We start from the raw sequence: 54,415 nt of genomic DNA on the forward strand, positions 1-54,415 counted from the left end.
TGCACGAGCACGGCCGCGTAGCGACCGGACGGTGAGACGCAGGTCTGCAGCAGCGCCGAACTCGCCGCCACCGTGAACACCGGCTTGGCGTGGCCCTCGCCGTCGACCAGCAGGAGCGAGGAGCCGGCACCGTTCGGGTCGGTGTACTGACGCAGCGTCCGGTCCCCCGTCAGCGGCACCACGCCGCCGAGATATCCCGTCGCGTCCTGCGCCGAGACGAGCGGTTCCTCCGAGCCGTCGACGAGCGAGATCGTGACCAGCCCGTCGGCGCGGAGCACGATCGCGGTGGTCGAGCCGCGGGCGATGCCCTCGATCTGCGCGGCCGCCCCCAGGTCGACGGGGTTCGCCCCCGACGGCGGCGCGAGCAGTAACCGGCCCTGGAACGAGAGCATGAGGATGCTGTCGGTGTCGGGGACGAAGCTCCACTGCGCGACGCTCGCCGGCTCGCCCGACACGTCGATGCGGGTCGGCGGGGTGTCGGCATCGGCAGGCTTGAGCGAGGCGGTGTAGAGCACGCTCGCCCGCGCCCCCGCGGCCGACATGTCGGGATCCGTGTAGGTGTAGCCGATGGTCTCGCCGCGGTCGGCGGTCTGCAGGTCCTGAACGGGTCCCGTGCCGGGCAGGGGCAGCGAGCGTTGTCCCGTTCCGTCGGGGTCGGTCACGATGAGTTCGTTCGAGCCGTCGTCGTCCACGACCGACATCACGAGATGCGCGCTCGTCGCGCGGAAGTCCTCGATGTGCCGGTGCGTGAAGACGGGGACGGCGTCCTCGCCCGACAGCGACGTGCGAAAGACCGTGTCGTTCTCGCCGTCGTCGCCGCGCTGGAGCAGATACACCGACAGCGGCGGGGTGCGGAAGCTCTCAGTGAGCGTGACGGCCGCATCCGATCCCTGTCCCGTGACACCCGAGACGGTGACCGTGTAGTCGGTGTCGTCGCGCAGGGGCAGCGTGAAGCGCACGCCGATGCTGCGACCCGACGTCTCGACGGCGAAGTCCGCCACCGGGCTGACGGTCACCTGCGACGGGTCGATCGAGGTGAGCGTCTGCGTCGTGGTGAGGATCAGGCGTGAGCCGGATGTGGACACCGCCGCCTGCGAGTCGAACTGTACGTTCGTCACCCGCGGCCCCTGCAGGGTCCCGACGGCCCCCGCGGCGGCGCCCGCGAGCGCCAGCACGGCCAGCACGATCGCGAACGCCCCGAGATACGCGCGGATGCGGCGGCGGCGCGCCTGCTCACGCCGCGAGGGGCGCTGAGCGTCAGTACTCATACGGATCGCTCGGCTCGTCGATCGGCGTGACCTGCTCGGCGACGATCGCCAGCTGCCCGGATCCGGTCGCGCGCACCGTGCCCGAGACGGTGACCCACTGTCCGGTGGACGGCGCGGCCGCATCCGCCGAGATGGCCAGACGCGCGGGCTGCGCGTCGATCACGCAGTGTGTGATGACCAGACGGCTCAGATCGAACCCGCCGTCGATGTCGCCGCTGACGAAGCCCGTCAGGGTCACCGCGTCACCCTCGAACGCGTCGGGGTTGGTGGCCGTGGCGAACACCGCGGCCCAGTCCCCCACCCCGAACTTCGACGTGTCGCCGGTGGAGGCGAGCGAGACCACATCCGATCCGGCGAACAACGGCGGTGCGCCGACGTCACGGGATGCGGCGAGCTCCGCAGACAGGGACGCCGGCGGAAGCGCCAGCATCGTCACCACGACGCCCGAGGCGAGCACGCCGCCGGCCACCGCGGCCACGGCTCCCGCCGACACGCGGCGTTCGTGCCCGTGAGGCGGGTGATCCTCATCGTGGGCGTCGCCGTGGTCGTGACCGTGGTCGTCCTCCGCACCCAACGGCAGGACGAAGCTCAACGCCGTTCCGACGAGCACGACGACGGCCATGCCGATCGCGAACCACGCGCCGTCCGGGTTGATGTACAGGCCGATGCGACCGGTCACGGCCAGCACGAGGGTGATGACGGCGAGGGCTGCGGCGAGCCCCGCGCCCAGCCAGCGGGTGAGAACGCTACGCAAGGAGATTCACCACCGCTCCGAGCGCGAAGGCGAACAGCAGCACGGTCGTGACGATCCCGACGAGCGCGCGGGTGGTGAACGTCGTGCGCAGCAGAGCGATCATCTTCACGTCCACCAGCGGACCGGTCACCAGGAAGGCGACGAGCGAGCCGGGGGTGAACGTCGAGGCGAACGAGAGCGCGAAGAAGGCGTCGATGTTCGAGCAGATCGAGACGACGATCGCGAGCATCATCATCGCCACGATCGACAGCACGGGGTTCGAGCCGATCGCCAGCAGTGCGTTGCGGGGCACGAGCACTTGCACCGCGCCGGCGAGCGCGGAGCCGATGACGAGCGCGGGCATGACCGCGCGCAGCTCGACGAGGAACTGCGCGAGGGAGCGGCGCCCGCGGCCGCCGCGCTCGTGCACGACGACCTCGCACGTCGCGCGGAAGCGATCGGTCAACAGCGCGTCGGGCGCCGGGTGGCGGCTGTAGAGCCAGCCGATGAGGTTCGCCACCGCATAGCCGCCCACGAGGCGCGCGATCAGGATGCCGTCGCTGAAGCCGAAGGCCTGGTGCGTCGTGATGATCACGATGGGATTCACGATCGGCGCAGCGATCAGGAAGGTCATGGTCTCGGAGACGCTGAAGCCGCGCATGAGCAGGCCGCGCGCGAACGGGACGTTGCCGCATTCGCACACCGGCACGATCATGCCCAGCAGCGACAGCACCGCACGCCGCGCCCAGGCGCGACGCGGCATCCACCGCTCCAGGACCCCGGCCGGCAGCCACACCTGGACGAGGATCGAGAGCACGACGCCCAGCGCCACGAACGGCAGCGACTCGATGAGCACGCTGAGCGCGAGGGTGACTCCGTCCTGCAGGCGCGTGGGGACGTCCGCCGGCAGCAGGTGCGGCACGAAGATGTAGATCGCCGCCATGACGACGATGAGCGCCAGTCCGAGACTCAGCGCCACGGACGTACGCGAGCCGGACGAGCGCCGCGGCGACGCCGACCTCGCGCGCTCGGTGCGACTAGTCGTCACGCTCATTCGTCCGGGCGGCGGTGCACGCACCGCAGAGCCCGAAGATGTCGACGACGTGCTCGGCCGAGGTGAAGCCGTGGCTCGCGGCCGTGCGCTGGGCCCACTCCTCGACCTCCGAGGCCTCGATCTCGACGGTGAGACCGCACTGCCGGCAGATGAGGTGATGGTGGTGCCCGCTCGTCACGCAGGCGCGGTAGAGGTTCTCGCCCTCGGGGCTCTGCAGCGAGTCGGCGTCACCGCCGGCGGCCAGCCCCGCGAGGGCGCGGTAGACCGTGGCCAGGCCGATGCCGGTGTTGTCGTCGCGCAACCGCGCGTGCAGCGTCTGGGCGCTGACGAAGCCCTGCGCGTCGGAGAGGGCTTCGCGGACGCGCTCGCGCTGCCAGGTATTGCGCTGAGCCATGCCCGAATCCTACCCGCGCACCCTGGCAGCGGGCCGGGCGCTGTTCTCAGACGGCACGCGTCATGCGGTCGCGGCGTGCGCCGATCGCGCGACAGACGATGTAGATGACGAAGGAGATCGTCGTGATGTACGGGCTCACCGGCAGGGTGCCCGCCACCGCGAGCAGGATCCCGCCGACGGCGGAGACGACGCCGAACAGGGCCGCCCACAGCGGCACGGCGAGCGGGCCGGTCGAGATGCGCATCGCTGCCGCGGCGGGGGTCACGAGCAGCGCGAGTACGAGCAGGGCGCCGATGATGTGCACGGCGACGGCGACGATGAGCCCGAGCAGCAGCATGAAGGCGAGCGAGACCGCCCTCGTGGGCACCCCGCGCGCGGCGGCCGACTGGGGATCCAGCGAGTCGAAGCGCAGCGGGCGCCAGATGAGCAGCAGGCCCACCAGCACAACGGCGGCGATCGCGATGAGCGCGCCGAGCTGCCCCGTCTGCACGGAGACGATCTGCCCCGTGAGCAGGCTGAACCGGTTGGCGCTTCGTCCGTTGTACAGCGAGAGGAAGAGGATCCCGAGGCCGAGGCCGAACGGCATCAGGACACCGATGATCGAGTTCCGGTCACGCGCGCGGGAGCCGAGCCAGCCGATGAGCGCGGCGGCGATCATCGAGCCGACGATGGACCCCGTCACGACGTCGAAGCCGAGGAGGAGGGCGGCAGCGGCGCCGGCGAAGGAGAGTTCGCTGATGCCGTGCACCGCGAAGGCCATGTCGCGCTGCATCACGAACACGCCGACGAGACCGCCGACGATGCCGAGGACGGCGCCCGCCCACACGGAGTTCTGGACGAGCTCCAGGATCTGGCCGTACTGGGCCACGCCTCCGAACAGCGCGTCGCCGACGTCGCTCCAGTTCATGCGTGGTCCTCGGGGTCGTGATGGTGGTGGTGCGACTGCTCCGCATCCGGCGCTCCGACGACGACGAGGCGCCCGCCCGCGCGGAGCACGTGCACGGGAGCCCCGTAGAGGTCGCTGAGCACGGCGGAGTCGAGCACCTGGTCGGGGGTGCCGAGCATGAAGGTGCCGCCGGCGATGTAGAGGATGCGGTCGACGGTGTCGAGCACCGGATTGATGTCGTGGGTCACCAGCAGGACGCCGGCCTGACGCTCCCGGCGATGCCGGTCGATCAGCGACACCACGGCCTGCTGGTTCGCGAGGTCGAGACTCGTCAGCGGCTCATCGCACAGCAACAGGCGCGGGTCGTCGGCGAGCGCCTGCCCCACGCGGAGCCGCTGCTGCTCCCCGCCCGAGAGGAGCCCGACGGGACGCTCGGCGAAGGTCTCGGCGCCCACGGCGGTGAGGAGCTCGTCGACGCGCGCTCGGTCGCGACGGCGGGAGATCGGCAGACCGAATCGGTGGCCGTCCACGCCGAGCGCGACGACGTCGCGGCCGCGCATCGAGGTGTCTCGTGGCAGCGGGCGCTGCTGGGGGATGTAGCCGATGCGCCGGTTGCCCGCCCGGGTGACCGGCGCCCCGAGAGCGGTGATGGTTCCCTCACTGAGCCTGTCGAGGCCGAGGATCGCCCGCAGCAACGTGGTCTTTCCCGCGCCGCTGGGTCCGAGCACGGCGACCAGCTCGCCGGGCGCGACGGTCAGATCCAGCCCGCGCCACAGCTCGCGTCCGCCGCGCCGGAGCGCAGCGGACGCGATGACGAGCGGGTCGCGCTCGGCCGTCACTTGTCGAGGGCTCCGGCGAGGTCCTCGATGTTCTTCTGCATCCACTGGATGTAAGTCTGGTCGTCCGGACGCGTTTCCGTGAACTCGAGCACCGGAATGCCCGCGGAACCCGCCGCGTCGATGATCTGCGTCGTCTCGGCGCCGCCCGCCTGCGCGTTCGCGATGACCACCTTCACCTCGCCCGACTTGACCTCGTTGAGAGCCGCCAGCAGCACGGCCGCGGGCACGTCCTGACCCTCTTCGACGGCCTCGCTGAACTCGTCCGGCGTGGCGTTCTCGAGTCCGGCCGCGGCGATCAGGTAGCCGGGCACCGGCTCGGTCACGAAGACCTCGGCACCGCCGTGGGCGGCCTTGATGTCGTCGAGGGACTTCTCGAGTCCGGCGACCTGCGCGAGGAACGCGGTCGAGTTCGCCTGGAACGTGTCCGCCTTGTCGGGGACGAGACGCGAGAGCTCCTCGGTGATGGCCTCGGTCACGTGCTCGATCGTGTGCGGGTCGTACCAGACGTGCTCGTTGAAGCCCTCGATGTGGTCGTGGTCGTGCTCGAGCTCGGAGTGCGGGCTCGCCTCGAGCTCGTCCGTGTCGTGCTCGGTCGCCTCGGTGCCCTGCCAGCTGTCGGAGTACTCGGCGGCCACGATCACCGGCGCCTCGGACTTGCTCGCGTCGATGAGCGAGTCCATGAACGCGTCGTACCCGCCACCGTTCTGGATGATCAGGTCGGCCTTCTGGACCGTCAGCTGGTCGGCCGCGGTGGCCTCGTAGTCGTGGGGGTCCTGCGCGGCGGACGAGATCACGGGCGTGATCGTGGCCGCATCCCCCGCGATCTCCTCGGCGATCTGGCTGTAGACGTTCGTCGAGGTGACGATGGTGATCGCGCCGTCGGAGGCGGAGCTCTGCGACGGCGCGGCCGTGGCCGACGCGCATCCGGCGAGCGTGAGGGCGGCGCCGGCGACGAGGGCGGGCGCGAGGAGAAGTCGGGTCTTCAGGGGCATGGCGGTCACTCTACGCCTACTGATAATCGTTATCAAACTCGGTACGGGCGCTTCCCCACGTCCGGCGCGCCCGGCCCCTGCCCTTGCCGCCCCTGTGCCCTCCCTGTGCCCGAGTTGCGTCGCATGTGCGCAGTTGCGCCACTTCTGCGCACATGCGCCAGTCATTGACAGGCGCAGTTGCGCAGAAGTGTGGCCCCTGCACGGGTTGGCGCCGGACGGATGCGGTGAGCCAGCCGCATCCGCGTCGATACGGTGGCGGGATGCGCTCCCTCATCCGCCTCGACGACTGGACATCCACCGACATCGAGCAGGTCTTCGCCCTCGCCGACGCGTACGGGACGGGGCGCGGGCCGAAGACGTCCGGCTGCGCGGTGATGTTCTTCCCTGCGACAAGTCTCCGCACCCGCGTCACGTTCGAGCGCGGTGCGGCGCTCATGGGACTGCAGCCGGTCGTCCTTCCCGAGTCGACGCTCGACAAGCCGGAGGCGCATGCGGACGTCGCGAACTATCTCGCCGGCTGGGCCGACCTCGTCGTCGCGCGTCATGGCGACATCGGCGTGCTGGAGGCGCTCGCGGACCCGGGTGCGCTTCCGATCGTGAACGCGATGACCAGCACCAACCACCCTTGCGAGATCCTCGCCGATCTGTGGATGCTGCGACAGAACCGCGATCTCGCTGCGACACGCTTCCTGTTCGTCGGGCCCGACGGCAACATCTCGCGCGCGTGGCAGGAGGCCTCTCGCGCACTCGGGCTCGACCTGGTGCAGTGTTCCCCGTCCGAGCTGCGCACACCGGGCGCGCGATGGGTCGAGGACCTCGCTACCGCCATCCGCTCCGCCGACGTGATCGTGACGGATGACCCCGCAGACCACGCGCGGATCCTCGAGCCGTATCGGATCACCGCATCCCTGCTGGATGCGGCGTCTCGCGGTGTCCAGCTGAACCCGTGCCCGCCGTTCATCCGCGGGCGGGAGGTCAGCGAGGACGCGGTGGCGCATCCCGCTTTCGTCGGTCACGCGTTCAAGCGGGCGCTCCTCCCCGTGCACCAGGCCGTGATGGCCTCCTGCCTCGGGCTCGGATAGCCGGCCTCGCTGCGGGACGAGTGCCGGCTGGGCCGCATCCGCCACACTTCTGCGCAGGTGCGACAGGAGATGACTGTGGCGGATGCGGAAACCTGTCGCATCTGCGCATGTGCGACGCAACTCGGGCACAGGCGGACACCCCACCGCGGACGGGACCCCCGCCCCGGACACCGCCGCCGCGGACGGGACCCCGAGCAGGAGCACGGGCCGGGCGCGGGGTCACTCCACGAGGAGGGCGGGCTCCTCGAGGACGGCGGCGACGTCGGCGATGAATCGGCTCATGCCGTCGCCGTCGATGACGCGGTGGTCGAACGAGCCGGACACCGTGGTCACGAAGCGCGGGCGCACCTCGCCGTCCACCACCCACGGCTTCTGACGGATCGTTCCCATCGCGATGATCCCTGCCTCGCCCGGGTTGATGATGGGGGTTCCCGCATCCATCCCGAAGACGCCGATGTTGGTGATCGTGATGGTGCCCTGCTGCTGGTCGGCGGGAGGGGTCTTGCCCTCTCGCGCCGTGAGCGTCAGGCGCTCCAGGGCCTTCGCGAGCTCGCGCATGCTCAGGTTCTGGGCGTCCTTGATGTTCGGGACGATGAGTCCGCGCGGCGTCGCCGCCGCGATGCCGAGGTTCACGTAGTGGCGGAGGTTGATCTGCGCACCGTCGTCACCGTCGACCCAGGCGGCGTTGACCATGGGCGTGCGACGCACCGCCCAGATGACCGCGCGGGCCATGATCAGCAGCGGCGAGACCTTCGTGTCGGCGTAGTCGGGCGACGCCTTCAGGCGCTTCACGAGCTCCATCGTGCGCGTCGCGTCGACGTCGGTCCACACCGTCACGTGCGGCGCGGAGTAGGCGCTGCGCACCATGGAGCCGGCGGTCGCCTTGCGCACGCCCCGCACCGGGATGGACTCCTCGCGCGGGTCGGCTTCGGCGACGGATGCGGCGACCGGGATCGTCTCCTCGCGTACCTCGGGCCACTCGGGCGTCTCGATGTTGCGGAAGACGCTCGCCTGCGACGCGTGCTTCACCACGTCGTCGCGCGTCACCTCGCCACCGGCGCCGCTGGGCGTCACGGCGGAGAGGTCGACGCCGAGGTCGCGAGCGAGCTTGCGGATCGGCGGCTTCGCCACGACGCCGGCGGCGGATGCGGCAGGTGCCGCGGCGGGCTTGCGGCGGCGCGAGGTGACAGCACCGGCGGAGCCGTAGCCGACGAGGACGGAACCGCCTGCCTCGGGCTCGGCCGCGGAGGCCGGGAGTCCCGGGTCGCCGGGGGCGGGGACATCGGATGCGGGAGCCGCCGCATCCGCGATCGTGATGATCGGGGCACCGACATCGACCGTCTGCCCCTCTTCGACGAGCACCTCGCCGACCACGCCGGCGAAGGGCGAGGGCAGCTCGACGAGCGACTTCGCCGTCTCGATCTCGACGATCACGTCGTTGACGGCGACGGTGTCGCCGCTCTTGACGTGCCAGGTGACGATCTCGGCATCGGTGAGACCCTCGCCGACATCCGGGAGGTGGAAGGTCTGCGTGCTCATTGCGGTTCCTTTCGCCGGTTCCTCACCCTCGAGACTGGGCCCACGCGTCCAGAGGCTCCGCGGCAGCGTAGCGGCCGTGGAGTGGACGTGGGGACATGTTTGCGACGAGATCACGGTCGTTACCCGTGATCTCGTGCTCGAAATGCAGTCTCGCGGTCATGAGGGGGTGAGGGGCGGGGATGTGGGGATGAGGGGGACGGGGTCAGTAGGCGAGGGCGCGGTCGACGGCCTCGAGGATGCGGTCGGCGTCGGGCAGGTACTGCCCCTCGAGCTTGGCGGGCGGGAAGGGCACATCGAACCCGGAGACGCGCAGCACCGGGGCCTCGAGCGAGTAGAACGCGCGCTCGGTGACGGTCGCGGCGATCTCGGAGCCGAGCGAGGTGAACTGCGGGGCCTCCTGCGCGTAGACCATGCGGCCCGTGCGGGCGACGGAGTCGAGGATGGGGCCGTAGTCCACGGGCGAGAGGGAGCGCAGGTCGATGACCTCGCAGCTGGTCCCCTCGCTCTCGGCGAGCGCGGCCGCCTGCAGCAGCGTCGAGACCATGGCTCCGTGTCCGACGAGCGTCACATCGGTGCCCCGCCGCACGATGCGGGAGGCGTGCAGGGGCAGCGCACGAGCCGAGAGGTCCACCTCGCCCTTGGGCCAGTAGCGGCTCTTCGGTTCGAGGAAGACGACCGGGTCGTCGGAGGCGATCGCGTCCTGGATCATCCAGTACGCATCGTTCGGCGTAGACGGGCTCACCACGCGCAGGCCCGGGGTGTGCGTGAAGTACGCCTCGGGGCTCTCCTGGTGATGCTCGACGGCGCCGATGTGCCCGCCGTACGGGATGCGGATGACCACGGGCATGCGCAGCGCGCCCTCGTGGCGGTTGGTCAGCTTGGCCAGCTGCGTGGTGATCTGGTCGAAGCCGGGGAAGACGAAGCCGTCGAACTGAATCTCGCACACGGGGCGGAACCCGCCCATCGCGAGACCGATCGCCGTGCCGATGATGCCCGACTCGGCGAGCGGGGTGTCGATCACGCGGTTCTTGCCGAACTCGGCCTGCAGCCCCTCGGTGACGCGGAAGACGCCCCCGAGCGGGCCGATGTCCTCGCCCATCAGCAGCACGCGGTCGCTGTCGCGCATGGCCTGGGCCATGCCCGCGTTCAGGGCCTTGCTCATCGGCAGGGTGGTCATCTCGCTCATGCCTGACCTCCCTCGAGGGATGCTTCGTACTCGGCGAGCCAGCGCTTCTGCTCGGCGACGAGCGGATGCGGCTCGCTGTACACGTGGTCGAACATCATGTCCGTGCCGATGGATCCGAGCGCGACCGTGCGGGCGCGGACGTCTTCGGCGTAGTCGGCGGCGGCCGCATCCACGTCGGCGAAGAATGCGTCCGACGCGCCCCGCGAGCGCAGGTAGGCCGCCATCCGGGCGATCGGGTCGCGCTCGGCCCACGACTGCTCCTCCGCCGAGGTGCGGTACTTGGTCGGGTCGTCGCTGGTCGTGTGCGCACCCATGCGGTACGTCATCGCCTCGATCGCGCGGGGTCCGCCGCCGGCGCGCGCCTCATCGAGGGCCTGGCGGGTGACGGCGAAGCTCGCCAGCACGTCGTTGCCGTCGACCTGCACGCTCGGCATGCCGTAGCCCTCGCCGCGAAGGTAGAGCGGCGCCGAGGCCTGTGTGGCGACGGGGACGGAGATGGCCCACTGGTTGTTCTGGAGGAAGAACACCTGCGGCGCGCGATAGCTCGCCGCGAAGACCATCGCCTCGTGCACGTCGCCCTGGCTGGACGCACCGTCGCCGTAGTAGACGATGACGGCCTCGTCGCGATCGATATCGCCGCTGCCCGTCTTGCCGTCGAAGACGAGGCTCATGCCGAAGCCCGCGGCGTGCAGCGTCTGCGAGCCGAGCACGAGCGTGTAGATGTGCGTGTTGCCGTTCTTCGGGTCGTACGGGTTCCATCCACCGTGCGTGAGTCCGCGCATGAGCCGCACGATGTCGATCGGATCGACGCCGCGGATGGTGCACACGACATGCTCGCGATACGAGGGGAAGAGGTGGTCCTGGGCCCTGGCAGCATGGGCGGAGCCGACCTGCGCGGCCTCCTGACCCCAGCTGGGCGGCCACAGGGCGAGCTGGCCCTGACGCTGCAGGTTCGTCGCCTGCCGGTCGAAGGCGCGCACGACCACCATGTCGCGGTAGAAGGTCTCGAGCTGGGCGTCGTCGATCGCGGCGACGGCGGCGAGGTAGGGCTCGGCGGCGGGGGTCGGTGCGAACGATCCGTCCGCTGCCAGCACCCGCACCATCCGCGCGTCGTCGTCGGCCGGAGAGAGAGCGTCGGGCGAGGTCACGGGCTCTACGCTATCTGCTGGCGGGATGGCCCTCTGGGAGGTCGCGCACAACGGATGCGGCAATTCGTAGGATCTGCTCGACAGACTCCTCTTCGCCGATCGAGATCCGCAGGCCGTCTCCCGCGAAGGCGCGGACCACCAGGCCGCCCTCGTCGAAGGCCGCCGCAGCGTCCGTCGTGGCCTCGCCCGTGGCGAGCCAGACGAAGTTCCCCTGCGCATCGGGAACCCGCCATCCGGCGTCACGGAGACCCGCGACCACGCGGTCGCGGCGCTCGGCGATCACCCGCACGCGCTCGAGCAGCTCGGCGTCGGCGTCGAGGCTCGCGAGCGCCGCCTCTTCGGCGGTGGCGGTGACCGAGAGCGGGATGGCGACGGCGCGCGCCGCATCCAGCACGCGACGGTGGCCGATCGCATATCCGATGCGCAGCCCCGCAAGCCCGTAGGCCTTGGAGAAGGTGCGCAGGGCCACGACGTTCGGGCGGGTGACGCCCGTGCGGCGGAGGCCGTCGACCGCATCCGGCGCCGTCACGAACTCGGCGTACGCCTCGTCGAGGATCACGAGCACGTCGGCGGGGACCGCGTCGACGAAGGTGTCGAACTCGTCCTGCGTCACGACCGGGCCCGTGGGGTTGTTCGGGCTGCACACGATGACGGCGCGGGTGCGCGACGTGATCGCCGCGGCCATCGCGACCAGGTCATGACGCCCATCGGCCGTCAGCGGCACCTCGACGCGGTCGGCACCGGCGACCGTGACGAAGCTCGGGTACGCCTCGAAGGACCGCCACGCGTAGACGACTTCGTCGCCGGGGCCCGCGACTGCGAGGACCAGCTGCGAGAGCAGCGATGCACTTCCGGCACCGATGTGCACCTCGTCGGCGTCGACGCCGTAGCGCTCGGCCAGACGCACGCGGAGCCGGGCCGCGGTCGCGTCCGGGTAGCGGTTCACCGTCTCGGCGGCGCGGAGGGCGGCCAGCACACGCGGCAGCGGCGCGAAGGGGTTCTCGTTGCTCGAGAGCTTGAACGCATCGGCGCCGGCGGGCTTGCCCTGTCGGTAGACCGGCAGGGCCGCGATCTCTGGGCGCACACGAACGGGAATCGGCTCTGTCACACCGAGAGTCTAGGAGCGCGGATGCGGGGCGCGTGCCACACTTCCGGCATGGGCTTTCTCATCCGCGTCGTGGTGAATGCGTTCTCGATCTGGGTCGTGACCCTCATCCCGGTCCTCGGCGTCAGCGTCATCGCGTTCCCGCCGGGCGGAACGCTCGAGATCGTGCTGTCACTGCTGATCGTGGCGCTCGTCTTCGCGCTGGTGAACACGATCGTCGGATCGGTCGTGAAGGTGATCGCCTTCCCGCTCTACGTTCTGACGCTCGGCTTGTTCTCGCTCGTCGTCAACGGCTTCCTGCTGTGGCTGACCAGCTGGATCACCGAGTTCTGGGATTGGGGCCTTCGGGTCGAGAGCTTCTGGTGGGGAGTCGTCGCGGCCCTCGTCATCGCCGTCATCAACGGCATCTTCGGCGTCATCCTGCGCCCGAAGCGACGGGACTGACCGCACCGGCGCGGCGTCTGGGCGCGGCGTCGATCTGACGCGCCCCGAACTCCTGCGTCGAGATGAGACGGGCGCCCTCGAGCTCGGCCATGCGATCGTGCACCTCGGCGACGCGCGGATCGGCCGAGGCGTCGACGAGCCCCGCGGTTTCTGCGTAGGCGGTGAGGTGGTGCGCGGGCAGTCCGAGATCCTGCGGGCCCGGCGCGGGGTCGACGACGCGCGTGGCGACGAAGCTCCCCTCCGCCCCCACGCGGGCGGCGAATCCTCCGCCGGCCAGCATCGCCACCGGGTCGTCGCCATGCCGGAGGTCGACGGCGATCGCCTCGGGGCCGGGGTCGGCGGCCGTCGGGGAGCCCGCCGTTCCGACGACCCGCACGTCGTAGTCGCCGGTCGCCGCGACCTGGCCCACCAGCATCCCGCCCTGCGAGTGGCCGTACAGGTAGAGCGTGTCGCCGGGTTGCACACCCGCCTCGGCGAGCATCGCCGTCAGCGCCAGGTAGGCGTCGGACTGCTCGCCGCCGTACCCCTGGACGTTCGAGACCATGTCCCACACCTCGTCGCCCCCGAGCCCGCTCGTGCCGGCCACGTACACGGCGTACGCGGTGCCGGATGCGGTCGCGTACTTCTCGATGCGCACCCGCGCCTCGCCGCCCTGCGGGATCCGGCCGAGCGCCGGTGCGAGTGCCGCGGGGGCTGCAGCCGGACGCTCCGCCGGGGGAAGCGGCACGATCTCGGGCACGGGTCGCCCCGTCGGCGACAGGTGCGTGCCGAACGGGATGCGGCCGCGGACCGCGGTGAGGCGCGCGATGGCCGCCCCCGAGGCCAGGCTCGCCCCCGCGAGGAAGGGCATCAGCAGGGTGAACCACGCCCAGCCGTCGCCGAGGCCGGCATCCGCTCGCAGCAGCTCCGTCGCCCCGGGGTAGGCCCGCTCGATCGCAGCGATGCCCTCTCGAGCGCGCGCGACGGCATCCGCGTCTCCTGCGGCGGATGCGAGAGCGGCCTCGGCCCGCATCTCGGCGAGCTCGTACACCGCCGCGCACATCAGCAGGCTGTCCTGCTGCTCCCGCGCGCGATCGGCCAGCGCGCCCACCTCGCGCATGCGGTCGTCCTGGGTGAGCCCCAGCACCGGCAGCATGTGCGCGCTGATCCGCGCATCGGCGCGGGCGATGTCGGCGACGGCCTCGTCCAGCCGCGCCGCCGCCCCCACGAGCACCGCCGCCGCATCCCGCAGCCGCGCCGTGTCGACGGCGACCGCCCCGCCGGAGGAGATGCCGACCTCGTCGCTCACGACGACCACCATCCGAAGAGGTTTCCGCCGCCCGTGACCAGGGCTTGACTGCGGATCTCGGCGATCACGTCGTCGAGCGCGAGCAGGCGCCGACGCTCGTCGGCGAGCCCGGCGGCCCAGGCGTCGTGCGCGAGCTGGAAGGCGCGCATCGCGGGCGAGGCCCAGGCCGTCGCCGCGGCGAGGCCCGTGGCGTCGCGGATGACCGACTCGATGAGCTCGACGGCTGCGAGCACGTCGCGCCGTGCCGCATCGAAGGAGAAGACGACATCGTCGAGGGTGTCTGCCATTCCCCGATGCTCGCCCCGTGTCACAGGGGCGCGCGGCGGCCGCATCCGGTCCGAGGATCGCTCGCCGCAAGATCGCGGCTGTGCAGGAGAGGTCGTCGGGACCACAATGGACCCATGCCCGCGTCCTCGCCGTTCCGCGTGGTCTTCGTGTGCACCGGGAACATCTGCCGATCCCCGATGGCCGAGATCGTCTTCCGCTGGTTCGCCGAGTCGGTGGGTCTCGGCGACCGCGTGGTCTCCACGAGCGCCGGCACCGGTGACTGGCACGTCGGCGAGCCCGCCGATCCGCGCACGGTCGAGGCCCTCGAGCGCCACGGGTACGACGGCCGGCATCACCGCGCCCGGCAGTTCGACTTCACGGACTACGAGCGCAACGACCTGGTCATCGCCCTCGACCGGTCGCACGAACGCAACCTGCGCGCGTGGGCGCGATCGGAGAACGACTCGGACAAGGTCGTGCTGCTGCGTGCGTTCGACCCGCAGACCGACGACGGCCTCGACGTCCCCGACCCGTACTACGCAGGCCCCGAGGCGTTCGACGAGGTGCTCGCTATGATCGAGAGCGCGTGCCGGGCGCTCTTCCGGCAACTCGAACCCGCCATCCGCTCCGCGGGATGACCCGCGCGGCCCACCGCCCTCGACGGAGTACCGTGTCGAACTTCCCCGCCCAGCCGCTCAGCCCCCTCGACGGCCGCTACCAGGCCGCCGTCTCCGCCCTCGGCGACTTCCTTTCGGAAGCGGGACTCAACCGCGCCCGCGTCGAGGTCGAGGTCGAGTGGCTCATCACCCTCACCGACCGGGGCCTGTTCGGACAGTCGCCGCTCTCGGACGCCGAGAAGGACTCCCTCCGCGCGCTCTACCGCGAGTTCGGTCAGGCAGAGATCGACTGGCTCGCCGAGCGCGAGGCCGTCACGCGTCACGACGTGAAGGCCGTCGAGTACCTCGTGCGCGATCGCCTGTCCTCCCTCGGACTCGACCGGATCGCCGAGCTCACGCACTTCGCCCTCACGAGCGAGGACGTCAACTCGACCTCGTACGCCCTCACGGTGCAGCGCGCCGTGACGCAGGTGTGGCTGCCGAAGCTGCGGCAGGTCATCGAGCGCCTGCGGGCGGTCTCGGTCGAGCTGGCGGATGCGGCGATGCTCGCCCGCACCCACGGCCAGCCCGCGACGCCCACCACGATGGGCAAGGAGATCGCCGTCTTCGCGTGGCGCCTGGAGCGGGTGCTCGCACAGCTGGAGTCCTCGGAGTACCTGGCGAAGTTCTCCGGCGCGACCGGAACCTGGTCGGCCCACCTCGCGGCAGATCCGGATGCGGACTGGATCGAGATCTCCCGCGGGTTCGTCGAGGGTCTGGGTCTCGGGTTCAACGAGCTCACCACCCAGATCGAATCGCACGACTGGCAGGTGGAGCTCTACGACCGCGCGCGGCACGCGGGCGGCATCCTGCACAACCTCGCCACGGATGTGTGGACCTACATCTCCCTCGGCTACTTCGCCCAGATCCCCGTGGCGGGCGCGACCGGTTCGTCGACCATGCCGCACAAGATCAACCCCATCCGCTTCGAGAACGCGGAGGCGAACCTCGAGATCGCGGGAGGCCTGTTCCAGACCCTAGCCGCGACCCTGGTCACGAGCCGCCTGCAGCGCGACCTCACCGACTCCACCACGCAGCGCAACATCGGCGTCGCGTTCGGTCACTCCCTTCTCGCGCTCGACAACCTGCTGCGCGGGCTCGGCGAGATCTCGCTCTCGCGCGAGGTGCTGCTGGCCGACCTGGACACCAACTGGGAGGTGCTCGCCGAGGCCATCCAGACCGTCATCCGCGCCGAGGTCGTTGCGGGCCGCTCGCAGATCACCGACCCGTACGCGCTGCTGAAGGAGCTCACCCGCGGCCACCGCGTCGGCGGTGCCGATCTCGCCGAGTTCGTGCGCGGCCTCGACATCGGCGACGCAGCGAAAGAGCGCCTGCTCGCCCTCACGCCCGCCACCTACACGGGCCTCGCCGCTTCCCTCGTCACCGGCGCCTGACCCGCGCGCGGCGGAGCTCGCCGCATCCGGGGCTGCGCCTCATCGGGGGCTGCGCCGCATCCGCCACCACGGCATGGGACCCGTCCCCTCTCCCCACGCGAGACTGCATTCCCAGCACGAGATCACTGTGTTTACCCGTGATCTCGTGCGAGAGATGCAGTCTCGCGGGATGGCAACGTCGCGCGCGAGCGGGCCGAGCCCGCGGGCGCTAGGCGCGGGGAGGGGTGTCGCCGTCGGCGGAGTCGGATGCGGGGCCGTCGCCGGATGCGTCCTCGGACTCTTCCTTGGGCAGCAGCACCGCGCGATCGACCGTGCGGTTCACCTGCGCCGGGTCGACCGCGAGCATGAGCAGGGCGATGATCACGAGCGTCGCGATGAAGGTGATCCCCGCGACGATCCCGCCGACCATGAGGGCGTGCCCCGACTGTCCGGCGACGCGGTTCTGGAAGAAGCCCATCGAGATGAGCGTGACGATTCCGGCGAAAAGGGCGGCCGCGAGAGCGAGCCCGATCAGCTGAGCGGGCTTCATGAGGTCGCGACGGGTGGGCTTGTCTGTCATGCCGCCTCCTCGGGCGCGGGGGCGGGCTCGCGGCGCGGGGAGAAGCCCGCGATCCCCAGGTAGACCGCGACGATCGCCGCGTAGCCGCCGAAGAGTCCGACGGCGATCGTGATGCCGGTGAGCGTGAAGGAGCCGGCCTCTTCGATGCTGTACTGCAGCGCGTAGGCGGGCTGGACGGCGAGGGTGCCGAGCGCGAGCAGCACACCCACGACGCCCACGGTCAGCCCGTCGCGTGCCTCGGAGCGCGCGACGCTGCCGCGCTCTGCGGCGCGCAGGCCCCGCAGGCCCGCGATGCCCTCGATGAGGCCGGTCACGAGCGCCCACGAGATCACGATCACGAAGAAGGCCAGCGTCGTGCGCAGGGTCGGGATGCCGGACACACCGCCCGCGATGAGGGTCAGAGCACCCAGCACGATGGGCAGGCGGCGCTGACCGGGGCCGTACACGAGCCAGGCCGAGAGCAGCCACACGATCGCCGACGCCATCGCGAAGCCGCTGAAGACCGAGAGCCCCACGGCCGCGGAGTGGTCCGGCGAGAACGTGATCATGACGGCCGCGACGGCCGCGAAGAGGGCTCGAACCAGCTGGAGGTGGCGCGGCTCGAAGGCGCGCGCGGAAGAACTGCTGGTCATGGCTCGACTCGTGAGGGTGGGTACGGCGGCGGAACGGATACCTCCAGTCTAGGTCGTGCTGATGAGGAGCCTGCCGTGAACGGACGGCGACGGCCGCGCGCGCGACACAATGAGGTGTGCCGATTCTCAACAAGGACATGACGCTGTGCATCTCGCTGGCCGGGCGACCCTCGAACATCGGGACGCGCTTCCACAACTACCTCTACGACGAGCTCGGCCTGAACTTCGTCTACAAAGCGTTCACGACCGATGACATCCGGGGAGCCATCACGGGGGTTCGCGCGCTGGGGATCCGCGGCTGCTCCGTGTCGATGCCCTTCAAGGAAGCCGTGATCCCGCTGCTCGACGAGATCGAGCCGTCCGCAGCCGCGATCGACTCTGTGAACACGATCGTCAATGACGGCGGCCGCCTGTCGGGCTCGAACACCGACTACGAGGCCGTCGCGCAGCTGCTCGCCGAGCATGCCGTCGACCCCACCGCATCCGTACTCGTGCGCGGATCGGGCGGGATGGCGAAGGCTGTCGTCGCGGCGTTCCACGGTGCGGGCTTCCTGGACCTCACCGTCGTCGCCCGCAACGCCGAGGCGGGGCAGGCGCTCGCGGAACGCTACGGCTTCCGCGCGGTCACGGAGGATCCGGCGCCGGGGCACGCGGTCATCGTGAACGTGACCCCGCTCGGCATGAACGGGGCGGATGCAGACGCGCTCGCCTTCAGTACGGCGCACATCGAGGCCGCAGAGCGTGTCTTCGACGTCGTCGCCTTCCCGTCCGAGACTCCCCTCATCCGTGCTGCGCGCGAACGCGGCGTCGCCGTCATCACGGGCGCCGAGGTCATCGCGCTCCAAGCGGCTCGGCAATTCGAGCGCTACACGGGCGTGACACCCACACCCGACCAGGTCGCGCGGGCCTCGGAGTTCTCGCGCGCCTGAGCAGACCAGACGGCCACGCACCGCGGATTGGCCCTCCTGGCGAGAAGCCCTGCGCGGGCAGACTCGGGGAATGACCCGATCCGCCGCACCCGGACTGCTCTGGGGAGCGCTCGGCGTGCTGGCGTTCTCGTTCACGGTGATCTTCACCCGGATCGCCGTCACCGCCCTGTCCCCGTTGTTCGTGGGAGCAGGGCGCGCGGTCGTGGCCGCCGCCCTCGCCGCCGTCGCCCTGGCCGCGACCCGGTCGCGTCTGCCGCGCGGCGGACAGTGGATGCGGCTGGTCGTGGTGGCCGGCGGCGTGGTGGCAGGCTTCCCGCTGCTCACGTCCTACGCACTCACGGTGGCACCGGCCAGCCACGGCGCCGTCGTGATCGCGCTCCTGCCCGCCGCGACCGCGGTCGCCGCGGTGCTGCGCGCCGGCGAGCGCCCCGGACGGACGTTCTGGCTTCTCACCGCGGCGGGGGCCGTCGCCGCGACGGTGTTCGCGGTGATCGGCAGCGGATGGGACGGCTTCCACTGGTCGGACCTGCTGCTGCTCGGGGCGGTCGTTGCGGCCGCCATCGGCTACGCGGAAGGCGCGCTGCTGGCGCGTGAGCTCGGCTCCTGGCAGACGATCTCGTGGGCGCTCATGGTGGCGGCCCCGGTGATGGCGGCGTTGACAGCGGTCGCGGCCGTCGCCGATCCACCGACGGCGTCGCCGGGTCAGTGGGCGGCGTTCGGCTATCTCGCCGTGGTCAGCATGTTCCTCGGCTTCTTCGCCTGGTACCGGGGGCTCGCGATCGGGCCCATCACGCGCGTCAGTCAGTTGCAGCTGGTGCAGCCGGTGCTCTCGATCGTGTGGGCGGCGCTCATCCTCGGCGAGCCGCTCACGTGGGCGACGGTGCTCGGAGGAGCCGCGGTCATCCTGTGTGCGGCCGGCGCCGTGCGTAGCCGCGCACGCTGACCGGCTGGCATGATCGCCTCGTGGCGACGCGCGTCGAGGGTCCGGATCTGGCGACGATCGCGCAGCTCCGACGAGCGCGCGACCGCATGGACCGCGACTACGCGAAGCCGCTCGACGTCGAAGCGCTGGCGCGCAGCATCCCGATGTCGGCCGGTCACTTCAGCCGCCAGTTCCGCCGCCTGTTCGGCGAATCTCCCTACCAGTACCTGATGACCCGGCGCATCGAGAGGTCGATGACGCTGCTGCGCCGCGGCGATCTCAGCGTGACCGAGATCTGCTTCGCCGTCGGCTTCTCGTCACTGGGCACGTTCAGCACACGCTTCACCGAGCTCGTCGGCGTTCCGCCAAGCGTCTACCGCACGCAGGACCCGCCGTTTCGCGAGGGGATGCTGCCGTGCATCGCCAAGCACCTCACACGTCCGGTCAGGAATCGAGAAGCGTGACGGATGCTCGGCGCCCTAGCGTGAGCGGCATGGACATCACGATTCACTCCAGCTTCCTGCCGCACACCGATCCGGAGGCGTCACTGGCCTTCTACCGCGACGTGCTCGAGTTCGAGGTGCGACTCGACGTCGGCTACGAACAGATGCGCTGGATCACGGTCGGGCCCGCCGGACAGCCCTCGACCGCCATCGTGCTGCACCCGGCGAGCGTGGGGCGCGACCTGTCGGACGAGGAGCAGGAGTTCCTGCTCGCGCTGATCGCCAAGGGCAGCTACTTCGGCGTGAACCTCGCGACCGACGATCTCGACGCCGTCTTCGCGCGCGTCGAGGCTTCGGGGGCCGATATCGTGCAGGAACCCATCGAGCAGGACTACGGGCTGCGGGATGCGGCGTTCCGCGATCCCGCGGGCAACCTCATCCGCATCCAGCAGAACAAGGAGCAGCAGGCATGAGCACAGGATTCTCCGCGCAGGAGCGCGAGGCCATGAAGCAGCGGGCGGCCGAGCTCAAGGAGATGAAGGGCGTGAAGGGCGCCGCCAAGCGGGCGAAGGAGTACGACGCCTGCCTCGAGGCCATCGACGCCCTCACCGGATCCGACCGCCAGATCGCCGAACGGCTGCACGTGATCGTCACGGAGGAGGCACCGGAGCTCGCACCCAAGACCTGGTACGGGTTCCCCTCCTACGCCAAGGACGACAAGGTCGTGGTGTTCTACCAGCCCGCCTCGAAGTTCGAGACCCGCTACGGCTCGATCGGCTTCAATGAGACCGCGGCGCTCGACGACGGCGAGATGTGGCCGACGTCGTTCGCCGTGCTGGAGATGACACCGGCGGCCGAGAAGACGTTCCGCGAACTCGTGCGTCGTGCCGCCGGCTGACGTCTCAGCGCCGCCTAACCTTCGTGGTGCCGACGCGGGGCGGGGAATAGCCTGACGGCGTGAGCGAATCCGCCGATTACGGGGTCCACCCCGACGAGCCGCACCGGCAAGGCCTGTCGCAGCGCCTGAACTGGTTGCGCGCCGGTGTGCTGGGCGCCAACGACGGGATCGTCTCGACCGCCGCCGTCGTGGTCGGCGTCGCGGGGGCCACCTCCGAAGTCGCCCCCGTCTTCCTCGCCGGCACGGCCGCTCTCGTCGGCGGCGCCATCTCGATGGCACTCGGCGAGTACGTGTCGGTGTCGAGTCAGCGCGACTCCGAGCGCGCGCTCATCGCGAAGGAGACGCGCGAGCTGCGCGAGCAGCCCGACGAGGAGTTCGAGGAGCTCATCGGGCTGTACCGGGCGCAGGGGCTCAGCGAGGAGACCGCGACCCGGGTCGCGACGGAGCTGACGGCGAAGGATGCGTTGAAGGCCCATCTGTCGGCGGAGCTGCACATCGACGCCGACGACGTGGTGAGCCCGTGGCACGCGGCCCTCGCATCCGCTATCGCGTTCTTCGTCGGTGCCCTGCTTCCGATGGCCACGATCCTGCTCGCGCCGCATCCGCTGCGCATCGCCCTGACCTTCATCGCGGTGCTCATCGCCCTCGCCGTGACCGGCTATGTCGCGGCGTGGATCGGCGGGGCGAACCGGCCCCGCGCGATCGCACGGACGGTGATCGGCGGCGCGCTCGCCCTCGTGGCGACCTACGCGGTGGGCAGCCTCTTCGGCACCACGGTCGGCTGATCTCTGCGGGGACCGGTACTGTCGGGGCAGTCGACCGAGGGGGAGAAGTGACCGCATCCGATCAGCCGATGCGCCGCCGCAAGCCGAAGCTGGATGCGTGGGGCACGACCGGTGTCGCCATGGCGGCGATCGCCATCCTGCCGACCCTCGGCATCTTCCTGATCGGCTTCATCCCCGACATGAACCCCATCTGGTGGCTGGGGATCCTGCTCATCCCGATGCTCGCCGTCATCGGCGCGGCCGTGCTGCTCCTGGGCGTCGTCGGCGCGGCCGTCGGCGCGCGGCGCGACACCTCCTACGGACTGTCGGTCGCCTCGATCGTGCTCGGCATCGTGATGATCGCCCCCATCGCCTGGCTCTGGTTCAGCGGCGCCTGACGGGGCTCCCCCGCATCCGTCTGTCGGAGATTCGCGCGAATGTCGGAGGATCCCCGCCGGATCCTCCGACCGGAGCGCTTTTCTCCGACGCAGACGTGCGCGCGGCCCCCGTCAGCCGGCCGTCAGTACTCGGTCCGGTCCCGGCGCTCCGGCGCGGATGCGGGCGAGGGCGCACAGGCCGAGGGCGATCGCCGCGATCGCGGTCAGCACGCTGGTGCCCGCCGCGAGCAGCAGCACGATCGCCGCGAGCCCCAGCAGCACCGCGTGACAGATGTGCGCGACGGATGCGGTGGGTCGCGGCATCCGGCGCCGTTCGAGACCCGCCAGCGCCCACGCCACGACGGCCGTCAGCGACAGCGCGACGACGAACCACGGCACGCGGGTGAGCCACCACGCCGGGCTCGAGGGGTCGGGCAGTTCGAGCCCCGTGGTGAGGGCGACGAGCGCCGACGCCCCGGCCATCGCGAGCAGCACCGGCATGTGCCAGAGGTAGATGGTCATGGTGCGGGCCGTCACGAATCCGGTGAACGCCGCCACCGCCGGACGCCGACTCGCCGCGGCGAGCGGTGCGCGAAGGAGTGAGAGCAGCGCGGTCTGGGCCGTTCCCACCAGCAGCAGCGCGACGGTGGGCGGGTTGAGGTTCTCGTAGAGATCGGGCGAGAAGACGCCGCCGACCATGCTCGCCGCCAGAACGGCGACCGCCACGACGCCGATGCCGACGCGGGTGCGGCGGCGCAGCGCGTCGATCGTGCCGTCGGCCATCACGAAGCCGAGCTGCTGCAGCGCCAGCCACACGAACGCGAGGTTGAGCATGCCGATGGCGTCGATGCCGGTGGCCGCGCGCATCGCGTCGACGGCACCCGCGGCGGCGACCAGCAGCAGGATCGTCCGCAGCGGTGCGCGCTCGTGGGCGGCGAGCAGCGCGGGAAGCAGCGCCTGGCACAGCAGGAACACGGCGAGGAACCACAGCGGCTGCGCGTATCGGAAGCCGGCGATGCGCACGAGCTCGCCGTCGACGCCGGCGGCCAGGAGCGCGGCGAGCGCGACGGCGACGACCGCGAAGGTGAGAAGCGCCGGCACGAGCAGGCGATGTACGCGCGCAGCCACGAAGGCGCCTGCGGTTCCGCCGGTTCGACGCATCCGTCGATACGCGAGCGCGCCCGCGTAGCCCCCGATCACGAAGAACAGGGGCATGATCTGCGCGACCCAGGTCAGCGGGGCGAACCAGGCGGTGCCCTCGGCGGCGTTCGCGAAGACGGGGCCCGCGGGCGTCACGGTGACGCCGACCATGACCGCGTGCAGGAGCACGACGATGACGACGCAGATCGCGCGTGCGAGATCGATCCCGGTGTCGCGGCCCGCGGCGGATGCGGTCGCCGTCCGCGGTGCGGTGAGCGTGATGACCATGCGTCCTCCTCGAGTGGGTCTCGAGAAGGCTATGGATGCGGCCCGTGCTGCGGCATCACTCCCAGGGGTCGTCCTACCCCCTACCCCGGGGTGAGATTCAGGATGCGGGCTCGGCGAGGCCCGCGTCGTAGGCGAAGATCACGGCCTGCACGCGATCGCGTGCGCCGATCTTGCCGAGCAGCTTGCCCACGTGCGTCTTCACGGTCTGCTCCGCGATGAACAGCTCGCTCGCGATCTCGGTGTTCGACATGCCCTTCGCGAGCAGCACCAGCACCTCGCGCTCCCGGTCGGTCAGCTCCGCCAGCTGCGCTCCGCCCCGCGGCGCGCGCGGCTTCTGCGTCGCGAACTGCGAGATCAGACGCCGCGTGACGCGGGGCGAGAGCAGGGCGTCTCCGGCGGCGACGACCCGGACGGCCTGCACGAGCTCCTCGGGCAGTGCGTCCTTGAGCAAGAAGCCGCTCGCGCCCGCCTGGAGGGCGTCGTAGACGTAGTCGTCGATGTCGAACGTGGTCAGCATGAGGATGCGCGGCACGTGTGCGGCGGGGTAGGCCGGCCCGAGGATGCGGCGGGTCGCCGCGATCCCGTCGAGCTGCGGCATCCGCACGTCCATGAGGATGACGTCGGGATCGAGACGTGCTGCCAGCGCGACCGCCTCCTGCCCATCGGCTGCCTGCCCGACGACGCGGATGCCGTCCTGGGCGTCGAGCAGCGCGGCGAAGCCAGCGCGCACCATCGCCTGGTCATCCGCGATCAGCACGGTGATGCTCATGGGGACTCCTCGCCGGCGGTCGGCAGTGTCGCCGCCACCGTCCATCCTCCCGCGGGATCGGCGCCGACGGTGACCGTTCCGCCCAGCAGGGCGACGCGCTCGCGGATGCCGCGGAGCCCGTGACCCGCTCCGGACGCGTCGACCGTCTGCTCGGGCGACGTCGTGTTGTGCACGCGGATCGTGACCTGCCCGTCGCGCGCCTCGACCCTGACCTCGATGACCGCACCGGGAGCATGACGCACCGCGTTGCTCAGCGCCTCCTGCACGATGCGGTACGCGGCGATCTGCACGCCCGCGGGTGGCGGGGTCGTCATGACGGCGAGCGACAGGCCGACCTGCACGCCCGCGCGACGGACGCTCTCCACCAGGTCGGGAATGTCCGCCATCCCCTGCTGCGGCGCCAGCTCGGGGGCTTGCCCCTCTGTGCGCAGCACGCCCAGCAGTCGGCGCATCTCCCCCAGCGATGCGCGCGCCGACGCGGCGATGTCGTCGAACTCCTGCACCGTCTGCTCGGAGAGGTCGGCGAGGCGGTAGCGGGCCGTGGAGGCCTGCACCTGGATCACCGACATGCTGTGGGCGAGCACGTCGTGCAGCTCGCGGGCGATGCGGGTGCGCTCCTCGACGAGCATGCGCCGGGACTGTTCGGATGCGGTCAGCTCGCGCTCGCGGGTGAGCTGCTCGTTCAGCCGGATGCGGCCCGCCAGGAGCACTCCGATGAGCAGCACCGCGGTGGAGATCGACGCGGTCACGATGAGGTTCGCGGTGGCGGCGGGCGCCGCATCCGCGATGACGAGCGGCGCGACGAGCGAACCGAGGTTGCCGATGGCCCACGGCCATCGACCGAGTCGCCAGCCGTGCAGCGTCGTGATCACCAGGACGAAGACGAGGAAGGCGATCATCGCGGGCACCGACCACGGCCACGGCCACGCGCCGTCGTGCGGCACGGTCACCGTCAGCGGGAGCACGAAGGCCGTGACGCCGAAGACCGCGATGGCGGTGCGAGGGCGGGTGATGGAGATCCACGGCGCGGCGCACACTCCCGCGCCCAGGAGCATCGCAAGCGGCAGCGCGGTGCCGTAGAAGACGGCGTGCAGCGGCACGAGGACGCTGAACAGGGCGACGCCCGTGACGGCGAGCGCGACGAGCCCGAGGATCTGCGAGCGCGTGCGTGGCGCGGAGCGCGGGATCTCGGTCATGCTCTCAGTGTGGCCGACGCCGGCTCGTGCGCGATCGTCTCGGCCACGTCGCGTGCGCGGCGACGCAGCGCAGCGATGCGGTCGATGACGATGCCCACCCCGAGGGCGAGGACGACGCCGATCACGGCGCTCAGCACCGGCTGGTCGCCGAGCCACTGGCCGGCGAGGGTTCCGATGACGACGCTGTAGAGCGCCCAGCTCACGCCGGCGACGACGCTCAGCGGAGCGAAGCGTCGCCACGGGTATCCCAGCGCCCCGGCCGACATGTTCACGGCGACCCGCCCGACCGGGATGTAGCGGGCGCCCAGGATGAGCGGGGCACCCCGCGTGGTGAACGCCGCGCGAGCGCGCTCGAAGGCTCCCGCGACGCGGGGTCGCCGCATCCATCCGTACCGGCTCGTGCCGACCCTGCCACCGATCGCGTAGGCGATGTTGTCGCCGATCGCGGCGCCGAGAGCCGCCACGAGGCAGAGGGCGACGAGCGTAGGCACGTCTCCGGTGGCGGCGGCCACGGCGGCCGCGGCGACGAGCACGGTCTCGCTGGGCATCGGGGGGAAGAACCCGTCGATCACGGCCGCGGCGAACATGACCGGCAGCAGCCACGGCGAGGCGGCGGCCTGGAGGATGAGATCGGTGACGACGTCCACCCCTCGACGCTATGAATCGAGGCGACTGCCCCGCATCCCTCGGAAGTACCTCCCGCGTGATACCTCAGAGGGGTTCCTGCGCCGGTTGTCGCCCCCTCGGCTCCCGTCGGAGATTCGGCCCGATGTCGGAGGATTCCGGCCCGAACCTCCGACCGGAGGATGAATCTCCGACGCGCGAGCGCAGCGTCCGGCCGCGGCGGTCAGCCCGCCGCCACCCGCGCCACCTCGCGCGCGAGGTGCGGGTGCCACATCGCGCCCGTGGCGCTCATGACCGCATCCGCTCCCGCTTGTCGGTAGGCCAGATAGTCGGCGGGGCTCGTCACGCCGCCGGCGCCCACGATCGCGAAGTCGGCGTCGCGCAGTGCGCGGATGCGGGCGAGCCGGCAGGTCATCTCGAGTCCCGCCCACCGGATGGCGGCGCCGCACACGCCGGCGCTCTCGCGTCCGGGGCCGAGCGCGGGCGTTCCGGATGCGGTCACGAGCCGGGCGGGGATCGTGTTGACCGCCGCGTAGCCCGCCACGAACTCCGCGGTCGCGTCGACGAACCGTTCGAGGGCCGCATCCGAGTCGAAGTACGCGAGCTTGACGAGGAGAGGGACGTCGCCGATCTCGTCTTTCACGACGGCGAGGATGCGGCGCACGCGCGGCGTGTCGAAGCAGAGCAGGGATGCGGCGCCCTCGTTCGGGCACGACAGGTTGAGCTCGAGCACCGCGGCGCCGGTCTCGACGACCAGCCGGGCGGCACGGAGGTGATCGGCCACGAGCGCCAGTTCGCCGCCGGAGCCCCGGGTGCCCTGGAAGCTGCCGATGAGCAGCTGGCCGTCCCCCGCCGCGGCGACGGCCGCAGCCATGTCGGGTTGCCAGACGTCGGGATCGCGCGAGGGCACCCCGAACGAGTTGCTGATCGACAGCGGCTCGGTGAACTCGCCGTCCGCCCGGACGGTTCCGGCATCGCGGGTCAGGTCGCCGTCGACATGCACGGCGAGCACGTTCGGGAACGGGTTGCTGGAGTGCGCGCGCGTGCGCACCGTCTTGTAGACGGCGAGGTCGTACCCGTGCGCGAAGGCCGCCGCGACGAACCGCGCGTTCAGCAACGGCCCCGCGGGGATGCCGAACGGTGTGCCGACGGCCCGCCCGAGGAAGCTGTTCCCCGGGGCCGGAGGGGCCGCATCCGTCGCGGGTTCGGCGAATGCCCCGAACGGCCCGCGCGCGTAGTTCTGCTCGTAGGTCAGGGTCGGATCGTAGAAGGGGTGCACCGCCGACGAGCGTAAGCACCGGCATCGACGCAGCGACCCGGCGCGGGCCGTGAGAAGAGTGCGTTCTCCGTCTCGAGGGGGATCCGCGAGGCGGTGGCGCGCTCATAGGCTCGCGGCATGAGCGACCAGAAGCAGTCCTGGAACTCGACGTACGTGGCCGTGGCGATCCCGTTCCTCGCGATCGCGGTCACGTTCTGGCTGACGATGGACAACATCGCCGTCGCACTGCCGTTCTTCGTGCTCGCGATGAGCTTCTTCGTCATCGGCATGACATCCAAGGGCGGCGAGTCCGGCGAGTCGGACAAGCCAGCCGACACCGAGAAGGAGTGACGCGCGTTCAGTCCTCCGGCACGAGAGTGCCCTGATGGAAGAGCATGCGCGGCGTCCCGTCCGACACGACCCACAACGACGAGTGACGACTGACGGTCGTCGCCGCGCGCAGGCGGTACGTCACGAGCACGGTGTCGGGCGCGACATCGACGAACCGCCACTCGTCCGACGACGGGGTCTCCCGCAGACCTTCCGCCGCGAGTGACTCGAGGATCTCCGTTCGTGTCCAGTGGCATCCGGAGCGCCCGATCTCGGTGAAGTCAGGATGCAGCAGTCTCGCCGCCGCATCCCGATCACCGCGGATCTCACTCGAGAGCAGGGCCGTCTCCGCCGCTTGGATCACCGCGAAGCGTTCGTCTGAATCCGCCATGGCGAGAATCTAGCCCCGGCTGACACCCGCCGGGTCGTCGGCGAAGCGCGCGACGAGGTCGTACGCCTCGCGCGCCTCCCGCGTCCAGGAGGCGCCCGGGTACACGTGGAAGCCGTCGGGGGCGACGACCAGCCGCACGGGACTGCCGGCCCGGCTCGCCTTCTCGGCGAAGAGCTGTGCGTCGGCGAGGAAGATGTCGCGCCCGCCCTGGAACAGCAGGGTCGGGGGCAGGCCGGCGAGGCTGTCGAAGATCGGGCTGATCTGCGGGTCGTCGGTCGGCAGGGTCCCCGCCCAGGCGACGCCCGCCGCCCGCAGACCGGCGCAACGCAGCGACGGATCACGACGCTGCAGACGCGCCGCCTCCGGGTTGCGCATCGTCGGGTCGACCCACGGCGCGAGCAGGATGAGGCCGTCGATCGGGCGACGGCGTTCTTCCCGCACGCGCAGTGCCAGCGAGAGGGCGACGTTGCCGCCGGCGGAGTCTCCGGCGACGAACAACCGCGTGGTGCGCGGGTCGTCCGCGACGTTCGCGTAGACGGCATCGACGAAGGCTCGCGCCTGGTCGTACGTGTGCTCGGGGGTGAGCGGATAGTCGACGATCGTGACGGCAGCGCGCGTGCGCATCATCAGCCTGCGGATGATCCACCAGTGCGCCGTCGCGAGGGGATTCACGAACCCTCCGCCGGGGAAGTAGATCAGCTCGCGACCCGCCACGTGGTCCACGGGCTGCCATCGTCGGACGAGGCGGCCGCCGACCTGCTGCGCGGTCATCTCGCCCCAGCGCGTCGCGTCGCGCGGGACGGATGCGGGTGCACGCGCCGGATCGAGGGTCTGCAGGTAAGCGCTGCCCGAGAGGTCGCGCCGCGTCGTGCCCGCGGACAGCCAGAGCAGCCCGGAGGTGAGGGTCATCAGCAGCGTCACGTGCTCACCTTACGAGCCGGATCGGGTCCACCCCGGGCGCATCGGGCCGTCCTGCGGGTCCCCACCGGCCGTCGTCGCTTCCCGCGGAGCTCGCCCGACGACCCCGGCTCTGGTCATCGAGCGAGCGACGCGAGACGCGCCCCGGGTCGGCCCGCGTATGCCGCCTGTACGTCGACGACCCAGGTCACGCCGAAGCGGTCGGTGAGCATGCCGAACCCGGGGCTCCATGCGGAGGCGGCGAGCGGCTCGATGATGTCAGCGCCGTCGGCAAGACGCTCCCAGATCACCGTCATCTCGTCGATCGACTGACCGCGCACGGACTGGAAGAACGTGCGGTCGGTGAGGGTGACCCCGTTCGTACGACTGGTCGTTCCGCCATCCATGCCACCCGCATCCTGCCCGGGGATGTCGTAGGCCATGACGCGGAGTCCGTCGGCGCTCTCGAGCTGGCCGAAGACGACGCGGTCGGCACCGGGGACGTCTGCAGGCATGCCCATGTCCGCGTAGGTGGCGACGATGAGGTGGCCGCCGAAGACGGACTGGTAGAACTCGAGCGCCTCGCGTGCGGCGCCGCGGAGGTTGAGGTGGGTGGTGGTCGTGATCGTCATGGTGCGTCCTCGGTAGATGGGATGCGGCGAGCGCCGCGATCTCCACGATCGGCGATGTAGAGGACGCTTTCTGTCCGCTTCTCGACCGAGAATGAAAGCATGTCCGCGACGTCGTCCCGCATGCTCACGCTGCTGTCGCTCTTGCAGGCGCGGCGCGACTGGCCGGGCGGGGTGCTCGCCGAACGCCTGGACGTCACCCCGCGCACGGTCCGGCGCGACATCGAGCGGCTTCGGGCGCTCGGGTACGTGATCGACGCCACGAAGGGTCCGGACGGCGGATACCGGCTCGCCGCGGGATCGGAGCTGCCGCCGCTGCTCTTCGACGACGAGCAGGCGGTCGCGATCACCGTTGCCCTGCAGAGCGCTCCCGCGACGGGCGTGGATGTGGCCGACGCTGCCGCACGCGCCCTGGCCACCGTGCGGCAGGTCATGCCGTCGCGGCTGCGGCATCGGATCGACGGGATCCGCTTCACCGACACCGCGGTCTCGGATGCGGTCGACCCCGCCGTGCTGGAGGCGGTGAGCACGGCGACCGGGGACCACCGCGTCCTGCGTTTCGACTACCGCGACGAGCTCTCGCGCAACGCCGAGCCGCACGCCGTCGTCGCCCGTGGCGGCCGGTGGTATGTGGTTGCGTGGGATCTCGACGCCGCCGACTGGCGCATCTTCCGCCTCGACCGGATGACGCCCCGCATCCCGCTCGGTGCGCGGTTCACGCCGCGGCCGATTCCCCACGGCGATGCCGCGGCGTTCCTGTCGGCGCGGACCAAGGGATCCGACAGCCCGCAGAGGTGGCCCGTCTACGGCGAGATCCTGCTGGAGCTGCCCCTCCGTGCTGCCGCGCCGTGGCTCGGGGACGCGGACGGGGTCGACGTCTCAGAGACGACGTGCCGCATCCGCGTCGGATCGTGGTCATGGGCCGGAGTGCTGTCGTGGGTCCTGCGCTTCGATGCGCCGTTCACCGTGCTCGGCCCTCCGGAGTTCGCCGCCGCGGCACGCTCCCTCGCCGCCCGCGTGGCGGATGCGACGCCCGCCGGTCGTTGAGCGAGCACCGCGAGTCGAAACGCCCGCCCGTCAGGCAGGTGTGACCGGCTGGCGCAGGATGGTCCGCAGCTTCTCGGGCGCTGCGCGTCGCGGATCCCCCAGGTAGATCTCGTGGTGACGGCCGTTCCACGTGAAACCGCGTTCCGGCATGACCTCGTCGTGGAGGTGCGCCAGCACCGGCGCTTCGTCGTCGTAGGAGCCGATGTGGAGGGTCTGCAGGCACAGCCCTTCGGTCATCTCGAGGTGCCCCACCTGCGCAATCGGCGCGGCGGGCTTCTTCGCGGATGCGGCCGAGAGCCCCTCCGCGACATCCTCCGCGCTCACCGGGGCGGGCAGCGGGATCAGCATGGTCCAGTCCCAATCACTCTTGCTGCCCCGGACGAAGCTGGTGGGGTCGTCGCTCGACCACAGCCCTTCGAGGGGACCCACGACGAAGTCCGACTCGGTGCGTCTCTTGAACGCACCACGGACCTGGTATCCCGACACGTACAGCGCCTCGACCGCGGCCCGATACGCCGGCGCCGTGTTCGGGTCGCCGTGCCCGTCGATCGCGAGGTACTGCATCTGGGGAACATCGACCTGGACGAACCGGCCGGACGGAGGCGTGTACAGCGCCCCGAGATCCCGCTTGAGGTCGTACCGCATCCCCTGCTCCCTCGCTCCGGTCCCGCGGCGGCGATGTGCTCGCCTACCGAACAGTGTCCCGGACGGCGGGCGCGCAGCATCCGGAACGCGCCGGGTCAAAGTCTCAGTCGGCGAGCTGCTGGATCGAGTACTTCCGCTCGATCCCGGCCGTCGCAGCGCCCCACTCGCTCGCCGCGACGCGCTCCTGGTGGGCGCGGAACGCGTCCTCCGTCGCGAACAGCTCCGCCACATCCCACACCAGCGGGTCGTCCGTCGGCGTCACGTCGAACCGGATGCAGCCCGCTTCCGCTCGCGTGAGCTCGATGTGTCGCGGGAGCTGTGTCGCGACGATCGCCGCCTGCTCATCGTTCGCGCAGATCAGGATTCCGGTCAACTGGATGCGGGGCATCCGTCCATTGTCTCTGCAGTCCGGGATGACGACGCGTCGACGTCCTACGAGTTCCGATCCCGAGCGAGCAGCCGCACAATGGCCTGATGACCCGTCGTGCGAAGAAGCCCACCGCCACCATCCCGTGGATCGTGATGGTTCCGTTCGCGGTGTCGGGCGTCGTCCATCTCGTCCGGCCCGGCGTCTTCACGCCCATCATCCCCCGTGCGCTTCGGCGGTGGGGCAAGGCCCTGGTGCTCGTCTCGGGCGGCGCCGAGCTCGCGTGCGCGGTCGGCCTGGCCGTGCCGGCGACCCGAGTGGCCGCGGGTCGCGCGAGCGCGGTGGTGCTCGCGGCCGTCTGGCCCGCCAACGCGCAGATGAGTATCGATCTCGGGCGTCGTGCCGCTCGTCGGCGGACTCTGAAGGCCTGGGCCGCGTTCGCGGTGTCGGTGGTGCGGCTGCCGCTTCAGGTCACGTTGATCCAGCGGGCGCTCGGTCGCTCCCGCTGAGCTCCCCTCCCCGCGTCTTCGCAGGCACTCCTACCCGAGGTCGCCGAGGAGGCCGTCGAGCAGTGCGACCTGACGCTCCGGAGGGTAGGCGGCCGGGTCGAGCACCGCCTGGACCGTCAGTCCGAGCACGAACGAGTGCAGAGTCTGAGTCACGCGGTCCACCCGCTCGTCGTCGCGTTCGTCGGCGGAGAGGAACTCGGCGACGAGGCCGTCGACCTTGGCCCGGCTGACCCGGTAGCGTTCCGCATGCTCGGCGGCGTGGCGTTCGTCGGCGAGAGCGGCGTCCCAGGAGGAGATCCAGATGCGGTTCGACGTCTGCGAGACGTCGTCGAGCGGGAGCATGTCGAGGAGCGCGGAGCGCAGGTCCGCGGGGCCCCGGGTGGTGGCGGGCCGCTCGCGCGCGCCCGAGCGCTCGGCGAGCAGTTCGAGCGCGAAGCTCGTCAGTTCCCGCTTCGACGGGAAGTAGTGCGTGACGACGCCCGTGGTCGCGTCGAGTTCGCGGGCGACCGCGCGCATCGACAGGGCAGCGAACCCCGCGTGGTCCAGGACTCGCCACACCGCTGCCGCCACGTCCTCGCGCCGCTGGCGGTACGCATCCGATCCCGTCATCCGCTCAGTCTGGACGACATAACAGTCGTTATGCAACGCTGGTCCCATGTTCCGACACGAGCTCGACGCGAGCGCCTACCTGAGCCCCCTCGAGATCTGGCATGCGGAGGAGTTCGCCGCGCATCTCGACCGGGCGCGGGAGTTCATCCGCCCCTGGGTCGGGCCGTCGTTCGTCACGGATTCCGTCGAGGGCGCCGCCGCGACCCTGGCCCGCTACGCGAACTCGGCCGCCGCCGACGGCGGGCGTCTTTACGGCATCTGGGTCGACGGCGTGCTGCGCGGCGGCGTCATGTTCGTGAGCTTCAGCGCCGCCGCCGGAGTCTGCGAGATCGGATGCTGGCTCGAACCGGCCGCCGAGGGACGAGGGCTCGTCACGCGTGCGGTGGCCACGCTGCTCGACTGGGCGCTGCTCGAGCGCGGACTCAACCGGGCCGAGTGGCGGTGTCGCGCCGACAACGTCCGGAGCGCGGCGGTCGCAGAACGGGTGGGGATGCGGCACGAAGCCACCCTCCGCGGCGCCTGGCTCAACGGCGGTGTCTTCCACGACAAGCAGGTCTGGGCCATCCTGCGCTCCGAGCACCTCGCACGGCGTGAGGCGGGCAGCGCCGAGCAGCGGATGCTCCCCGGCTCTGGTCGATGCCGGACCCCCGGAGTACCGTCATCGCCATGACTCCAGCCGAACTCTTCCTTCACGCCGATGCCGCGCTGCGCGAGGTCATCGATCAGCTCGATCCCGCCGACTTCTCCGCCCCCGTGCCGAAGGAGTGGAGCCAGCTCGAGTCGCCCACATTGCTCGGCATCCTCGGGCGACATGCCTACGACGAAGCCTGGATTCCCGATGTCCTCGCCGGCCGCGCGGCCGCGGACGGCGACCCGTACGCCGACGCAGACCTCTTGGGTGACGACCCCGTCGCCTCCTATGACGACCTCAACGACGCGGCGGCTGCTGCGGTGCGATCCGGCGACATCGCTGAGACCTTCCGCTTCACCTACGGCGACTACCCGGCCGACGAGGGCTTCGCGCACCTCGCGACCTACCGGGCCTTCCAGGCGTACTCGATCGCGAAGCACTTCGGCATCCCGTTCCACCTCTCCGCCGAGCTGATCGCCGGGTTGAACGAGCACGTCACCCCGCACGCCGACGAGTGGCGGCAGTGGGGCGTCTTCCCGCCCGCCATCGAGCCGCCGGCGGACGCCGACGAGGAGACGAGGTTGCTGTGCGCGTCGGGGTTCTGGGTGGCCTGACGCCACGCTCCGCGGCGGGACACAGAGATGCAACCTTAGCGTCGCGCGACACGCGGTCCGCACAGCCAGGCGAGCACGCACAGTGCTCCCACGACGACGAAGGCCGCCGCGAACGCGCGGGGAGATGCGGCACCCCCGAAGGCAGAGAACACGATCGCGGTGACCGCAACGGCGACGGCGGATGCGGTCGCTTCCGCGATGGTCAGCGCCGAGCTGTTGAAGCCCTGATTCTCGGTGGTCGAGTACTCGAGGGCGAGCACGCCGAGCCGGGGGTAGATCAGACCGATCCCCGCTCCGGCGAACGCCCACCCGGCCACGACGATGACGGGCGTCGCGCCGGTCGACGCCGCGACGAAGAGGGAGGCGACGCCGATGGTGAGGCCGAGCGTGCCGAGTCGGGCGGCCAGGACATGGCTGATGCTCGGGAGTCGCCCCTGCACCCAGGACGCTGCCGACCAGCTCAGCGCAGCGACGGTGAGCGCGAGGCCGGCAACCGCAGCCGAGGTGCCGTACTGCGAGACCAAGAGCAATGGAACGTAGATCTCCGCCGCGAAGAAGGTGGCGGCCACGAGGGCGCGCATGAGCACGACACTGGGGAGCCCCCGCCGGGCGAGCGATGTACCCGCCGGCAACAGGGGACGAAGGGCGACGAGCGCGATGGCGGCCGCGATGATCGGCACGAGCCACTGCATCACTCCGCGCGACTCGGCGGCCAGGGCGATGACGAGGGCGGCGCATGCGACGATCACGGCCAGACCGAATCGCACGACTTCTGCGCGACCGAGCACGGTCCGATCCGCGGGCCCGTGCACGTCGCGCATCGCGGGGACGACGATCAGCAGCGCCAGAAGCACAAGCACCACGACGCCCAGGAACACCCAGCGCCATCCGACCGTCTCGGCAAGCACGCCCGCGATGACGGGTCCGATGAGGGAGGGGATGATCCAGGCAGCCGCGAAGCCGGCGAAGACCCTCGCTCTCAGCGCCTCGGGGTAGACCCGGGCGACGATGACGTACAGGGCCACGGTGATCGCCCCGCCCGCCAGACCGTGCACGAGACGACCGGCGACGAAGGCCCACATGCTCGGCGCCAGAGCCACCACCATGAGCCCCGCGGCGAAGACGAGCACCGAGACGATGAGCGCACGACGCGGATTCCCCCGATCGGACCAGATGCCGGCGAGCACCATTCCGACGACGCTCACCGCGACCGGCCCGGCGAAGGCGAAGGCGTACAGCCCGGCTCCGTCCAGTTCCTGACTGACCGTGGGCATCATCGTGGTGACGCCGAGCGCGACGAACGCGTCGAGCATCACGATGAGGAACAGGCCGATGCTCACCCACCGGTACCGCGCATCGAGCACGCCCCCTGTGCGGCGAGTCTCTTCGGCTAGGGGTGGAAAGGTTGCAGAGGCCGCAGCGTCATGCGTGTCGTCACGGTGGGGCGAGGTCATGTCGTCAAGCTAGGACCTCAACTAAGGTTGAGGTCAAATGACCGCGCACGGCCCTGTCCTCGGCGTCGGCGACGTCGCGCAGCGGAGCGGCGTCGCGATCTCGACGCTGCACTTCTACGAGCGGCAGGGTCTCATCACGAGTGAGCGGAGCGCGGGCAACCAGCGTCGCTACCGCCGGGATGTGCTTCGTCGCATCGCCTTCATTCGCGTCTCACAGCGCGTCGGCGTGCCTCTCGCGAACATCCGCACGGCGCTCGACTCGCTTCCGGAAGGCCGCACGCCGACAAAGAAGGACTGGGCCCGCCTGTCGCGGATGTGGCGCGAAGAGCTCGACAGCCGCATCCGTTCACTCGAACGTCTGCGCAACGACCTGACCGGGTGCATGGGCTGCGGCTGCCTGAGCCTGCGGACCTGTGCTCTTCAGAACCCCGCCGACGCCCTCGCGAGCGAGGGTGCCGGCCCCCGCCTCTGGGAGGGCGACGACGCGGGTAGCTGACCGCCGAAGGAGCACCGCCCGTCGTCTCCACCCTCTCGTGGCGTCGCCGCCTTCCGGGTGCGGGACCGGAACTGCCACTGTAGGTCCGCCACATACATCCAGATCGGGGTCTTTCTCGCCGGGGACGTACCGTGGGACCACTGCGTCAGTCCGCACTCTCCGGACGGTCCCGACGCGGTCAAACTGGTCTGCCTCTTCAGGAAGCGATTCTGGGCGGGTTTCGAACACGTCAGTTCAACGACGTCGGCAGTTCAAACCGCGCAAAGAGGCCGGGATCGAGGAACGACGTGATGCTGGCGATCAGCCCGTCTTGTGTATCCAACAACGTCAGAGACCACGCCTCGTGCGGACCGGCTTGATCCTCTCCGACATAGAAGGCGACAGCGGCTTGTCCGTTGGCGGTGAGCTCGCGAGTGCGCCAGCTTGGGCACAGCGTCATCGGGACGGCATGCGCGAAAGCTGCGACAGCATCTGAGCCGGCATACCACTCTGTAAGTGGCGGCATCTGCCACGTCGCGTTGGGGGCCAGAAGGTCGATGAACGCTCGTAGGTCGGAGTTAGTGAGCGCTTCGGAGAACCGATGGGCGAGGGAAATGGACGATTGCGACGGACGGGGCAGTGCAGGGACGACCGGTGAGGAATAACGTTTCGCTAGCGTTCGCCGGCCGCGCGCCAGAGCCGAGTGTATCGCTGTCGAGTTGGTCCCCATCGCTGATGCCGCGTCGGAGGCTGAGAAGCCGAGCACGTCGACGAGGAGGAGCGCAGCCCGTTCGTTGCCGCTGAGGAGCTGCAACGTTGCGACAAAGGCGAGTCTTACGTGTTCGGCGCGCTCCACCGAGTCTGCCGGATCGGGGTACGGTGTCAACCATTCGATCTCGGTGTCCGGGATTGCGTGGACGGTGGGCTCGGTAGCGGCGGGGCCAAGGTCGATCGGAAGTGCTCGTTTTCCCCGGGCTTTCGCTGTGTCCAGGCACGTCCGGGTAGCCACCGTGTAGAGCCACGTCCGAAGCGAGCTGCGTCCCTCAAATCGGTCGAACGCTGCCCAACCGCGCAGAAGTGCGTCCTGCAGAGCGTCGTCCGCATCGTGCACGGACCCGAGCATTCGGTAGCAGTGCGCGTGCAGGCCCGGGCGTAGTTCTGCCACGGCACGCTCGAATCGTTCACGAGAGTCCTCGTTGGCGCTCTCGCGCTCACCCGCGGGCGTGTCCAAGAAGTTCTGCGGCATGCGACGATTCTGCCCGCGCCGCGCAGTCTCACCTATCGACAGTGTCCCCACGACTCAGGAGAACCCATGCCGTTCGATCCCATCATGCTCGATCACACCTTCACCGCCCCGATTGGCGTGAACGTCAAGGGTGAGGTCTGGGCCTGCGTCGAGATGCCCGACTCTGCCGCGTTCTTCGGCACGGGCCGCTCTGTTCGGGTAGACCTCACTGTCGACGACCTGCCGCTGACAGACGTCGGAATGATGGTCACCGGGACGGGTGGTCACATGGTGTCGTTGAACGCTGCGTTCCGCCGCAAGCTCGGCAAGGACGTGGGCGACACCGTCACCGTCCACATCGAGCGTCGAGTCAAGTGATGAGCGTCTCCGCGCTCTGGTCGATGATCCACACCGAACGGCAGCGTCTCTACGACCAGACTCAATCCCTCACCGCCGAGCAGTGGCAATCTCCCGCCCTCGTCGGCTCATGGACTCTTGAGCAGACCATCGCGCATCTGGCCGCCGGCGCAGAGCAGAGCGTCGCCGCATGGCTGCACAGCGTGTTCTCCGCGCGCTTTGACTTCGAGCTCCACAAGGAACGGGGAGTCGTGACGCGGTTGGGTACTTCGCCCGCTGAGACGTTGGACAGGTATGAACGAGCGATCCGCAACAAACGACGCGCGGCCGGTCCGCTCATGGCGGGACTGGGCGAGGTCTTGATCCACGGTGAGGAGATCCGTCGACCGGTCGGCATCCCGGACGAGGTGCCGGCTCAAACCGCCGCAGCAACCTTGCAATGGTTCGCACGCCACGACTTCACCGAGTACTCCCGTTCACGAGCGCAAGGCCTCCGTCTGATCGCCAGCGACGCGGCCACCGAGATCGGCGAAGGCGCCGAGGTGCGCGGCCGGGCTCTCTCACTCCTCGTCGCGCTTTCTGGGCGCCCAGTCCTCTCCGGCGAACTGCAGGGGCGCGGCGCAGCCAGTCTGATTCACCGCGGCGGAGCGGACTGGAAGCCACGACGCGAACGCACTCGCGGCCCATGAGGGTTCACAATCGACCGTTCGCAGAACGTCATGCTGCGAAAGGCTGCTGGAACCCTCAGCCATATTCGACAGGTGTCGCTCCGCGAAGCTGCCCGACGTGTCTGGACAAGTTGGCCGGGAATTCGACATCTTCGGCGGGAGTTTGCACCCCCGCTACATCCCCGCGGCCATGTCGGTGAAGCGGGAGAAGTGACCCTGGAAGGCGATCTCGATCGTCGCGGTCGGACCGTTACGGTGCTTCGCGATGATGAGGTCGGCCTCGCCGGGGCGCACGTCCTTGTCGTATACCGAGTCGCGGTGCAGCAGCATGACCATGTCGGCGTCCTGCTCGATCGAGCCGGACTCACGCAGGTCGCTGACCTGGGGGCGCTTGTCTTGGCGCTGCTCGGAACCACGGTTCAGCTGCGACAGCGCGATGACGGGAACCTGCAGCTCCTTCGCCAGCAGCTTGAGCGCACGCGAGAACTCGCTGACCTCCTGCTGACGCGACTCGACCTTCTTGCCGCTGGTCATCAGCTGCAGGTAGTCGATGATCACCATCTTGAGTCCGACGCGCTGCTTGAGACGGCGGCACTTGGCGCGGATCTCGACGAGCGTCATGTTGGGGCTGTCGTCGATGTACAGGGGCGCGTCGTTGATGCGGCCGCGGGTGGCGGCGACAGTGGTCCAGTCCCGCTGGTCGAGAGTTCCCTTGCGCATGTTCTGCAGCGGGATGGCACCCTCGGCGCTCATGAGACGCATGGCGATCTCGCTACGGCCCATTTCGAGCGAGAAGAAGATCGCGGGCATGTTGTGCTTGATTGCAGCGGCGCGGGCGAAGTCGAGCGCGAGCGTCGACTTACCCATGGCGGGGCGGGCGGCGACGACGATCATCTGACCGCCGTGCAGCCCGTTGGTCAGCTCGTCGAGCTGCGCGAAGCCCGTGGGCACGCCGGTCATCGAACCGTCGCGACCGCGGGCGGCCTCGATCTCCTCGACGGCCGCATCCACCGCCGTCGTGAGCGGCACGTAATCCTCGGTGGTCTCGGCTCCCGTCACCGAGTAGATCTCGGCCTGGGCCGAGTTCACGATCTCGGTCGCCTCACCCTGACCGGCGTAGCCCATCTGCACGATGCGCGTCCCGGCCTCGACGAGGCGGCGCAGCAGCGCACGCTCGGAGACGATCGAGGCGTAGTAGCCGGCGTTCGCCGCCGTCGGAACGATCGAGGTGAGCGTGTGCAGGTAGTCGGCACCGCCCGCGCGCTGCAGGTCACCGGTCTTGATGAGCTCGTCGGTGACGGCGATGACGTCGGTCGGCTCGCCGTGCGAGTAGAGCGTGAGGATGGCCTCGAAGATCAGCTCATGCTTCGGTACGTAGAAGTCCGCACCGCGCAGGCTCTCGATGACATCGGCCACCGCATCCTTCGACAGGAGCATGCCGCCCAGGGTGCTCTGCTCGGCGAGCACGTCGTGCGGGGGCGTTCGTTCGTACTCGCGTCGGGGCTCGAGGCGGTCCGCTGGGATGTCGGCGATGGACACGAGTGTCCACACTCCCCTCTGGCGCCGGAAGGCGTCGCTGTTCGAACGTGATCGACCCGCGTTCCGCGCGCCCGCGCACGCGAAAACGGACGATGCGTAAGCACATCACCCGCCTCCGACATCGCGTCTCCCCTGACGCACGCGGGCCCTTTTCTCGGGCCGGCTCTGAAGCCTCCCCCACGCTAAAGTCGGCTCATTCGACACGCAAACAGGCCTGTGGATAACCCTGTGGGGAAATTGCGCGAAACGCCGCGCACCCTGTGGACGGACACTGTGGATAAGTGGATAACCGCGTCCCAGACATGCCGCTTTTCGCTAACGTGATCTGGGATTTGTTGTTACCCACACCTGCGGAATGTCATGTGGTTGAAGTCCTGCTTTAAGGTTGCGAATCGACTCGAGTTGTGCACAGGCGGACACCCAGGATCAGACGTTCGACGCGAGAGCCGCTGCCACGTTTTCGGTCATTCCGCAAGCCCCCTCACGTCAGGCCGGCCGACCAGTAAATTGCCGGGCACAACTGACCTGCCAGTGACGCACAGGGGGTGACGTGGACGAGTCAGTGAACGGATCATCGCGACGCGCGGGCCGGATTCTCCTGCTCGCCGCCGGCGTCGGCCTGCTCTGGGCGGGCGTCTCCGTTCTGACCTTCACCACCTCCGCGCACGCGGACGACGACGACCGCGGTGGGCTCATCGGGCTCGTGGGCGGCGTCACAGGCGCGGCGTCAGACCTCGTCGGCGCGACCACGGGCGCCGTCGGCGACATCCTTCCGCCCGTCGCCCCCGTGACGGATGCGGCCTCGCAGACGGTCTCGACCGTGACGACCACCGTGTCGGACACCGTCGCCTACGTGCCCGAGGTCGTCCCGGAGCTTCAACCCGTCGTCGAGCCCGTCGTCACGGAGATCGTGCAGCCCGTCGTCACCGACGTCGTGCAGCCGATCATCGACGGGGTGGGCGCGCTCGTGGAGCCGGTACCCGTGGTCTCCGACGTCGTCGGCGCCATCGACCTTCCGACCGTCATCGGAGCCGTTCCCGGCGTGGTCGGCTCGGTGGACGACACGGTCGGCTCCGTCATCGGCACGCCCGGTCACCCGACGAGCGGGGGAGTCGTCCCCTCCGTGCCCCTTCCCGGCACCGACAGCGTGGCACCGCCGAGCACGAACCCGCTCACGACGCAGGATGCGGCCACCGCAGCCCTCGTGGCCGCACTGACAGCGACGGCCGATGCGCGTCATGCGACCGTCGCGGGAGCCGGCGGGGCCGCGTTCGTCACGCCGAGTGCAGCCGCACCCGTCAGCAGCCTCGATCTCCGCGGTGCACCGCCGCTGCCTGGACACTCCGCTCCGTGGGAGAGCTCTGCGCCCTCCGGCTCGTCTTCTTCGGGCTCCTCGTCCGGCTCGCTGAGCTTCACTCTCGGGTGGGTGGAGAGCTCTGCCTGGCCTGCGTCTGCAGGTTCGGCCATCGCTCCTCGCGACGGCGACGATGATCTTCCTTCCTCCCCGGTCTTCGACACCGACATCTCCCCCGACTGACCGATTCGGGTCGCGTCTCTGATGCGACACATCCCCGGCACGCTCGCGTGCATCCGCGCTTCCACGCGGTCCGAATCGATCAATCAGGAGACAGAATCATGCGTACATTCGCAAAGCGAGTGCTCCTCGGAGCGCTCATCGGCGGCGGCATCGCCATCGCCGGAGCAACGGTCGCCAATGCGGCCGAGACAGACGGGCAGGACGGCCTGCTCTCGGGAACCCAAGGGCTGATCAACGTGGCGGTCCCCGTCACCGTCAGCGGCAACGCCATCTCGCTGCTGGGTGACTCCGCGTCACAGGATGCGGCGACCGAGGTTGCTGCACCGACGCCCAGCACGGGGTCGAACGAGACGTCCGGCACCGACGGAATCGCCGGCGGCACTCAGGCGCTGGTCGACGTGACGATCCCCGTCACCGTCAGCGGCACGAGCATCTCGCTCACCGGCGACAGCACGTCGTCCGGCGCCGAGACGGCTCCCGCCGCACCGACGCCGGATGCTGGCACGGCTGCGACCACGGACGGCACCGACGGCGTCGCCGGCGGTACCCAGGTCGTCGCCCCCGTCACCGCCCCGGTCACCGTCAGCGGGAACGCCATCTCGCTGCTCGGCGACAGCGAGACCACGGACGCCACCACCGCCGCGGGAACCGCCGGGTCCGGCAGCGCGGGCGGGGCAATGACCGGCGGCTCCGACGGTGCCGTCAGCGGCACCCAGGTCGTCGCCCCCGTCACCGCCCCGGTGACGGTCGGCGGCAACGCCATCTCGCTGCTCGGCGACAGCACGACCAGCGACGCCGCTACGGCGCCCGCATCCACCGGTTCGGGTAGCACCGACGGCGCCATGACGGACGGCACGGACGGCATCCTCGGCGGCACGCAGGCGATCGCCCCGATCGCCGCTCCCGTGACCGTCGGCGGCAACGCCATCTCCCTCACCGGAGACAGCACCACCACCGACGCCACCACCGCAGCCGGCACCTCCGGCTCCGGCGGCACCGACGGCGCGATGACGAACGGCACTGACGGCATCCTCGGCGGCACGCAGGCGATCGCCCCGATCACCGCTCCGATCACCGCGGGCGGCAACGCGATCTCGGTGACCGGCGACAGCACGTCCACCGACGCCGCGACGGTCGCTCCGGCCGACAGCGGAACGGTCCCGGTGCTGACCTCGGGTGAGAACGGCATCCTCGGCGGCACGCAGCTGGGTCTTCCCATCACCGCGCCGATCACCCTCGGCGGCAACGCCATCTCGGTGACCGGCGACTCGACCACCGAGAACCCGGGAACCACGCCGGGAACCCCCGGTGAGCCCGGTACGCCCGGTGAGCCCGGCACGCCCGGTGAGCCTGGCACGCCCGGTGAGCCCGGAACGCCCGGTACCCCTGGTGAGCCCGGTACCCCCGGTACTCCTGGAACGCCTGGGACTCCCGGCACCCCGGGAACGCCCGGTGCGAACGGAAGCCCTGCCGCCGTGACCGGCGTCGTGAGCGCCGATGCACGTGCGGCCGACGGCTCGCTCGCGATGACCGGCGGAGCGGATGTGGCGGGCCTCGCGCTCGGCGCCTTCCTCCTGGCAGGGCTCGGCGCGCTCATCGCGCTCATCGCCCGCCGCCGTCACGCTCACATCTGAGGGTGGAAACGGCGGATGGCGGGGAGTCTCATCGACTCCCCGCCATCCGGCATGCCCGAAGGCGTTACTTCGCGGCGACCACCTGGAGTGAGATCACGGCGGTCACGTCGTCGCGCAGACGAACCGTGGCCTCGTGCACACCCACCGACTTGATCGGCGACGTGAACTGCACCTTGCGCTTGTCGATCTCGCCGATGCCGGCGGTCTTGACGGCGTTGGCGACGTCTTCGGTCTTGACCGAGCCGAACAGACGACCCTCAGCGCCCGCCTTGACGGTGAGCTTGACCTTGTCGGCCTCGAGAGCGTTCTTCAGTGCGACGGCGTCCTCGTGGTCGTGGATCGCGCGAGCCTCGCGGGCGGCGCGGATCGACGCGACCTGCTTCTCGCCACCACGGGTCCACGCGACAGCGAAGCCCTGGGGGATGAGGTAGTTACGGGCGTACCCGTTCTTGACCTCGACCACGTCACCGGCGCTACCGAGCCCGGTGACCTCGTTCGTGAGAATCAGCTTTGCCATGTCGGTACCCCTTACCGGCCTGCGCCAGCGTAGGGCAGGAGCGCCATTTCACGGGCGTTCTTGATCGCGCGGGCGATCAGACGCTGCTCCTGCACCGAGACACCGGTGATACGACGGGCGCGGATCTTTCCACGCTCGGAGATGAACTTGCGAAGCGTGGCGACGTCCTTGTAGTCAATGACGCCGACGCGGATCGCCTTCGCGGGAGCAGCGTTCTTCGCGCCCTTCCGCGGCTTGCGGCGGTCGCCGCTCGACTTTCCAGCCATGTTGTTTCCTTAAAAGAAGTGTGTTGTCAGAACGGGGTGTCGTCGCCGTAGGCGCCCGGGGCGCCCCATGCGTCGGCACCGTTCGCCGTGTTGTTGCCGCCTGCGGGCGAGCCGGGGGTCGCCCACGGCTCATCGGCGACCTGGGCACGCGACTGTCCGCCGCCACCACCGCTGTTGCCACCGGCTGCGCGCGTCACCTGAGCGGTGGCGTAGCGCAGGCTCGGGCCGATCTCGTCGACCTCGAGCTCGATGGAGGTGCGGTTGTTGCCCTCACGGTCCTGGTAGGAGCGCTGCTTCAGGCGGCCGGTCGCGATGACGCGGCTTCCCTTCGTCAGCGAACCCGCAACGTGCTCGGCGAACTCACGCCACACCGATGCACGAAGGAACAGCGCTTCGCCGTCCTTCCATTCACCCGACGCGCGATCGAAGTTGCGCGGCGTGGAGGCGATCGTGAAGTTCGCGACGGGGAGCCCGTTCTGCGTGTAACGCAGTTCGGGATCGGCCGTGAGGTTACCCACGACGGTGATGACGGTTTCGCCGGCCATGAGCCTTAGGCCTTTGCTGCCTTCGCGGGAGCGGCGGCCTTGCGGGCTGCCTTCTCCTCGGAGCGCTTGGCTTCGGCGGCGACCTGAGCGATCGCCTCTTCGGCGCGGAGGACCTTGGTACGCAGGATCGACTCGTTCAGCTTCAGCTGACGGTCGAGCTCCTGGGTGGCCTCGCTCGTGGCGACGAAGTTCACGACGGCGTAGATGCCCTCGGACTTCTTCTGGATCTCGTACGCGAGACGACGACGGCCCCAGACATCGACCTTGTCCACCGAACCGCCATCGTTGGTGATGACCTTCAGGAACTTGTCGAGGTTGGGGGCAACCTGACGCTCGTCGATCTCGGGGTCGAAGATGACCATGAGCTCGTACTGGTGCGAGTGCGTCACTAACCCACCTCCTTCGGACTAGAACGGCTGCCGGGCACTTCCCGGTAGCAGGAGGGTGTAATGCACGTGCCGGGACACAGACGTATCCAGACAACCTCAGAAGTCTAGCGGATGCGGCTCGCCGCCGCATCCGGGTCCGATCGCGGCCGGTAGCGTGGCCGCATGGAGTGGACCCCGGACGTCTCTGTCGGCGACTGGCTGCGCGAGCGGACGGACGATCCCTGGCAGGGCACGATGCACGATGTCATCCCCCGTGGCTTCCCGGCCTATGCCCGCGTGTTCCACCCGACGACCCGGTCTCGTCCGGTCGGGATGGCATGGCCGCCTCTCCCGCAGGACGAGCACCGCCGCGCGTGGGACGCCTTTGCCGAGGCCCGGCCCGAGATCGACACCGAGGTGGCACGCTGGCGCGACGCGGCCGCATCCTTCGGCACCGAACTGCACCCGACGGCGCAGTGGGGCGCGCTGGTCGGCCGCGCGCCGGTGGACGGCCCCGTCTACGGCGCACGCTCGCGCTCCGACGACGGGTGGGAGTACGACGCCCCGCGCGAGGGCGAGCTGGATGCGGCGACCCTCGCCGCGATCGGCCGGCACCTCGCCGCGCGCGGCACCGCGGTCGGATACGCGGCCGTGTGGGAGGGCTGGGGTGGCCTGGTCGGCCATCTCGGGATCGCGCCGTCGCGGGCGTTCCTCTCCTCCTCGTCCGACGAGCCGGACCTCGAGCGGCACCAGGAGATGCTCGCCCACGCGATGCAGGACCCGTTCAACCGCCCGTATGCGAAGGAGAGCTGGCAGCCCGGCATCCTCGACGACGCCGTCTCGCGCGGACCGCGGCTGTCGCTGCCCGGCCGCGACTACGTGCTGTTCCGGGGGCCGCTCGACGTCTTCGCCGATCCGACGTGGCCCCGCGAGGTCCCCTGGCGCGATGCGGAGATGGAGCGTGCCGGATTCGCCCAGTTCGCCGCATCCCCGTCACTGATGTGGCCGTCGGACCGGTCGTGGGTGCTGGCCACCGAGGTGGACTTCGACTCCACGATCGTCGGCGGCGACACGGAGCTGATCGATGCCCTGTGCGCGGACCCCGCGCTCGAGGCCCTCCCGCTGCCCGCGGGATCTTCGCTGCAGTGGGATGCGGACGCGGTGAACCGATGACGCTCGACACGACCCCGCTCACCGCCCCGATCGACCCCGCCGAGCTGAAGGAGTTCCTCCGCAGGGACCGCACCGTCGGGCCTCCGCTCGAGGGCGGCACTCTTTTCGAAGGGTGGATGCTGCTGCTGGGGCTCTGCGGCGCGGGCCTCGCGCTCGTCATGATCTTCATCGGCCTCGTGACCGAGGCCTTCTTGGACACCCTTGTCATGGGGGTTCTTCCCCTCATCGTCGCGCTGCTGCTCGTGGCCGTCGGGTGGAGGCTGTCCGAGCGGAGTAATCAGCGGTACAAGATGGCGAGGTACCGATTCGCCAGGTTCGTTCAGGCCAACGGGCTCGTGAACGAAGGGAGGGAGCTCGATCGCAAGCTTCCCGGAATCCTCTTCACGGTCGGGCGGTCGCGCGTCGCCTCACCAGTTCTGCGGCGAGAAGAAGGACGGTTCGTAGAGTTCTCGAATTACCGCTACGCGAGGGCCCGGGGCGACCGACGGCGCTGGGGGTACGTGGCGATCAAGCTGAACACCCTGCTGCCGAACATCGTGCTCGACGCGCGGGGGAACAACGGGCTGTGGGGGCAGTCCAACCTGCCCGTCGTCCTTCGCGCCGAGCAGCGCCAAAGCCTCGGGGCGGAGTTCGACGAGCACTTCACCCTGTACTGCCCGGCGGGTTACGAACGCGATGCCCTCTACCTCTTCACCCCCGACATCATGGCGCGCTTCATCGACAACGCCGCACAGGTGGATGTCGAGATCGTCGACGACTGGCTGTTCCTGTACGCGAAGCGTCCCCTGGTCACGACGGACCCCGCGACCTGGCTGTGGCTCATGACGACCGTCGACGCCCTCACCCAGAAGCTCGACCAGTGGGAGCGCTGGCGCGACGACAAGCTGCCCGAGCCGGCATCCGCCGAGTCGCTGCCTCCGCTGGTCACCCCGCCGCCCGCTGTCGCCGCCGAGGGTCGGCGTCTGCGTCAGAAGCGAGAGCTCTTGAAGGGTCTGCTCGTCCTCTTCGCCCTCGTGGCCGTCTTCGTGCTGGAGATCGTCTTCGTGTTCTCCCTCGCCCGCTGACCCGGTGAACCGATGACGATCGACACAACGCCACTCACCGCTCCGATCGACCCCGCCGATCTGAAGGAGTTCAGCCGCAAGAATCGCACGACCGACACGCCGCGTGCCGCGTTCTTCGGCAGCCTCGTGGCGATGGGCGCCGCGTTCTGTTTCGTGCTCTGCGTTGTGGTCTCAGCCATTGCCTTCCTCCTCGGCTCGTTGGCGACACCGTCCCTGCTGGACCTACTGGCTGTCGCGGCGCTTGCACTGGTGGCCGTGGGCGGATACGCCGTGTCCGTCCGAGCCCTGAGCGCGCAAGAGGAGTACATCTACCGGACCGCGATGTTCGCTCGCGCGAACGGGTTGGTCAACGAAGGGAAGGAGCTCGATCGCGACCTTCCCGGCGTCATCTTCCACCTGGGCCGCTTCCGCGCATCCTTTCCCGTCCTGCGTCGCACCGGTGGGCGATTCGTCGAGTTCGCGAACTATCGCCACACGACGGGCGACAGGTCTTACGACGCGTATCGATGGGGGTACGTGGCCATCAAGCTCGACGCGCAACTGCCGAACATCGTGCTCGACGCTCGAGAGAACAACGGCGTGATGGGGCAGTCGAACCTGCCGGTGACCATCGATCGGGCGCAGCGGCTGAGCCTCGAGGGTGACTTCGACCGGTACTTCGCGCTGTACTGTCCAGCGGGTTACGAGCGCGACGCGCTCTACCTGTTCACGCCCGACATCATGGCCCGGTTCATCGACAACGCCGCCCAGCTCGACGTCGAGATCGTTGACGACTGGCTGTTCCTGTATGCGAAGCGCCCCCTGGTGACGACGGACCCGGAGACCTGGACCTGGCTGCTTGCCACGGTCGACGCCGTCACGCAGAAGCTCGACCAGTGGGCGCGCTGGCGCGACGATCGCGTGACGGATGCGGCAGCCGCCGAAGCCCCGTCCCCGATGGTCACCCCGCCGCCCGCTGTCGCCGCCGGCGGCCAGCGCTTGCAGCGAAAGCGGAAGCTCCTGAAGGGCCTGCTCGCCCTGTTCGCGCTCGTGGCCGTCTTCGTGCTGGAGATCGTCTTCGTGTTCTCCCTCGCCCGCTGACTCCGAGTCCGCAACACGCGCCCCTCGAACCCGCCCTCTACCTGTTCGAGGGACCCGAGGTGCGGGCTTTCCGGCCTCGGGACCGCAAGACGCGTCCCTCGAACGCACCCACCCCCTGTTCAAGGGACCCGAGGTGCGGGCTTTCCGGCCTCGGGACCGCAAGACGCGTCCCTCCAACAGAAGAGTCGGTCCCTCGAACGCACGTCGGTCCCTCGAACGGAGGCGATCTCCTCGAACGCACGTCGGTCCCTCGAGCGCACTCAAGTCCCGCGCGCGGTCCGGCGCGGGTCAGGCGAGGGCGCCGCCGCGGCGTTCGCGCTCGAGGAACCGGATCGTCTCCGGATGCTGGGGGGCATCGAACACCTGCGCGGGCGTTCCCTGCTCGATGATCGTGCCGCCCTGCATGAACACGATCCGGTCGGCGACCTCCCGCGCGAACGACATCTCGTGCGTCGCCATCAGGATGGTGGAGCCGCGGGTCTTGAGCTCGCGCACCAGATCGAGCACCTCGCCGACGAGCTGCGGGTCGAGCGCGCTCGTGATCTCGTCGAGCAGCAGGAGCTCGGGATCGGTCATGATCGCGCGGACGATCGCGACGCGCTGCTGCTGCCCGCCCGAGAGGCGGTCGGGGAACTCACGCGCCTTCGCACCGAGGCCCAGCGTCTCGAGCAGCTCCATGCCGCGCGCACGCGCCTGCTCACGCGGCACGCCGTGCACACGGCGCGCCGCCAGGGTGACGTTGTCGATCACGCGCAGATGCGGGAAGAGATTGAAGTGCTGGAACACGACGCCGATGCGGGCGCGCACCGCATCCTGATCGACCGTGGGATCGGTGATGTCGTCGCCGCTGAGCAGGATGCGGCCGTCGTCGACCCGCTCGATGAGGTTGATCGTGCGCAGCAGCGTCGACTTGCCCGAGCCGGAGGCGCCGATGAGCACCACGACCTCGTGCTTGGCCAGGCTCAGATCAATGCCGCGCAGCACCTGGTGGTCGCCGAAGTCCTTGCGCACGCCGATCACATCGAGAACGCTCACACGACACCCCCGGTCTGCTCGCGGCGGGCGAGGCGGGCCGAGACCCAGTCGGTGAGCCGGATCATCGGCAGGCTCATGGCGACGAAGAGGAGCCCCGCGACGATGTACGGGGTGAAGTTGTAGGTGGCGGCGACCTGGATCTGGGCGGCGCGCACGGCGTCGACGGCACCGAGGACGGAGATGAGCCCCACATCCTTCTGCATCGACACGAAATCGTTCATGAGGGCGGGCACGACCTTGCGCACGCCCTGCGGGATGACGACGATGCGCAGGGTCTGCGCGTGGCTGAGCCCGAGCGAGCGGGCGGCGATCCGCTGCGAGGGGTGCACCGCCTCCATGCCCGCGCGCAGCACCTCGGCGACATACGCCGAGTAGGTGAGCACGATCGCGATGGTGCCCCACAGCACCACCGGCACGCGGCCGAAGATGCCGAGCGCGGGGATGCCGAACCCGACCAGATACAGCACGATCAGCAGCGGCATCCCGCGGAAGAGGTCGGTGTAGACGGTCGCGAGGGCGCGGAGCGGGAAGAACACCGGGCCGCGCAGCGAGCGCATCACGGCGAGCAGCGTGCCGATCACGGCGACGGCGAGCGCGGCCACCAGCAGCACCTGGATGTTGACCCACAGCCCGGCGAGCACCGAGGGGAAGGCGGCGAGCGCGATGTCGATGTCGAAGAAGCTGCGGCGCACGTCCTCCCAGCCGGGGCTGGAGACGATCGCGTAGCCGACGACGCCCACGAAGACGACGGTGCTGGCCAGGGCGATCAGCACCGATCTCGTGGACTGCCGGCGCCGCGTGGCGCGCCGGGCGAGCTCGAGCTCGCTCGGCTGCCACGCGGCGTCGGTCGTGGTCATGTTCAGCCGAGGACCGGAACGTCGACGGCTTCGCTGAGCCAGGTCTTCTGCAGCTCGTCGAGCGTGCCGTCCGCGCGGAGCTCGTCGAGCGCCTTCGAGACCGGATCAGTCAGCTCGGAGCCCTTCGGCAGCACGTAGGCCAACTGGTCGCCGCCGGTGGTGTCGGCGAACTGGCCGAGGATCTTGCCGCCGTCGAGCTCCGCGTTCGCGAGGTAGAAGGCGGTGGGCAGGTCGATCACGAACGCGTCGATCTGACCGGACTGGAACGCGAGCACGACGTCGTCGTTGTTGTTGAAGACGCTGAGCTTGTCGGTGCCGAGCTCCTCGGCGGCGACGGTGTAGCTGGTCGTGCCGCTCATGACGCCGACCGTGTACCCCTTGAGCTCGTCGATCGTGGTCGCGTTCGCCGCGGCCGAGCTGTCGGAGGTGACCACGGCCTGCGAGGTCGTGTAGTACGGCGACGAGAAGTCGACGGCCTGCTTGCGCTCGTCGGTCACCGAGAACTGCTGGATGTTGAGGTCCCAGTCCTTCGGACCGGGCGCGATCGCGCTGTCGAACGTGGAACGCACCCACACGACGTCGTCGGCCGAGAAGCCGAGCTTCTCCGCCAGCGCGTAGGAGACGGCCGACTCGAAGCCCTTCTGGTTGGAGGGGTCGTTGTCGACGATCCAGGGGTCGTATGCCGGCTCGCCCGTGGCGATGGTGAGCTTGCCCGCGGTGAGGGTCGGAAGCGATCCGTCCTCGGATGCGGCGGGCGCGGACTCCCCCGCGAAGGCACAGGCGGTCAGGGCGAGCGCTGCGACAGCGCCGAGGGCGGCACCGACGGTCAGGCGCCGGAGGCGGGAGGTCGTGGTCACGGGGACTCCAAGCAGGAAGAGGGGGTGTCGGGTCGGGCGTCGGCGGTTGCTGTGTCCGACGCCGCGCTCAGCCTAAATCACGCGCGAGTCGCCAGTCCTCGAAGCTGAAACCTGGCGAAACGACACAGCTGACCAGCACTTCGGCGTCGCCCCCGAGGCGGGCCGACTGCCATACGCCGGCCGGCACCGTCACCTGCGCGAGGTGTCCGGCGGCGAGGTCGGGACCCAGGGTCACGGTGCGCTCGGCGAGCGGCTCGCCGCCCGCACCCCCGAGGGTCAGCTCGAGGGTGCCGGGTCCGTGCCAGAGCCAGATCTCGTCGCTCGTGACGACGTGCCACGCGCTGTGCTCGCCGGGAGTCAGCAGATAGTGGATGCAGGTCGCCGCCGGCCTCGGGCCCGCGGGCGTCTCCACGCCCGCGGTGGCGGTCCACATCCGGCGGAACCAGCCGCCTTCGGGATGGGGGGCGAGATCGAGGGTGACGGCGGTGGCGGGACGTGTGCTCATGCGCGGACTCCGGTGTGCTCGGTGAAGGACGGTGTCGTATGCCGGAAGGCGCCGCTGATCACGGTCGCCGCCGCGCTTCCCGCGCCGTCGGTGGCGAGGTGCTCGATCGTGTCGTCGATCGTCGTGACCGGGATGTCGAAGAAGGCGAGGTCGGCGAGGGCTCCGACCGCGAGATAGCCGGTGCGATCGGGACCCGTGTCGATGCCCATCGCGTGGGCCCCGCCCAGGGTCGCCGCCCGCAGCAGCTGCGCCGCGAGAGCGCGATCGGAGTATCCCTGCGTCCTGGCGATGCGGTGCAGTGCCGCCACGTCGGCGAGCAGGTCGAGCGAGGGGCTGGAGGAGAGGGAGTCGGTGCCGACGGCGATGCCGTTGCCCTCCGCGAGGTACGCCGCGACGGGCGGTTCGTCGAGGCCGATGACCGCGTTGGAGCGGGGACAGAGCGCCACCGAGGTGCCTCGGGCGCGCAGCAGGGCGCGATCGCGTGCGGTCATGTACACGCCGTGCGCGATGTGGCAGTCGGGCCCGAGCACACCGAGCTGATCGACGAACTCGGTCGCCCCCGTGCCGAAGCCGTCCCCGCGCAACTCGCGGAAGCTGCCGGCGCGCCGCTCCTGCCACGGCGTCGGATGCGGGGCGCCCGACTCGCGCTCGAAGGCGGCCTCGCCGAGGTGCAGATGGATGCGGCCGCCGCGCTCGCGCACGATGTCGGGGATCTCCAGCAGGGGCTCGACGTCCAGCGAGTACGGCGCGTGGGGCGAGAGCCCGGTGCCGGGCGGGGAGGGGAGCGCGTCCAGCGCCGCCTCGACCTGCGCTCTGCCGGTCGCCGCCCAGTCGGCGTTCGTCCAGCTCATCACCTCCCAGTAGGTGATGCCGTGAAGGCCCGCGTCGTGCAGCACCCCGGCGGCGGGCGCGTCGGTGACGATGTCGGCGACCGCGGTCGTGCCCGCCTCGATCACCGCGCGAGCTCCGGCGTCCGCATCCGCCTTCCAGTCGTGCCCGCGCTCGTAGACCGGGTCGAAGGCGGCGGCCCAGTCCTCGAAGCCGCGGTAACTGCCGCGTCCCACCTCGGCCATGCCCGTGTACTGCAGGTGCGAATGCGCATTGACGAGGCCCGGCAGGAGCACGCCCGGCCAGTGCACCTCGGTGAAGGAGGCGCCGCGGGCGGTCAGCTCGCGGCGCACCCAGTCGCGGTCGCCGACGTGGCGGATGCGGCCGCCGCTGACGGCGATCGCCCCCTGCGGGATCGGCGGCGCGGTGATGGGCAGCACGAGGTCGGCCGAGTACAGCACGACGCTCATCCGCGAGTCCCCTCGTAGCGGGCAGAGCGCCAGTCCTCGTCCCTGCCGGCGCGCGTGGTGCACTCGTCGATCCGCACGCCGCGGGCGGCGAGCGCCGCGCGGCCGACACGGTCGTCGATCTCGGACGGGAGGGCATGCACGCCGACGCCCGGGCGGGTGCGCAGCAGGTGGTCGAGGGCCGCGAGCTGCACCGCGAACGAGAGGTCCATGATCTCGATCGGATTGCCCTCGGCGGCGGTGATGTTCACCGCTCCGCCGTCACCGAGCACGAGCGCGGCGGATGCGGCCGCGCTCACCTCCCCCGGTACCCCGCCGGCGACGGCGATCGCCACCGCGCGCTCGGCGACCGCCTCATCGATCGTGCCTGCGACGCCCGTGGCCGACACGACCAGCGCGCCCTCTGCCAGCGCGGAGGCGGGGCCGACCACATAGCCGTCGTGTCGCGCGGTCAGGGCCCGCACCGGATCGACTTCGGCCACCGCGACGCTCGCGCCCAGAGCGCGGAGGTAGGCGGCGACGCCCTCGCCGACGGGGCCGTAGCCGATGACGAGGGCCGGTTGGTCGCGCACCGTCAGCCCGTGCTGATCGAGAAGGTCCGCGATCGCCAGAACGCAGGAGAAGCCGGTGCCGTAGCGGTTGTCGAACCGGGTCTTGGCGGCGGCGTCGTTGACGGCCATGACCGGAGTGCGCAGCAGCCCCGCCGCATCCATCCGCCGCAGCGGGGTGAGGCCGGAGGTCGTCTCCTCGTTCGCCCCGATCCAGGATGCGGCGATCTCGGGGTCGATCTCGTGGGCGAGGCGGATGAGGTGCGAGCCGTCGTCGATGAGAATGTCGAAGCCGCGGCGCAGGAAGCCCTCGGCCGCCGCCCGCTCCTCGGGGCCGGACAGATCGGCGCCGCCGTCGACGGGGATGCCCGTCGCCGCGAGCGCCGCGGCGACGGCCGCATCCGTCTCGTCGGGGTGACCGTAGACCGCGACGTCGGCGCCGCGAGAGCGCAGCAGGAGGGCCAGCTGAGCGGTCTTCGGCTCGAGGACCATGCACACGCCGATGCGCAGGCCCCGCACGTCGACGTCCTCGGCGAGGGCGGCCGAGACCGGCATGTGAGACGCGGCGAAGGCGATGCGTGCCGCGGCGTCGGACCGCTCGGGCAGCGGCTCGCCGCCCAGGAAGACGGGCACGTCCATGGGATCCGCGTCGGCGGCGAGAGCCGTGAAGTCGAAGCGCAGCATCCCCGCATCCGAGGCCGGCTCCGTCGTGAGAACCGCACCCAGATCGTGCAGCAGAGCAGTGAGTCGCTCGGCGACGAGGCGGTGGTCGGGGGAGGCGTCGACCCGCACGGTGCGCGAGGCGATCATGAGATTCGTGCGGCGGGCGAAGCGACGCACGATCGCCTCCGCGATGCGCGTCGTATCCACCGCCATAGCCTACGTCGATCCTTAGCACAGAATGAGATCCCTCTCACGGGGGGACGTCGGTCAGGGGCGGCCCTTTAGCGTGAAGTGCGGGGGCGTCTTCCGTGATGGGGGCGGACCCACGTCCGCACACGCAGCACACGGAGGAACCTCATGCGCAAACTCGCACCCCTCGCCCTTTCGGCCATCGCCCTTCTCGCCCTCGCCGGTTGCGCGGGCGGAGGCAACGGCGGCGGAGACGCGGCGGCATCGTCGCAGTCCGTCCAGGAGGCGTGCTCCATCGCCCAGGACAAGCTCACCGACGCGCAGAGCAAGCTGACCGACTCGCTGTCGGCCGCGGCCTCCGGCGACAGCGAGGCCACGACCGACCTGTTCAACACGGTGCAGAAGGGCCTCGACGACGCGCTCGCAGAGGTCACCAACCCCGACGTCAAGAAGCCGCTTCAGGCCGTGTCCGACGAGTACAAGACCATCGGCTCCTCCATGCAGGCCCTCGCCGACGCCGGCTCCGACCCGGCCAAGATGGAGGAGCTCACCAAGATCAACGACGACGTGCAGGCCTCGAGCGAGCGCCTCAAGACGGCGTCCGACGAGCTCTCCAAGCTCTGCTCCTGAGCCTCGCGCTCCACACGGACGAAGGGATGCGGCCCGCAGGGGTCGCATCCCTTCGTCGTTGTCGGCGGTGACCGTTCGTGCGGCGGAACCGACAGATTCTGCGCCCGTCGACGTCGAAGGCCCTCCGGCCTGATGGACTCCCTCCGGCTTCGTCGCGCGAGACCGGGATGCAGGTGCGCGGCGGAGCCCTC

64 protein-coding genes (1 of these 64 running past the window's edge) are annotated in these 54,415 nt (G+C 70.2%); 25 read left to right on the top strand and 39 right to left on the bottom strand.

Features of this window, described 5'->3' with window-relative positions; all coding sequences use genetic code 11:
• The 7 genes in view from QE374_RS08675 to QE374_RS08705 are tightly spaced (at most 46 nt apart) and all read right to left on the bottom strand, a layout consistent with a single transcriptional unit that may run on beyond the window.
• Window positions 1-1,268, bottom strand: partial view of a hypothetical protein gene (locus tag QE374_RS08675; RefSeq protein WP_309733998.1) — the 5' portion only. The gene continues 151 nt to the left of window position 1, outside the view; only the first 1,268 of its 1,419 coding nucleotides appear in the window; it begins with the start codon at window positions 1,266-1,268; the stop codon falls past the left edge of the window.
• Complete coding sequence (locus QE374_RS08680; protein WP_309734001.1) at window positions 1,258-2,022, bottom strand: TIGR03943 family putative permease subunit; 765 nt, start codon at window positions 2,020-2,022, stop codon at window positions 1,258-1,260. Before QE374_RS08680 ends, QE374_RS08675 begins: the two co-directional genes overlap by 11 nt.
• Entirely contained in the window at window positions 2,015-3,055 is a 1,041-nt protein-coding gene (locus tag QE374_RS08685) for a permease (protein WP_396653328.1), read from the bottom strand. The genes QE374_RS08680 and QE374_RS08685 overlap by 8 nt, the downstream gene beginning before the upstream one ends.
• A complete protein-coding gene (locus QE374_RS08690) occupies window positions 3,039-3,449 on the bottom strand; it encodes a transcriptional repressor (protein ID WP_309734003.1) in 411 nt (136 codons plus the stop codon). The genes QE374_RS08685 and QE374_RS08690 overlap by 17 nt, the downstream gene beginning before the upstream one ends.
• A gap of 46 nt (window positions 3,450-3,495) precedes the next feature.
• On the bottom strand, window positions 3,496-4,356 hold the full coding sequence (locus tag QE374_RS08695) for a metal ABC transporter permease (protein WP_309734005.1): 861 nt from the start codon (window positions 4,354-4,356) through the stop codon (window positions 3,496-3,498).
• Window positions 4,353-5,174: an ATP-binding cassette domain-containing protein gene (locus QE374_RS08700; RefSeq protein ID WP_309734008.1), complete on the bottom strand. Its 822-nt coding sequence runs from the start codon at window positions 5,172-5,174 to the stop codon at window positions 4,353-4,355. The genes QE374_RS08695 and QE374_RS08700 overlap by 4 nt, the downstream gene beginning before the upstream one ends.
• Window positions 5,171-6,166 (bottom strand): metal ABC transporter solute-binding protein, Zn/Mn family, encoded by a 996-nt coding sequence (locus QE374_RS08705; protein WP_309734010.1) that lies wholly within the window; start codon window positions 6,164-6,166, stop codon window positions 5,171-5,173. The genes QE374_RS08700 and QE374_RS08705 overlap by 4 nt, the downstream gene beginning before the upstream one ends.
• Before the next feature lie 260 nt (window positions 6,167-6,426).
• On the opposite strand from QE374_RS08705, the gene QE374_RS08710 reads away from it, so the two are divergent.
• Window positions 6,427-7,248, top strand: a complete 822-nt coding sequence (locus QE374_RS08710) for an ornithine carbamoyltransferase (protein WP_309734012.1) — start codon at window positions 6,427-6,429, stop codon at window positions 7,246-7,248.
• 219 nt (window positions 7,249-7,467) lie between these two features.
• Here QE374_RS08710 and QE374_RS08715 read toward each other — a convergent pair whose 3' ends face one another.
• The 4 genes from QE374_RS08715 to QE374_RS08730 form a co-directional block, all read right to left on the bottom strand.
• On the bottom strand, window positions 7,468-8,787 hold the full coding sequence (locus tag QE374_RS08715) for a dihydrolipoamide acetyltransferase family protein (protein ID WP_309734014.1): 1,320 nt from the start codon (window positions 8,785-8,787) through the stop codon (window positions 7,468-7,470).
• Between the two features lie 202 nt (window positions 8,788-8,989).
• Window positions 8,990-9,973 carry an alpha-ketoacid dehydrogenase subunit beta gene (locus tag QE374_RS08720; RefSeq protein WP_234074023.1) on the bottom strand — a complete coding sequence of 328 codons (984 nt, stop codon included), beginning with the start codon at window positions 9,971-9,973 and terminating at the stop codon, window positions 8,990-8,992.
• Window positions 9,970-11,076: a thiamine pyrophosphate-dependent enzyme gene (locus QE374_RS08725; protein WP_309736654.1), complete on the bottom strand. Its 1,107-nt coding sequence runs from the start codon at window positions 11,074-11,076 to the stop codon at window positions 9,970-9,972. Before QE374_RS08725 ends, QE374_RS08720 begins: the two co-directional genes overlap by 4 nt.
• 55 nt (window positions 11,077-11,131) lie before the next feature.
• Window positions 11,132-12,229 carry a histidinol-phosphate transaminase gene (locus tag QE374_RS08730; RefSeq protein ID WP_309734017.1) on the bottom strand — a complete coding sequence of 366 codons (1,098 nt, stop codon included), beginning with the start codon at window positions 12,227-12,229 and terminating at the stop codon, window positions 11,132-11,134.
• A gap of 48 nt (window positions 12,230-12,277) precedes the next feature.
• On the opposite strand from QE374_RS08730, the gene QE374_RS08735 reads away from it, so the two are divergent.
• On the top strand, window positions 12,278-12,670 hold the full coding sequence (locus QE374_RS08735; RefSeq protein WP_309734019.1) for a phage holin family protein: 393 nt from the start codon (window positions 12,278-12,280) through the stop codon (window positions 12,668-12,670).
• On the opposite strand, the gene QE374_RS08740 is transcribed toward QE374_RS08735, so the two are convergent.
• Window positions 12,642-13,958: a hypothetical protein gene (locus QE374_RS08740; protein WP_309734020.1), complete on the bottom strand. Its 1,317-nt coding sequence runs from the start codon at window positions 13,956-13,958 to the stop codon at window positions 12,642-12,644. The genes QE374_RS08735 and QE374_RS08740 overlap by 29 nt on opposite strands.
• Complete coding sequence (locus QE374_RS08745; protein WP_309734022.1) at window positions 13,955-14,245, bottom strand: hypothetical protein; 291 nt, start codon at window positions 14,243-14,245, stop codon at window positions 13,955-13,957. The genes QE374_RS08740 and QE374_RS08745 overlap by 4 nt, the downstream gene beginning before the upstream one ends.
• A gap of 114 nt (window positions 14,246-14,359) precedes the next feature.
• Between QE374_RS08745 and QE374_RS08750 the strand changes: the two genes are divergently transcribed.
• A complete protein-coding gene (locus QE374_RS08750) occupies window positions 14,360-14,863 on the top strand; it encodes a low molecular weight protein-tyrosine-phosphatase (RefSeq protein ID WP_309734024.1) in 504 nt (167 codons plus the stop codon).
• Window positions 14,860-16,275, top strand: a complete 1,416-nt coding sequence (purB, locus tag QE374_RS08755; protein WP_396653329.1) for an adenylosuccinate lyase — start codon at window positions 14,860-14,862, stop codon at window positions 16,273-16,275. Before QE374_RS08750 ends, purB begins: the two co-directional genes overlap by 4 nt.
• A 208-nt stretch (window positions 16,276-16,483) precedes the next feature.
• On the opposite strand, the gene QE374_RS08760 is transcribed toward purB, so the two are convergent.
• A complete protein-coding gene (locus tag QE374_RS08760) occupies window positions 16,484-16,834 on the bottom strand; it encodes an amino acid transporter (protein ID WP_309734028.1) in 351 nt (116 codons plus the stop codon).
• Entirely contained in the window at window positions 16,831-17,466 is a 636-nt protein-coding gene (locus QE374_RS08765; RefSeq protein ID WP_309734030.1) for an acyl-CoA synthetase, read from the bottom strand. Before QE374_RS08765 ends, QE374_RS08760 begins: the two co-directional genes overlap by 4 nt.
• Before the next feature lie 116 nt (window positions 17,467-17,582).
• On the opposite strand from QE374_RS08765, the gene QE374_RS08770 reads away from it, so the two are divergent.
• From QE374_RS08770 to QE374_RS08800, 7 genes are all read left to right on the top strand, one after another.
• Entirely contained in the window at window positions 17,583-18,395 is an 813-nt protein-coding gene (locus QE374_RS08770; RefSeq protein WP_309734031.1) for a shikimate 5-dehydrogenase, read from the top strand.
• 70 nt (window positions 18,396-18,465) lie between these two features.
• A complete protein-coding gene (locus QE374_RS08775) occupies window positions 18,466-19,338 on the top strand; it encodes a DMT family transporter (protein WP_309734033.1) in 873 nt (290 codons plus the stop codon).
• 20 nt (window positions 19,339-19,358) lie between these two features.
• A complete protein-coding gene (locus QE374_RS08780; RefSeq protein ID WP_309734035.1) occupies window positions 19,359-19,781 on the top strand; it encodes a helix-turn-helix transcriptional regulator in 423 nt (140 codons plus the stop codon).
• Between the two features lie 29 nt (window positions 19,782-19,810).
• A complete protein-coding gene (locus QE374_RS08785) occupies window positions 19,811-20,233 on the top strand; it encodes a VOC family protein (RefSeq protein WP_234074031.1) in 423 nt (140 codons plus the stop codon).
• Entirely contained in the window at window positions 20,230-20,658 is a 429-nt protein-coding gene (locus tag QE374_RS08790) for a hypothetical protein (RefSeq protein WP_274286842.1), read from the top strand. The genes QE374_RS08785 and QE374_RS08790 overlap by 4 nt, the downstream gene beginning before the upstream one ends.
• 59 nt (window positions 20,659-20,717) lie before the next feature.
• Entirely contained in the window at window positions 20,718-21,443 is a 726-nt protein-coding gene (locus QE374_RS08795) for a VIT family protein (protein ID WP_309734038.1), read from the top strand.
• A gap of 47 nt (window positions 21,444-21,490) precedes the next feature.
• Window positions 21,491-21,820 carry a hypothetical protein gene (locus QE374_RS08800; RefSeq protein WP_309734040.1) on the top strand — a complete coding sequence of 110 codons (330 nt, stop codon included), beginning with the start codon at window positions 21,491-21,493 and terminating at the stop codon, window positions 21,818-21,820.
• A gap of 111 nt (window positions 21,821-21,931) precedes the next feature.
• Here QE374_RS08800 and QE374_RS08805 read toward each other — a convergent pair whose 3' ends face one another.
• From QE374_RS08805 to QE374_RS08825, 5 genes are all read right to left on the bottom strand, one after another.
• Complete coding sequence (locus QE374_RS08805) at window positions 21,932-23,227, bottom strand: acyltransferase (protein WP_309734042.1); 1,296 nt, start codon at window positions 23,225-23,227, stop codon at window positions 21,932-21,934.
• Between the two features lie 97 nt (window positions 23,228-23,324).
• Window positions 23,325-23,996, bottom strand: coding sequence for a response regulator transcription factor (locus QE374_RS08810; protein ID WP_309734043.1), 672 nt, complete (start codon window positions 23,994-23,996; stop codon window positions 23,325-23,327).
• Window positions 23,993-25,192, bottom strand: coding sequence for a sensor histidine kinase (locus QE374_RS08815; RefSeq protein WP_309734044.1), 1,200 nt, complete (start codon window positions 25,190-25,192; stop codon window positions 23,993-23,995). The genes QE374_RS08810 and QE374_RS08815 overlap by 4 nt, the downstream gene beginning before the upstream one ends.
• Window positions 25,189-25,839: a DedA family protein gene (locus tag QE374_RS08820; protein WP_309734045.1), complete on the bottom strand. Its 651-nt coding sequence runs from the start codon at window positions 25,837-25,839 to the stop codon at window positions 25,189-25,191. The genes QE374_RS08815 and QE374_RS08820 overlap by 4 nt, the downstream gene beginning before the upstream one ends.
• Window positions 25,840-26,039: 200 nt before the next feature.
• The gene (locus tag QE374_RS08825) at window positions 26,040-27,095 is read right to left on the bottom strand and encodes a tRNA-dihydrouridine synthase (protein WP_309734047.1); all 1,056 of its coding nucleotides are present in this window, start codon (window positions 27,093-27,095) and stop codon (window positions 26,040-26,042) included.
• A gap of 117 nt (window positions 27,096-27,212) precedes the next feature.
• On the opposite strand from QE374_RS08825, the gene QE374_RS08830 reads away from it, so the two are divergent.
• Window positions 27,213-27,425, top strand: coding sequence for a hypothetical protein (locus QE374_RS08830; protein ID WP_309734048.1), 213 nt, complete (start codon window positions 27,213-27,215; stop codon window positions 27,423-27,425).
• Between the two features lie 7 nt (window positions 27,426-27,432).
• Here the strand turns inward: QE374_RS08830 and QE374_RS08835 are convergent, their stop codons facing one another.
• From QE374_RS08835 to QE374_RS08845, 3 genes are all read right to left on the bottom strand, one after another.
• A complete protein-coding gene (locus tag QE374_RS08835) occupies window positions 27,433-27,795 on the bottom strand; it encodes a nuclear transport factor 2 family protein (RefSeq protein WP_309734051.1) in 363 nt (120 codons plus the stop codon).
• 9 nt (window positions 27,796-27,804) lie between these two features.
• Complete coding sequence (locus QE374_RS08840; protein ID WP_309734053.1) at window positions 27,805-28,716, bottom strand: alpha/beta hydrolase fold domain-containing protein; 912 nt, start codon at window positions 28,714-28,716, stop codon at window positions 27,805-27,807.
• Window positions 28,717-28,829: 113 nt separating this feature from the next.
• Window positions 28,830-29,324: a VOC family protein gene (locus tag QE374_RS08845; RefSeq protein WP_309734055.1), complete on the bottom strand. Its 495-nt coding sequence runs from the start codon at window positions 29,322-29,324 to the stop codon at window positions 28,830-28,832.
• Window positions 29,325-29,423: 99 nt separating this feature from the next.
• On the opposite strand from QE374_RS08845, the gene QE374_RS08850 reads away from it, so the two are divergent.
• On the top strand, window positions 29,424-30,368 hold the full coding sequence (locus QE374_RS08850) for a WYL domain-containing protein (RefSeq protein ID WP_309734057.1): 945 nt from the start codon (window positions 29,424-29,426) through the stop codon (window positions 30,366-30,368).
• Window positions 30,369-30,398: 30 nt separating this feature from the next.
• Here QE374_RS08850 and QE374_RS08855 read toward each other — a convergent pair whose 3' ends face one another.
• Both QE374_RS08855 and QE374_RS08860 read right to left on the bottom strand, forming a co-directional pair.
• Window positions 30,399-31,013: a GyrI-like domain-containing protein gene (locus tag QE374_RS08855; RefSeq protein WP_309734059.1), complete on the bottom strand. Its 615-nt coding sequence runs from the start codon at window positions 31,011-31,013 to the stop codon at window positions 30,399-30,401.
• 103 nt (window positions 31,014-31,116) lie between these two features.
• Entirely contained in the window at window positions 31,117-31,401 is a 285-nt protein-coding gene (locus QE374_RS08860) for an antibiotic biosynthesis monooxygenase (protein WP_309734061.1), read from the bottom strand.
• A gap of 86 nt (window positions 31,402-31,487) precedes the next feature.
• On the opposite strand from QE374_RS08860, the gene QE374_RS08865 reads away from it, so the two are divergent.
• Window positions 31,488-31,889, top strand: coding sequence for a DoxX family protein (locus QE374_RS08865; protein WP_309734063.1), 402 nt, complete (start codon window positions 31,488-31,490; stop codon window positions 31,887-31,889).
• A gap of 30 nt (window positions 31,890-31,919) precedes the next feature.
• Here QE374_RS08865 and QE374_RS08870 read toward each other — a convergent pair whose 3' ends face one another.
• Entirely contained in the window at window positions 31,920-32,498 is a 579-nt protein-coding gene (locus QE374_RS08870; protein WP_309734065.1) for a TetR/AcrR family transcriptional regulator, read from the bottom strand.
• A gap of 46 nt (window positions 32,499-32,544) precedes the next feature.
• Between QE374_RS08870 and QE374_RS08875 the strand changes: the two genes are divergently transcribed.
• A complete protein-coding gene (locus QE374_RS08875; protein ID WP_309734069.1) occupies window positions 32,545-33,168 on the top strand; it encodes a GNAT family protein in 624 nt (207 codons plus the stop codon).
• The gene (locus tag QE374_RS08880) at window positions 33,165-33,743 is read left to right on the top strand and encodes a hypothetical protein (protein ID WP_309734070.1); all 579 of its coding nucleotides are present in this window, start codon (window positions 33,165-33,167) and stop codon (window positions 33,741-33,743) included. The genes QE374_RS08875 and QE374_RS08880 overlap by 4 nt, the downstream gene beginning before the upstream one ends.
• Window positions 33,744-33,778: 35 nt before the next feature.
• On the opposite strand, the gene QE374_RS08885 is transcribed toward QE374_RS08880, so the two are convergent.
• Complete coding sequence (locus QE374_RS08885) at window positions 33,779-35,107, bottom strand: MFS transporter (RefSeq protein ID WP_309734072.1); 1,329 nt, start codon at window positions 35,105-35,107, stop codon at window positions 33,779-33,781.
• Between the two features lie 127 nt (window positions 35,108-35,234).
• Here QE374_RS08885 and soxR point away from each other — a divergent pair, with 127 nt between their 5' ends.
• A complete protein-coding gene (soxR, locus tag QE374_RS08890) occupies window positions 35,235-35,693 on the top strand; it encodes a redox-sensitive transcriptional activator SoxR (protein WP_309734074.1) in 459 nt (152 codons plus the stop codon).
• 229 nt (window positions 35,694-35,922) lie between these two features.
• Here soxR and QE374_RS08895 read toward each other — a convergent pair whose 3' ends face one another.
• On the bottom strand, window positions 35,923-36,918 hold the full coding sequence (locus tag QE374_RS08895; protein ID WP_309734076.1) for an RNA polymerase subunit sigma-70: 996 nt from the start codon (window positions 36,916-36,918) through the stop codon (window positions 35,923-35,925).
• 66 nt (window positions 36,919-36,984) lie between these two features.
• Here QE374_RS08895 and QE374_RS08900 point away from each other — a divergent pair, with 66 nt between their 5' ends.
• Together QE374_RS08900 and QE374_RS08905 are read left to right on the top strand one after the other, a co-directional pair.
• Window positions 36,985-37,275, top strand: a complete 291-nt coding sequence (locus QE374_RS08900; RefSeq protein ID WP_309734079.1) for a DUF1905 domain-containing protein — start codon at window positions 36,985-36,987, stop codon at window positions 37,273-37,275.
• A complete protein-coding gene (locus tag QE374_RS08905; RefSeq protein ID WP_309734081.1) occupies window positions 37,275-37,943 on the top strand; it encodes a maleylpyruvate isomerase family mycothiol-dependent enzyme in 669 nt (222 codons plus the stop codon). The genes QE374_RS08900 and QE374_RS08905 overlap by 1 nt, the downstream gene beginning before the upstream one ends.
• 153 nt (window positions 37,944-38,096) lie before the next feature.
• Here the strand turns inward: QE374_RS08905 and dnaB are convergent, their stop codons facing one another.
• Window positions 38,097-39,461, bottom strand: a complete 1,365-nt coding sequence (dnaB, locus tag QE374_RS08910) for a replicative DNA helicase (RefSeq protein ID WP_309734083.1) — start codon at window positions 39,459-39,461, stop codon at window positions 38,097-38,099.
• Window positions 39,462-40,011: 550 nt separating this feature from the next.
• Here dnaB and QE374_RS08915 point away from each other — a divergent pair.
• Window positions 40,012-40,998, top strand: a complete 987-nt coding sequence (locus tag QE374_RS08915) for a hypothetical protein (RefSeq protein WP_309734086.1) — start codon at window positions 40,012-40,014, stop codon at window positions 40,996-40,998.
• Between the two features lie 98 nt (window positions 40,999-41,096).
• Window positions 41,097-42,632 (top strand): chaplin family protein, encoded by a 1,536-nt coding sequence (locus tag QE374_RS08920; protein ID WP_309734088.1) that lies wholly within the window; start codon window positions 41,097-41,099, stop codon window positions 42,630-42,632.
• 64 nt (window positions 42,633-42,696) lie between these two features.
• Here QE374_RS08920 and rplI read toward each other — a convergent pair whose 3' ends face one another.
• The 4 genes from rplI to rpsF are packed head-to-tail and all read right to left on the bottom strand — an operon-like array spanning window position 42,697 to window position 44,322.
• Window positions 42,697-43,149: a 50S ribosomal protein L9 gene (gene rplI, locus QE374_RS08925; protein WP_137418537.1), complete on the bottom strand. Its 453-nt coding sequence runs from the start codon at window positions 43,147-43,149 to the stop codon at window positions 42,697-42,699.
• 11 nt (window positions 43,150-43,160) lie between these two features.
• A complete protein-coding gene (rpsR, locus tag QE374_RS08930) occupies window positions 43,161-43,415 on the bottom strand; it encodes a 30S ribosomal protein S18 (protein WP_137418536.1) in 255 nt (84 codons plus the stop codon).
• A 26-nt stretch (window positions 43,416-43,441) separates the two neighbouring features.
• Entirely contained in the window at window positions 43,442-43,960 is a 519-nt protein-coding gene (locus tag QE374_RS08935) for a single-stranded DNA-binding protein (RefSeq protein WP_234074055.1), read from the bottom strand.
• A 5-nt stretch (window positions 43,961-43,965) separates the two neighbouring features.
• Window positions 43,966-44,322, bottom strand: a complete 357-nt coding sequence (rpsF, locus tag QE374_RS08940) for a 30S ribosomal protein S6 (protein WP_137419238.1) — start codon at window positions 44,320-44,322, stop codon at window positions 43,966-43,968.
• A gap of 189 nt (window positions 44,323-44,511) precedes the next feature.
• On the opposite strand from rpsF, the gene QE374_RS08945 reads away from it, so the two are divergent.
• Genes QE374_RS08945 through QE374_RS08955 form a run of 3 tightly spaced genes read left to right on the top strand, consistent with a single transcriptional unit; the run spans window position 44,512 to window position 47,645 of the window.
• Complete coding sequence (locus QE374_RS08945) at window positions 44,512-45,501, top strand: hypothetical protein (RefSeq protein WP_309734094.1); 990 nt, start codon at window positions 44,512-44,514, stop codon at window positions 45,499-45,501.
• Window positions 45,498-46,565, top strand: coding sequence for a hypothetical protein (locus QE374_RS08950; protein WP_309734096.1), 1,068 nt, complete (start codon window positions 45,498-45,500; stop codon window positions 46,563-46,565). The genes QE374_RS08945 and QE374_RS08950 overlap by 4 nt, the downstream gene beginning before the upstream one ends.
• A 12-nt stretch (window positions 46,566-46,577) precedes the next feature.
• Complete coding sequence (locus QE374_RS08955; RefSeq protein ID WP_309734098.1) at window positions 46,578-47,645, top strand: hypothetical protein; 1,068 nt, start codon at window positions 46,578-46,580, stop codon at window positions 47,643-47,645.
• A 288-nt stretch (window positions 47,646-47,933) separates the two neighbouring features.
• On the opposite strand, the gene QE374_RS08960 is transcribed toward QE374_RS08955, so the two are convergent.
• The 6 genes from QE374_RS08960 to QE374_RS08985 all read right to left on the bottom strand — a co-directional run bounded on the left by QE374_RS08960 (window position 47,934) and on the right by QE374_RS08985 (window position 53,612).
• A complete protein-coding gene (locus tag QE374_RS08960) occupies window positions 47,934-48,680 on the bottom strand; it encodes an amino acid ABC transporter ATP-binding protein (protein WP_309734100.1) in 747 nt (248 codons plus the stop codon).
• On the bottom strand, window positions 48,677-49,537 hold the full coding sequence (locus tag QE374_RS08965; protein ID WP_309734103.1) for an amino acid ABC transporter permease: 861 nt from the start codon (window positions 49,535-49,537) through the stop codon (window positions 48,677-48,679). Before QE374_RS08965 ends, QE374_RS08960 begins: the two co-directional genes overlap by 4 nt.
• A gap of 2 nt (window positions 49,538-49,539) precedes the next feature.
• The gene (locus tag QE374_RS08970; RefSeq protein WP_309734106.1) at window positions 49,540-50,394 is read right to left on the bottom strand and encodes an ABC transporter substrate-binding protein; all 855 of its coding nucleotides are present in this window, start codon (window positions 50,392-50,394) and stop codon (window positions 49,540-49,542) included.
• A gap of 67 nt (window positions 50,395-50,461) precedes the next feature.
• The gene (locus QE374_RS08975; RefSeq protein ID WP_309734107.1) at window positions 50,462-50,899 is read right to left on the bottom strand and encodes a cupin domain-containing protein; all 438 of its coding nucleotides are present in this window, start codon (window positions 50,897-50,899) and stop codon (window positions 50,462-50,464) included.
• The gene (locus QE374_RS08980; protein ID WP_309734109.1) at window positions 50,896-52,197 is read right to left on the bottom strand and encodes an amidohydrolase family protein; all 1,302 of its coding nucleotides are present in this window, start codon (window positions 52,195-52,197) and stop codon (window positions 50,896-50,898) included. The genes QE374_RS08975 and QE374_RS08980 overlap by 4 nt, the downstream gene beginning before the upstream one ends.
• Window positions 52,194-53,612, bottom strand: coding sequence for an adenosylhomocysteinase (locus tag QE374_RS08985; protein WP_309734111.1), 1,419 nt, complete (start codon window positions 53,610-53,612; stop codon window positions 52,194-52,196). The genes QE374_RS08980 and QE374_RS08985 overlap by 4 nt, the downstream gene beginning before the upstream one ends.
• Before the next feature lie 150 nt (window positions 53,613-53,762).
• On the opposite strand from QE374_RS08985, the gene QE374_RS08990 reads away from it, so the two are divergent.
• Window positions 53,763-54,224 (top strand): hypothetical protein, encoded by a 462-nt coding sequence (locus tag QE374_RS08990; protein WP_309734113.1) that lies wholly within the window; start codon window positions 53,763-53,765, stop codon window positions 54,222-54,224.
• Window positions 54,225-54,415: the final 191 nt, after the last annotated feature.

The organism is Microbacterium sp. SORGH_AS_0428 (genome assembly GCF_031453615.1).
Taxonomy (GTDB): Bacteria; Actinomycetota; Actinomycetes; order Actinomycetales; family Microbacteriaceae; genus Microbacterium.

Coding starts and splice junctions, on each gene's coding strand:
- rpsR (WP_137418536.1), bottom strand. CDS start 43,415: ATGGCTGGAAAGTCGAGCGGCGACCGCCGCAAGCCGCGGAAGGGCGCG.
- QE374_RS08955 (WP_309734098.1), top strand. CDS start 46,578: ATGACGATCGACACAACGCCACTCACCGCTCCGATCGACCCCGCCGAT.
- QE374_RS08815 (WP_309734044.1), bottom strand. CDS start 25,192: ATGACCGAGATCCCGCGCTCCGCGCCACGCACGCGCTCGCAGATCCTC.
- QE374_RS08695 (WP_309734005.1), bottom strand. CDS start 4,356: ATGAACTGGAGCGACGTCGGCGACGCGCTGTTCGGAGGCGTGGCCCAG.
- QE374_RS08775 (WP_309734033.1), top strand. CDS start 18,466: ATGACCCGATCCGCCGCACCCGGACTGCTCTGGGGAGCGCTCGGCGTG.
- QE374_RS08945 (WP_309734094.1), top strand. CDS start 44,512: ATGGAGTGGACCCCGGACGTCTCTGTCGGCGACTGGCTGCGCGAGCGG.
- QE374_RS08735 (WP_309734019.1), top strand. CDS start 12,278: ATGGGCTTTCTCATCCGCGTCGTGGTGAATGCGTTCTCGATCTGGGTC.
- QE374_RS08720 (WP_234074023.1), bottom strand. CDS start 9,973: ATGAGCGAGATGACCACCCTGCCGATGAGCAAGGCCCTGAACGCGGGC.
- QE374_RS08935 (WP_234074055.1), bottom strand. CDS start 43,960: ATGGCCGGCGAAACCGTCATCACCGTCGTGGGTAACCTCACGGCCGAT.
- purB (WP_396653329.1), top strand. CDS start 14,860: ATGACCCGCGCGGCCCACCGCCCTCGACGGAGTACCGTGTCGAACTTC.
- QE374_RS08750 (WP_309734024.1), top strand. CDS start 14,360: ATGCCCGCGTCCTCGCCGTTCCGCGTGGTCTTCGTGTGCACCGGGAAC.
- QE374_RS08900 (WP_309734079.1), top strand. CDS start 36,985: ATGCCGTTCGATCCCATCATGCTCGATCACACCTTCACCGCCCCGATT.
- QE374_RS08805 (WP_309734042.1), bottom strand. CDS start 23,227: ATGGTCATCACGCTCACCGCACCGCGGACGGCGACCGCATCCGCCGCG.
- QE374_RS08965 (WP_309734103.1), bottom strand. CDS start 49,537: ATGACCACGACCGACGCCGCGTGGCAGCCGAGCGAGCTCGAGCTCGCC.
- QE374_RS08705 (WP_309734010.1), bottom strand. CDS start 6,166: ATGCCCCTGAAGACCCGACTTCTCCTCGCGCCCGCCCTCGTCGCCGGC.
- QE374_RS08725 (WP_309736654.1), bottom strand. CDS start 11,076: ATGGTGCGGGTGCTGGCAGCGGACGGATCGTTCGCACCGACCCCCGCC.
- QE374_RS08865 (WP_309734063.1), top strand. CDS start 31,488: ATGACCCGTCGTGCGAAGAAGCCCACCGCCACCATCCCGTGGATCGTG.
- QE374_RS08810 (WP_309734043.1), bottom strand. CDS start 23,996: ATGAGCATCACCGTGCTGATCGCGGATGACCAGGCGATGGTGCGCGCT.
- QE374_RS08860 (WP_309734061.1), bottom strand. CDS start 31,401: ATGCCCCGCATCCAGTTGACCGGAATCCTGATCTGCGCGAACGATGAG.
- QE374_RS08950 (WP_309734096.1), top strand. CDS start 45,498: ATGACGCTCGACACGACCCCGCTCACCGCCCCGATCGACCCCGCCGAG.
- QE374_RS08920 (WP_309734088.1), top strand. CDS start 41,097: ATGCGTACATTCGCAAAGCGAGTGCTCCTCGGAGCGCTCATCGGCGGC.
- QE374_RS08905 (WP_309734081.1), top strand. CDS start 37,275: ATGAGCGTCTCCGCGCTCTGGTCGATGATCCACACCGAACGGCAGCGT.
- QE374_RS08845 (WP_309734055.1), bottom strand. CDS start 29,324: ATGACGATCACGACCACCACCCACCTCAACCTCCGCGGCGCCGCACGC.
- QE374_RS08690 (WP_309734003.1), bottom strand. CDS start 3,449: ATGGCTCAGCGCAATACCTGGCAGCGCGAGCGCGTCCGCGAAGCCCTC.
- QE374_RS08975 (WP_309734107.1), bottom strand. CDS start 50,899: ATGAGCACACGTCCCGCCACCGCCGTCACCCTCGATCTCGCCCCCCAT.
- QE374_RS08875 (WP_309734069.1), top strand. CDS start 32,545: ATGTTCCGACACGAGCTCGACGCGAGCGCCTACCTGAGCCCCCTCGAG.
- QE374_RS08835 (WP_309734051.1), bottom strand. CDS start 27,795: ATGGCGGATTCAGACGAACGCTTCGCGGTGATCCAAGCGGCGGAGACG.
- QE374_RS08830 (WP_309734048.1), top strand. CDS start 27,213: ATGAGCGACCAGAAGCAGTCCTGGAACTCGACGTACGTGGCCGTGGCG.
- QE374_RS08785 (WP_234074031.1), top strand. CDS start 19,811: ATGGACATCACGATTCACTCCAGCTTCCTGCCGCACACCGATCCGGAG.
- QE374_RS08880 (WP_309734070.1), top strand. CDS start 33,165: ATGACTCCAGCCGAACTCTTCCTTCACGCCGATGCCGCGCTGCGCGAG.
- QE374_RS08895 (WP_309734076.1), bottom strand. CDS start 36,918: ATGCCGCAGAACTTCTTGGACACGCCCGCGGGTGAGCGCGAGAGCGCC.
- QE374_RS08765 (WP_309734030.1), bottom strand. CDS start 17,466: ATGACCAGCAGTTCTTCCGCGCGCGCCTTCGAGCCGCGCCACCTCCAG.
- QE374_RS08715 (WP_309734014.1), bottom strand. CDS start 8,787: ATGAGCACGCAGACCTTCCACCTCCCGGATGTCGGCGAGGGTCTCACC.
- QE374_RS08745 (WP_309734022.1), bottom strand. CDS start 14,245: ATGGCAGACACCCTCGACGATGTCGTCTTCTCCTTCGATGCGGCACGG.
- QE374_RS08990 (WP_309734113.1), top strand. CDS start 53,763: ATGCGCAAACTCGCACCCCTCGCCCTTTCGGCCATCGCCCTTCTCGCC.
- QE374_RS08855 (WP_309734059.1), bottom strand. CDS start 31,013: ATGCGGTACGACCTCAAGCGGGATCTCGGGGCGCTGTACACGCCTCCG.
- QE374_RS08850 (WP_309734057.1), top strand. CDS start 29,424: ATGTCCGCGACGTCGTCCCGCATGCTCACGCTGCTGTCGCTCTTGCAG.
- QE374_RS08685 (WP_396653328.1), bottom strand. CDS start 3,055: ATGAGCGTGACGACTAGTCGCACCGAGCGCGCGAGGTCGGCGTCGCCG.
- QE374_RS08710 (WP_309734012.1), top strand. CDS start 6,427: ATGCGCTCCCTCATCCGCCTCGACGACTGGACATCCACCGACATCGAG.
- QE374_RS08760 (WP_309734028.1), bottom strand. CDS start 16,834: ATGACAGACAAGCCCACCCGTCGCGACCTCATGAAGCCCGCTCAGCTG.
- rplI (WP_137418537.1), bottom strand. CDS start 43,149: ATGGCAAAGCTGATTCTCACGAACGAGGTCACCGGGCTCGGTAGCGCC.
- QE374_RS08980 (WP_309734109.1), bottom strand. CDS start 52,197: ATGAGCGTCGTGCTGTACTCGGCCGACCTCGTGCTGCCCATCACCGCG.
- QE374_RS08790 (WP_274286842.1), top strand. CDS start 20,230: ATGAGCACAGGATTCTCCGCGCAGGAGCGCGAGGCCATGAAGCAGCGG.
- soxR (WP_309734074.1), top strand. CDS start 35,235: ATGACCGCGCACGGCCCTGTCCTCGGCGTCGGCGACGTCGCGCAGCGG.
- QE374_RS08870 (WP_309734065.1), bottom strand. CDS start 32,498: ATGACGGGATCGGATGCGTACCGCCAGCGGCGCGAGGACGTGGCGGCA.
- rpsF (WP_137419238.1), bottom strand. CDS start 44,322: ATGGTCATCTTCGACCCCGAGATCGACGAGCGTCAGGTTGCCCCCAAC.